General features: G+C 69.0%; 46 protein-coding genes and 11 pseudogenes. 40 read left to right on the top strand and 17 right to left on the bottom strand.

Translation table 11 applies throughout. The features are described from left to right. Window positions 1–70: 70 nt before the first annotated feature. From R2S09_RS40790 to R2S09_RS35245, 3 genes and pseudogenes are all read left to right on the top strand, one after another. A pseudogene (locus R2S09_RS40790) lies at window positions 71–169 on the top strand (universal stress protein); the annotation flags it as partial. A gap of 100 nt (window positions 170–269) precedes the next feature. Next, complete coding sequence (locus R2S09_RS35250; protein ID WP_316745373.1) at window positions 270–995, top strand: universal stress protein; 726 nt, start codon at window positions 270–272, stop codon at window positions 993–995. 4 nt (window positions 996–999) lie between these two features. After that, a pseudogene (locus R2S09_RS35245) lies at window positions 1,000–1,398 on the top strand (transposase); the annotation flags it as partial. A gap of 133 nt (window positions 1,399–1,531) precedes the next feature. Here R2S09_RS35245 and R2S09_RS35240 read toward each other — a convergent pair. Both R2S09_RS35240 and R2S09_RS35235 read right to left on the bottom strand, forming a co-directional pair. Next, window positions 1,532–1,756: a hypothetical protein gene (locus R2S09_RS35240; protein ID WP_306192631.1), complete on the bottom strand. Its 225-nt coding sequence runs from the start codon at window positions 1,754–1,756 to the stop codon at window positions 1,532–1,534. A 196-nt stretch (window positions 1,757–1,952) separates the two neighbouring features. Beyond that, window positions 1,953–2,414 (bottom strand): hypothetical protein, encoded by a 462-nt coding sequence (locus R2S09_RS35235; protein WP_306192623.1) that lies wholly within the window; start codon window positions 2,412–2,414, stop codon window positions 1,953–1,955. On the opposite strand from R2S09_RS35235, the gene R2S09_RS35230 reads away from it, so the two are divergent. The 4 genes and pseudogenes from R2S09_RS35230 to R2S09_RS40785 all read left to right on the top strand — a co-directional run bounded on the left by R2S09_RS35230 (window position 2,380) and on the right by R2S09_RS40785 (window position 4,946). Next, window positions 2,380–3,501 carry a PP2C family protein-serine/threonine phosphatase gene (locus tag R2S09_RS35230; protein WP_316745372.1) on the top strand — a complete coding sequence of 374 codons (1,122 nt, stop codon included), beginning with the start codon at window positions 2,380–2,382 and terminating at the stop codon, window positions 3,499–3,501. The two genes, R2S09_RS35235 and R2S09_RS35230, sit on opposite strands and share 35 nt — an antisense overlap. A gap of 116 nt (window positions 3,502–3,617) precedes the next feature. Further along, window positions 3,618–3,788, top strand: coding sequence for a hypothetical protein (locus R2S09_RS35225; protein WP_306192620.1), 171 nt, complete (start codon window positions 3,618–3,620; stop codon window positions 3,786–3,788). A 55-nt stretch (window positions 3,789–3,843) separates the two neighbouring features. Continuing rightward, window positions 3,844–4,191, top strand: a pseudogene (locus R2S09_RS35220) (Tn3 family transposase); the annotation flags it as partial. Window positions 4,192–4,327: 136 nt separating this feature from the next. Beyond that, a pseudogene (locus R2S09_RS40785) lies at window positions 4,328–4,946 on the top strand (Tn3 family transposase). Here R2S09_RS40785 and R2S09_RS35205 read toward each other — a convergent pair. Further along, a complete protein-coding gene (locus R2S09_RS35205; protein WP_316745371.1) occupies window positions 4,936–5,775 on the bottom strand; it encodes an alpha/beta hydrolase in 840 nt (279 codons plus the stop codon). The pseudogene R2S09_RS40785 and the gene R2S09_RS35205 sit on opposite strands and share 11 nt — an antisense overlap. A 301-nt stretch (window positions 5,776–6,076) precedes the next feature. Beyond that, window positions 6,077–6,223 (bottom strand): annotated as a pseudogene (locus tag R2S09_RS35195) (hypothetical protein); the annotation flags it as partial. A 103-nt stretch (window positions 6,224–6,326) separates the two neighbouring features. Here R2S09_RS35195 and R2S09_RS35190 point away from each other — a divergent pair. Next, on the top strand, window positions 6,327–6,452 hold the full coding sequence (locus R2S09_RS35190; RefSeq protein WP_316745380.1) for a hypothetical protein: 126 nt from the start codon (window positions 6,327–6,329) through the stop codon (window positions 6,450–6,452). Between the two features lie 230 nt (window positions 6,453–6,682). Here R2S09_RS35190 and R2S09_RS35185 read toward each other — a convergent pair whose 3' ends face one another. Beyond that, window positions 6,683–7,219, bottom strand: coding sequence for an amidohydrolase family protein (locus R2S09_RS35185; protein ID WP_316745370.1), 537 nt, complete (start codon window positions 7,217–7,219; stop codon window positions 6,683–6,685). A 120-nt stretch (window positions 7,220–7,339) separates the two neighbouring features. Continuing rightward, the gene (locus R2S09_RS35180) at window positions 7,340–8,029 is read right to left on the bottom strand and encodes an SDR family NAD(P)-dependent oxidoreductase (RefSeq protein WP_306192615.1); all 690 of its coding nucleotides are present in this window, start codon (window positions 8,027–8,029) and stop codon (window positions 7,340–7,342) included. A gap of 252 nt (window positions 8,030–8,281) precedes the next feature. Here R2S09_RS35180 and R2S09_RS35175 point away from each other — a divergent pair, with 252 nt between their 5' ends. Together R2S09_RS35175 and R2S09_RS35170 are read left to right on the top strand one after the other, a co-directional pair. Continuing rightward, a complete protein-coding gene (locus R2S09_RS35175; RefSeq protein ID WP_316745369.1) occupies window positions 8,282–9,277 on the top strand; it encodes an Lrp/AsnC family transcriptional regulator in 996 nt (331 codons plus the stop codon). 827 nt (window positions 9,278–10,104) lie between these two features. Beyond that, complete coding sequence (locus tag R2S09_RS35170) at window positions 10,105–10,272, top strand: hypothetical protein (RefSeq protein WP_306192613.1); 168 nt, start codon at window positions 10,105–10,107, stop codon at window positions 10,270–10,272. 282 nt (window positions 10,273–10,554) lie between these two features. On the opposite strand, the gene R2S09_RS35165 is transcribed toward R2S09_RS35170, so the two are convergent. From R2S09_RS35165 to R2S09_RS35155, 3 genes are all read right to left on the bottom strand, one after another. Further along, window positions 10,555–10,932 (bottom strand): toxin Doc, encoded by a 378-nt coding sequence (locus tag R2S09_RS35165; protein ID WP_306192611.1) that lies wholly within the window; start codon window positions 10,930–10,932, stop codon window positions 10,555–10,557. Then, the gene (locus tag R2S09_RS35160) at window positions 10,932–11,165 is read right to left on the bottom strand and encodes a hypothetical protein (RefSeq protein ID WP_306192610.1); all 234 of its coding nucleotides are present in this window, start codon (window positions 11,163–11,165) and stop codon (window positions 10,932–10,934) included. Before R2S09_RS35160 ends, R2S09_RS35165 begins: the two co-directional genes overlap by 1 nt. A 352-nt stretch (window positions 11,166–11,517) precedes the next feature. After that, window positions 11,518–12,348, bottom strand: a complete 831-nt coding sequence (locus R2S09_RS35155) for a helix-turn-helix transcriptional regulator (protein ID WP_316745368.1) — start codon at window positions 12,346–12,348, stop codon at window positions 11,518–11,520. A 102-nt stretch (window positions 12,349–12,450) separates the two neighbouring features. On the opposite strand from R2S09_RS35155, the gene R2S09_RS35150 reads away from it, so the two are divergent. Genes R2S09_RS35150 through R2S09_RS35130 form a run of 5 tightly spaced genes read left to right on the top strand, consistent with a single transcriptional unit; the run spans window position 12,451 to window position 15,146 of the window. After that, window positions 12,451–13,347 carry an NAD(P)-dependent oxidoreductase gene (locus R2S09_RS35150; protein WP_316745367.1) on the top strand — a complete coding sequence of 299 codons (897 nt, stop codon included), beginning with the start codon at window positions 12,451–12,453 and terminating at the stop codon, window positions 13,345–13,347. Beyond that, complete coding sequence (locus R2S09_RS35145) at window positions 13,334–13,888, top strand: nuclear transport factor 2 family protein (protein ID WP_316745366.1); 555 nt, start codon at window positions 13,334–13,336, stop codon at window positions 13,886–13,888. Before R2S09_RS35150 ends, R2S09_RS35145 begins: the two co-directional genes overlap by 14 nt. Further along, window positions 13,885–14,691, top strand: a complete 807-nt coding sequence (locus R2S09_RS35140) for an SDR family NAD(P)-dependent oxidoreductase (RefSeq protein WP_316745365.1) — start codon at window positions 13,885–13,887, stop codon at window positions 14,689–14,691. The genes R2S09_RS35145 and R2S09_RS35140 overlap by 4 nt, the downstream gene beginning before the upstream one ends. A gap of 21 nt (window positions 14,692–14,712) precedes the next feature. Further along, complete coding sequence (locus R2S09_RS35135) at window positions 14,713–14,895, top strand: hypothetical protein (RefSeq protein ID WP_306192603.1); 183 nt, start codon at window positions 14,713–14,715, stop codon at window positions 14,893–14,895. Window positions 14,896–14,906: 11 nt separating this feature from the next. Next, window positions 14,907–15,146 carry a hypothetical protein gene (locus tag R2S09_RS35130; protein ID WP_306192602.1) on the top strand — a complete coding sequence of 80 codons (240 nt, stop codon included), beginning with the start codon at window positions 14,907–14,909 and terminating at the stop codon, window positions 15,144–15,146. A gap of 108 nt (window positions 15,147–15,254) precedes the next feature. Here R2S09_RS35130 and R2S09_RS35125 read toward each other — a convergent pair whose 3' ends face one another. Then, window positions 15,255–16,211, bottom strand: a complete 957-nt coding sequence (locus tag R2S09_RS35125; protein ID WP_316745364.1) for an AraC family transcriptional regulator — start codon at window positions 16,209–16,211, stop codon at window positions 15,255–15,257. Between the two features lie 65 nt (window positions 16,212–16,276). Here R2S09_RS35125 and R2S09_RS35120 point away from each other — a divergent pair, with 65 nt between their 5' ends. The 4 genes and pseudogenes from R2S09_RS35120 to R2S09_RS40780 all read left to right on the top strand — a co-directional run bounded on the left by R2S09_RS35120 (window position 16,277) and on the right by R2S09_RS40780 (window position 18,681). Then, on the top strand, window positions 16,277–16,915 hold the full coding sequence (locus R2S09_RS35120; RefSeq protein WP_316745377.1) for a type 1 glutamine amidotransferase domain-containing protein: 639 nt from the start codon (window positions 16,277–16,279) through the stop codon (window positions 16,913–16,915). Then, on the top strand, window positions 16,908–17,873 hold the full coding sequence (locus R2S09_RS35115) for an SDR family NAD(P)-dependent oxidoreductase (RefSeq protein WP_306192600.1): 966 nt from the start codon (window positions 16,908–16,910) through the stop codon (window positions 17,871–17,873). The genes R2S09_RS35120 and R2S09_RS35115 overlap by 8 nt, the downstream gene beginning before the upstream one ends. Before the next feature lie 25 nt (window positions 17,874–17,898). After that, a pseudogene (locus R2S09_RS35110) lies at window positions 17,899–18,450 on the top strand (leucine zipper domain-containing protein); the annotation flags it as partial. After that, window positions 18,430–18,681, top strand: a complete 252-nt coding sequence (locus tag R2S09_RS40780) for a transposase (RefSeq protein WP_399145374.1) — start codon at window positions 18,430–18,432, stop codon at window positions 18,679–18,681. The pseudogene R2S09_RS35110 and the gene R2S09_RS40780, both read left to right, overlap by 21 nt. 250 nt (window positions 18,682–18,931) lie before the next feature. Here R2S09_RS40780 and R2S09_RS35105 read toward each other — a convergent pair whose 3' ends face one another. The 4 genes and pseudogenes from R2S09_RS35105 to R2S09_RS35090 form a co-directional block, all read right to left on the bottom strand. Next, window positions 18,932–20,314 carry an SMI1/KNR4 family protein gene (locus R2S09_RS35105; protein WP_316745363.1) on the bottom strand — a complete coding sequence of 461 codons (1,383 nt, stop codon included), beginning with the start codon at window positions 20,312–20,314 and terminating at the stop codon, window positions 18,932–18,934. Window positions 20,315–20,611: 297 nt separating this feature from the next. Continuing rightward, window positions 20,612–20,970, bottom strand: a pseudogene (locus R2S09_RS35100) (IS5/IS1182 family transposase); the annotation flags it as partial. Window positions 20,971–20,982: 12 nt separating this feature from the next. Beyond that, the gene (locus tag R2S09_RS35095; RefSeq protein ID WP_316745362.1) at window positions 20,983–21,228 is read right to left on the bottom strand and encodes a hypothetical protein; all 246 of its coding nucleotides are present in this window, start codon (window positions 21,226–21,228) and stop codon (window positions 20,983–20,985) included. Window positions 21,229–21,332: 104 nt separating this feature from the next. Continuing rightward, window positions 21,333–21,983, bottom strand: coding sequence for a helix-turn-helix transcriptional regulator (locus R2S09_RS35090; protein WP_316745361.1), 651 nt, complete (start codon window positions 21,981–21,983; stop codon window positions 21,333–21,335). 139 nt (window positions 21,984–22,122) lie between these two features. On the opposite strand from R2S09_RS35090, the gene R2S09_RS35085 reads away from it, so the two are divergent. The 5 genes from R2S09_RS35085 (at window position 22,123) to R2S09_RS35065 (ending at window position 25,424) form a co-directional block, all read left to right on the top strand. Further along, complete coding sequence (locus R2S09_RS35085) at window positions 22,123–23,106, top strand: alpha/beta fold hydrolase (RefSeq protein WP_306193172.1); 984 nt, start codon at window positions 22,123–22,125, stop codon at window positions 23,104–23,106. A 137-nt stretch (window positions 23,107–23,243) separates the two neighbouring features. Further along, window positions 23,244–23,954, top strand: a complete 711-nt coding sequence (locus tag R2S09_RS35080; protein WP_316745360.1) for a hypothetical protein — start codon at window positions 23,244–23,246, stop codon at window positions 23,952–23,954. 189 nt (window positions 23,955–24,143) lie between these two features. After that, entirely contained in the window at window positions 24,144–24,407 is a 264-nt protein-coding gene (locus R2S09_RS35075; RefSeq protein ID WP_316745359.1) for a DUF4259 domain-containing protein, read from the top strand. Next, window positions 24,359–24,631 carry a DUF4259 domain-containing protein gene (locus R2S09_RS35070; RefSeq protein WP_316745358.1) on the top strand — a complete coding sequence of 91 codons (273 nt, stop codon included), beginning with the start codon at window positions 24,359–24,361 and terminating at the stop codon, window positions 24,629–24,631. The genes R2S09_RS35075 and R2S09_RS35070 overlap by 49 nt, the downstream gene beginning before the upstream one ends. A 229-nt stretch (window positions 24,632–24,860) precedes the next feature. Continuing rightward, entirely contained in the window at window positions 24,861–25,424 is a 564-nt protein-coding gene (locus R2S09_RS35065; protein ID WP_316745357.1) for a cysteine hydrolase, read from the top strand. A gap of 71 nt (window positions 25,425–25,495) precedes the next feature. Here R2S09_RS35065 and R2S09_RS35060 read toward each other — a convergent pair. Next, window positions 25,496–25,640: pseudogene (locus R2S09_RS35060) on the bottom strand (ATP-binding protein); the annotation flags it as partial. Between the two features lie 162 nt (window positions 25,641–25,802). On the opposite strand from R2S09_RS35060, the pseudogene istB reads away from it, so the two are divergent. Then, window positions 25,803–26,833 (top strand): annotated as a pseudogene (gene istB / locus R2S09_RS40775) (IS21-like element helper ATPase IstB). 441 nt (window positions 26,834–27,274) lie between these two features. Then, on the top strand, window positions 27,275–28,993 hold the full coding sequence (locus R2S09_RS35045) for a hypothetical protein (RefSeq protein ID WP_316745356.1): 1,719 nt from the start codon (window positions 27,275–27,277) through the stop codon (window positions 28,991–28,993). A 61-nt stretch (window positions 28,994–29,054) separates the two neighbouring features. Here R2S09_RS35045 and R2S09_RS35040 read toward each other — a convergent pair whose 3' ends face one another. Together R2S09_RS35040 and R2S09_RS40770 are read right to left on the bottom strand one after the other, a co-directional pair. Then, entirely contained in the window at window positions 29,055–29,768 is a 714-nt protein-coding gene (locus R2S09_RS35040; RefSeq protein WP_399145362.1) for an FG-GAP repeat protein, read from the bottom strand. Between the two features lie 48 nt (window positions 29,769–29,816). Then, a pseudogene (locus R2S09_RS40770) lies at window positions 29,817–29,942 on the bottom strand (hypothetical protein); the annotation flags it as partial. Between R2S09_RS40770 and R2S09_RS35035 the strand changes: the two are divergent. The 14 genes and pseudogenes from R2S09_RS35035 (at window position 29,914) to R2S09_RS34970 (ending at window position 46,622) form a co-directional block, all read left to right on the top strand. Further along, window positions 29,914–30,057: a hypothetical protein gene (locus R2S09_RS35035; protein WP_316745355.1), complete on the top strand. Its 144-nt coding sequence runs from the start codon at window positions 29,914–29,916 to the stop codon at window positions 30,055–30,057. The pseudogene R2S09_RS40770 and the gene R2S09_RS35035 overlap by 29 nt on opposite strands. Window positions 30,058–30,130: 73 nt before the next feature. After that, the gene (locus R2S09_RS35030; RefSeq protein WP_316745354.1) at window positions 30,131–30,628 is read left to right on the top strand and encodes a hypothetical protein; all 498 of its coding nucleotides are present in this window, start codon (window positions 30,131–30,133) and stop codon (window positions 30,626–30,628) included. After that, window positions 30,625–31,188, top strand: a pseudogene (locus R2S09_RS35025) (IS630 family transposase). Before R2S09_RS35030 ends, R2S09_RS35025 begins: the two are co-directional and overlap by 4 nt. A 79-nt stretch (window positions 31,189–31,267) precedes the next feature. Further along, window positions 31,268–32,671 carry a hypothetical protein gene (locus R2S09_RS35020; RefSeq protein ID WP_316745353.1) on the top strand — a complete coding sequence of 468 codons (1,404 nt, stop codon included), beginning with the start codon at window positions 31,268–31,270 and terminating at the stop codon, window positions 32,669–32,671. A 727-nt stretch (window positions 32,672–33,398) separates the two neighbouring features. Beyond that, entirely contained in the window at window positions 33,399–33,695 is a 297-nt protein-coding gene (locus R2S09_RS35015; RefSeq protein WP_316745352.1) for a phosphoribosyltransferase, read from the top strand. 684 nt (window positions 33,696–34,379) lie between these two features. Beyond that, window positions 34,380–35,426 (top strand): LacI family DNA-binding transcriptional regulator, encoded by a 1,047-nt coding sequence (locus R2S09_RS35010; RefSeq protein ID WP_316745351.1) that lies wholly within the window; start codon window positions 34,380–34,382, stop codon window positions 35,424–35,426. A gap of 334 nt (window positions 35,427–35,760) precedes the next feature. Next, on the top strand, window positions 35,761–37,008 hold the full coding sequence (locus R2S09_RS35005) for a sugar ABC transporter substrate-binding protein (RefSeq protein ID WP_306192205.1): 1,248 nt from the start codon (window positions 35,761–35,763) through the stop codon (window positions 37,006–37,008). A 3-nt stretch (window positions 37,009–37,011) separates the two neighbouring features. After that, a complete protein-coding gene (locus R2S09_RS35000; protein ID WP_316745350.1) occupies window positions 37,012–38,067 on the top strand; it encodes a sugar ABC transporter permease in 1,056 nt (351 codons plus the stop codon). After that, complete coding sequence (locus R2S09_RS34995; protein WP_399145358.1) at window positions 38,064–38,954, top strand: carbohydrate ABC transporter permease; 891 nt, start codon at window positions 38,064–38,066, stop codon at window positions 38,952–38,954. The genes R2S09_RS35000 and R2S09_RS34995 overlap by 4 nt, the downstream gene beginning before the upstream one ends. Window positions 38,955–39,139: 185 nt before the next feature. Beyond that, complete coding sequence (locus R2S09_RS34990; protein ID WP_316745349.1) at window positions 39,140–40,150, top strand: hypothetical protein; 1,011 nt, start codon at window positions 39,140–39,142, stop codon at window positions 40,148–40,150. 119 nt (window positions 40,151–40,269) lie between these two features. Beyond that, window positions 40,270–42,414 carry a glycoside hydrolase family 3 N-terminal domain-containing protein gene (locus R2S09_RS34985; protein WP_316745348.1) on the top strand — a complete coding sequence of 715 codons (2,145 nt, stop codon included), beginning with the start codon at window positions 40,270–40,272 and terminating at the stop codon, window positions 42,412–42,414. A 138-nt stretch (window positions 42,415–42,552) separates the two neighbouring features. After that, the gene (locus tag R2S09_RS34980; protein WP_316745347.1) at window positions 42,553–43,989 is read left to right on the top strand and encodes a sulfatase; all 1,437 of its coding nucleotides are present in this window, start codon (window positions 42,553–42,555) and stop codon (window positions 43,987–43,989) included. A 12-nt stretch (window positions 43,990–44,001) separates the two neighbouring features. Further along, window positions 44,002–45,660 carry an alpha-amylase family glycosyl hydrolase gene (locus R2S09_RS34975; RefSeq protein ID WP_316745346.1) on the top strand — a complete coding sequence of 553 codons (1,659 nt, stop codon included), beginning with the start codon at window positions 44,002–44,004 and terminating at the stop codon, window positions 45,658–45,660. Then, window positions 45,657–46,622: a formylglycine-generating enzyme family protein gene (locus R2S09_RS34970; protein WP_399145354.1), complete on the top strand. Its 966-nt coding sequence runs from the start codon at window positions 45,657–45,659 to the stop codon at window positions 46,620–46,622. Before R2S09_RS34975 ends, R2S09_RS34970 begins: the two co-directional genes overlap by 4 nt. Window positions 46,623–47,315: the final 693 nt, after the last annotated feature.

Here is a 47,315-nt window from a genome sequence, read left to right as displayed (position 1 = left end):
GTTCCGGTCCGGCCGGGCTTGAAAACTCCACGGCGATGTATCTGGCCGCCCACGGCACTGCCCCCTGCTGGTGCCGCGCGGTCGCCAGGACCCAGCCGGCCCGCTGCTGCTGGCCGTGGACGGCTCCCCGGCCGGTGCAGCGGCAGTGCGGTTCGCCTTCGTCGAGGCCGCACTGCGCAGGGCGCTCCTGGTGGCACTGCACGTATGGAACGCCTGGAGCGAACGAGCCTACGAACGCCCCAGCGACCCGCTGACCGCAGTGGTGACCGATGTCGATCACATGCGCGAAGCGAGCCGGATTGCACCTTGTCCACAAGACGGTGGCCCCCTGGCAAGAAGCGTTCCCAGAGATCGCCGTGGAGCGGCACTTGATGCGCGCCCGGATCCGGCCCGCTTTGATCGACGCCAGTCACCACACGCAGTTGGTCGTGGCCCGCGCGAGCGGCCGCGGCGGTTTGACAGGCTCGCTGCTCGGCTCGGTCAGCCAAGCCCTGCTGCACCACGCCGACTGCCCTGTCGCCGTCGTGCGGCACGCAATGATCACGCCCCAGCGCCTCCCCCTGCCTCAAGCCGCGTCGGTTGCGTTGCCCTACTCTGGAGGCATGGCTGCGGGCAGCCGCTTCCACCTGGATCAGGAGGGCCACTCGATCACGGTCCAACTGACAGGTGTCTCCGGCTCGATCGAGGTGCTGGTGGACGGAAAAGTCGTCGCCCGGGGCAGCACCTCAGGTGCGGGCGAAACCGTCCTCTACGCCGAACTCCCAGGGGACCCGCCGCGCCCCGTGAGTATCACACTGGGAAACATGGGCGGTGGTGTCTCTCTGTGTGAGATGGACGTCGGCGGTACGCGTTACCTCATGCCGCGCGTACCGCTCTTCCCGGAGCGGCAGTTCCGGTGGTGGACAGCGCTGCGTCCCGTCCGGCGGATGCGCAGGTCGCTGTGGCGTGCGGTACGCCGTGCTACGGGCGGCGGCCAGATCCGCCCATCCCGCTGATCTTGTTATCGTCGACCGCCACGGAACCCCGCTCGCCGTCACGCTCACCCGCGGCAACCCGCACGATGGCACCCAGCTCCTGGCGCTGCTGGACGCGGCCCCACCGCTCCGGGCCTGCGGGGACGCCCCCCGCCGCAAGCCGCGGCGCATGTACCCCGACCGCGGCTACGACCTCGACAAGTACCGCCGCTGTGGAAGCGCGGCGTCGAAGCGATATCGCCCGACGCGGTGTCGCCCACGGCTCAGCTCTGGGCAAGGTGCGGTGGGTGGTCGAGCGCGCCTTCGCCTGGCTGCGCCAGTACAAACGGCTCCACATCCGCTATGGGCGACGCGCTGATCTCCACCAGAGCTTGCTCGAGCCGGCCTGCGGCCTCTTTGTCTTCGCTGTGTGCGAACCTCATTCGGAAGCCGTCAGCATGCCGTCCGTACTGATTCTGGCGGCGCCGGAACTCACGAATGTCGAGACCGGCATGCGTTCGCTGGTGCCCGAACGCAACGACGTCTCGGAGCCGGAACTCCGGAGAAGAGCAGGTCTTTCATGCACGGCGGGCGTTGAGGACGGTCAGCGCGGCTGCGGCACAGATGACCATGGTGGTGCCCATGGCCACTGCGGTGACCTGGCCGGCCAGGCTCATGGCGGAGGCGGCGAGGCCACCGACGAGGAATTGCAGTAACCCTTGCAGGGAGGAGGCGGCTCCAGCGGCGGAACCGTGGCCGCCCAGTGCCAGGGATGTGGCGTTGGCCAGCACGATGCCGAGCATGGACACCACCAGGGAAAAGGCAGGTCAGCAGCAGGGGCAGTGGGAGGCAGAGCGCGGCACAGGTCAGGACGCCGGAGGAGCCGAGTGATGTTGCGCTCGCGGGTGCTGCGTCAGCGACTCGGGCCGGCGTCTTCATCGTCATTGGACGAGTTCCACTGCCTCCCGCTGCACGGAGAGGAGTCGTCCCCGTGCTCTCTCAACAGTTCGAGGAGTGCGGCATCCGCCTTTTCTGATCTTCCTTCGTCAGCTCGACCGGTGCGTTGTTGTAGACGGTGTAGTGATTTGGATCGATGATGTTGGCGGCCCGCAAGGTGAACGTCAACAGGGGGCGCCACCCCTTGCGGTGGCCGACCCGCACTTGTATCTGGGCCTTGTAGTCACGGGCCTCCGGCACGAATCCGGAAAACGGTGCCTCGAACTCGATGAAGAGTTGTTGTGTCTCTCTACCGGGCACGACGAAGCCGGTCGGCAGCTTCGCAGCTCGAAGGAAGTGACGGGTACAGCGGTGATGCTCTCCGCACACCTCCCGAGCATGCGCGGCGCCAAAAAGGGCGTAAAAAGGGCGTATGGATGCGCGAAGGGTATCGGAAGACCGGCTCTTGGAGCAGCGCGCGGGGCGCGGGATGCTGGTGATCGCGCTCGCGCTGATCGTGGTCATCACTGTGACGGACATCGGCATAGGCACCAGTGTTCATCTGGGCCCGCTGCTCGTCATCGCACCGACCCTGACCGCCTCCTTCGCCGGTCCCCGGCTGACCGCTCTGGTCGGGGCTCTGGCGCAGACGGCCCTGCTGATCATCTCGGTCTTCCACGGCGGGCTGACCACGACGAACCATGTGGCGCAGCTCATCGCCCTGGCCGTGTTGTCGGCTCTGGTGGTCTTCATCACCTATGTGCGGGAGCGGCGTGCCCGGGAGCTGAGCCGGGTGCGGTCGGTGGCCGAGACGGCACAGCGGATTCTGCTGCGGCCTCCACCCCGCCGGATCGGACCCTTGCGGGTGGCCTGGCTGTATCTGGCCGCCGAGGACGAGGCTCAGATCGGGGGCGACCTGTTGGCGGTCGCCCGCGCCGATCACGCCTGCACCCGGGTGCTCATCGGCGACGTACGAGGCCATGGGCTGGCCTCCGTCGGCGAGGCATCGGTGGTGATGGGCGCGTTCCGTGAGGGCGCTCACCGGTACGCCTCCTTGCCCGAGCTCGTCACCACCGTCGAAGAGAGCGTCTGCCGGAACCTGGAGGAGGTCGCCGATACCGCGCACGACGCCGGCGAGCACTTCATCACCGCCATCATGCTCGACATCCACGATCAGGGCCCGCAGGCCGAGATGCTCAACTGCGGCCATCCGCCACCCCTGCTGATCCGTGGAGACCAGGTGACCGTCCTGAACTCCCGACGGCCCGCACCCCCGTTGGGCCTGTGCGCCCTCTGCACACGGAACGACCACACCGACCCGTTCACCCTGGAACCGGGCGACATGCTGCTGCTCTACACCGACGGCGTGATCGAAGCCCGTTCACCGACCGGAGCCTTCTACCCGCTCGCCGAACGCGTCGCCTCCTTCCCCGCCTCAAGCCCCGACGCCCTGCTGCACCACATTCACCGCGACCTGCTCGAACACACCGGCGAGCAGCTCACCGACGACGCCGCCTTCCTGATCATCGAACGCACCCCCTTGCGCCACCTGCACCGGCCGCACCTCATGTCCCAGGCCGGCAGCGGATCTCTCCCGTCCATGACCGGCTGACCGGTCACCACCGTCCCTGCCAGTTGGCGCACTGGTGCCCACCACGGGGCCCGCTCGCCGCCCAGGGACTGTAAATCGTTCGTTCGGTGTAACTCCCGATCATGGAAGATGCATCGGTGACCAGTGAGAACGTGGCCGAGCAGGAGGCTGTCGAGTCGGCAGCGGCTGTGTCGGCGAAGGCGGTGGACGACCAGCTGATCGGCCAGCTGGTGAGCCGAGCCGAGGCAGAAGGTCTGCAGCTGACCGGTGAGGGCGGGCTGCTCCAGCAGCTGACAGCGATGATGTAGCCCGCAGCACCGCTTGGAGGTCTGACCCGGTAGCTGACCGGCACTTGGGTTGTCCGTGCTTGGAATTGTCGATCACGCCACCTTCGCGGCCCGCGACACCGCGTGGTGGGGTCACGGCAACGCCTGCGCCTCGGACTCGAAGAAGTTCGGGTCCTGGTCCTCGAACTTCATGACCGAGTACCACGCCCGGTACGGCGGCAACGGCGTGGTGATTTACTGGCACGTCGAGCGGAAGAACGTCTGCATCTACTCCCAGCTCAAGAGCTGTTCGTCGTCAGAGGTAGGGGCGATGATCGAGGGCCTGTTGCGGCACTGCACGGACGCGGAGATCGAGTCCAGCTACGTGGACACCCAGGGCGCGAGCGTCGTCGGGTTCGCTTTCACCGAGTTGCTGAACTTCCGCCTGCTGCCGAGGCTGAAGAACATCGGCAGCATCCGTCTGTACCGCCCGGACGACAGCTCGCCCGGCTGGCCCGCGCTCGGCGCCTCGCTGACGCGAACCGATCCGCTGGGAGGTGATCGAGCAGCAGTACGACCAGATGGTCAAGTACGCCACCGCGCTCCGGCTCGGCACCGCCGAGGCGGAGCAGGTCCTGCGGCGCTTCACCCGCGGCGGCCCCAAGCACCCCCCTACCAGGCCCTCGAAGAGCTGGGGCGCGCGGTTCGTACAGTCTTCGCCTGCGACTACCTCGCCGGCCCCGGTCTGCGCCGCGAGATCCACGGCGGACTCCAGTCGTCGAGAACCGGAACAGCGCAAACACCGCGCTCCACTACGGCAAGGACGGCGCCCTGACCGGCCCGGACAAAGAACACGCCGAGACCTCCACGCTCGCCTCGCACCTCCTGCAGTCCAGCCTCGTACACGTCAACACGCTGCTGTTGCAGCAGGTCCCGTCCGGATCGACGTGGGCATCGCGGCTGGCGGAAGAGGACCGGCGTGGGCTGACCGCGCTGTTCCGGTCGAACGTGAATCCCTACGGCACCTTCCGTCTCGACATGGACGCCCGGCTCGACCTGGGTCAGGCCCTGGCCGTGCCCCGTCCGTGTATGCCGGATAGCCCTGGCGCCCACGACGCGGTAGGGGACCCCGGCATGCCCGCTGAGCGGATCGGCCGCTGGACCGCCGTGACAAAACCGACTTCGCGCTCTACGCCGTGAAGAAGTCAACGAGTGCATGTGCGATCGGGCCGGGCGCGTTCTCCGTGGGGATGTGGCCTGCGTCCGGGATGCGTACGAGGGTGGTGTGCGGGATCTCCGAGGCGAACCGCTCGGCGTATTCCACCTTCTGAAAGTCGTCGTCCTCGCCCCAGATCAGCAGTTTGGGTGTCGCGTTCTGTCGCAGGGCGGGGACGGCATCGCGGGTGTAGCGGTTGTCGGCTGCGCCCACCATGGCCATCCAGGAGCGGCGGACCCGCTCATCGGTCCACGGGTCCAGATACTCCGTGATCCTCTGCTCCGTTGCGGCACCGGCCAGCGCTTGTGTCACGGCTTGCCGGCGGGCGGCGAGAATCTCTTCGGCGGTGGTCGCGGCGACGACCTCAGGGGCTCGGAAGCGGGCCAAGCTGGGCACCGGCCAGGAGTCGTAGGTGACCGAGTTGACCAATGCCAACCGGGACACCTCCAGCCGATCGTGGACGAGGAGGTGCTGGGCGACGGCGCCGCCGATGTCATGGCCCGCTACGGCGATCGGCCCGGAGAGCTTCAGCGCGGACGCGAAGCGCGCCACCCATTCCGCGAGGGCGGGGACCGTGCCCGTCTCCAGGGTGAGTTCGCCTCCCGAGCGCCCGAGTCCGGGGAAGTCGACCGCGACGGGCCGTAGTCCCGCGGCGCCCAGCCGGCCCATCACCGGAAGCCAGACCCGGCTCCAGTACGTGCCGTGCAGCAGGAGCACGGCCGGGCCGTCCTGCTCCACGGTCAGATAGCTGGCCGGCACACCATCGACCTGGATCTCGGTCCGCAGCACTGTCGATTCGATGATCTCGTTCATGGGTCCACAGTGGCCGAGGCCGGTCTCCCGGCCAAGAGAGTCTGGGGCCGTGTCGCTTCATCGTGTGGTGGCCCTGCTCACCCCGCCGCAGTCGCCCTTCGACCTGGCCTGTGCCTCCGAGGTCTTCGGCATCGCCCCGCCGGACGCGCCGCCCCGCTACGACTTCCGGGTCTGCGTCGAGCGTCCCGGACTCCTGCCGACCGACGCCGGCTACGCGATGCTCGTCGAGGCGGGGCTGTCCGGGGGTGAACTCGTTGATGGTGCCCTCGACTCCGGAGCGGACCGCGTAGCGGGTCTTCCAGTCGGGGGTCTGCTGCTCGGCACGGACGCGGAATTGCAGGTCGCGGAGTTCTCGCGGGGGACAGCCCAGAGTCCGGGCGCTGTCGGTGGTGGTGCACCGGGTGTGGAGTGGGCAGGGGCGGCACAGGCTCTTGGTGAACCGGGCCACGATCAATGGGGCGGCGGTGGGCGAGGACGTCGGGTAGGGGCCGTGCCGGCCGGCGCTGACCTGGCTCCTGGGGACAGGTCACCTGGCGGCGGTCGAAGTCGATGTGGAAGTCGTCCCGGTCGAAGCCTTCGTTCTCGCGGTGCTGGCGGGTGGCGTCGCCCGGCAGTGGGCCACTGGCGGTGAGCCGGTGTTCGCGCTGGCCTCGTTCCAGGTGGACCAGGAGGTGTAGCCGCCGTCGACCAGGTGCTCGGCTGGCAGCAGCCCGCGACGCGCCAGCCGGGTGTGGACGCTGGGCAGGGCCTGGCCGTCGTCGGTGGCAGCCGACGTGGTGGCCACGTCCGTGATCACGTTCACGCTGCCGGAAGCCAGGCGGCGGCGTCATTTCGGCCACGGCGTCGGCTGCCGTGTCCAGGGGCGTGTCGGCTTCGGGCTGGGCCGCGAGCAGCTCGCCCAGGTGCGTCAAGACCTGGGCGTCCCGGTCGGCACGGAGGTCACACGGTTGCCGGACGGGGGATCTCTTCGCAAGAACGAGAAGTCGATACCGTACAAGGATGCCGCGTTGGCCGACGAGAACTGCTCGCGTTCTGCGTCCGTCGAGAAGTGGTTCAGGAAGGAATCGACTTCCTCTCTGGTCGGCCGTTGGAACGGGTAGTCGGTCGAGAAGATCAACCGGTCGACGGAGGTGACGGACAGGGCGTGCCGCAGGAGTGCCACGGACGCTGCAGCCATGTCGTTCGCGGCGCGGCTCAGAGCCAGTGCCTCCCCGGGCGGCAGCGGCTGGACTCCCGGCGGTGTCAGGGCGAGGACGGAGACGTCGATTCCCTGCGCGTCCATGGCCGCGATGCGGCCGGCCCCCAGGTCCTCCAGACGTTCCTGGTTGTCGCCCATCTCGTTGAAGGCAAGGCTTTCGTCGGGCTGCGGCACAGCCCGGAGGCGGGACGTAACGTCCGGCATGATCCAGTGTTCTTCGACAGCGATGAGGGGCACTGGCGTCATCTTCTGCGGTCTCCTGCTTGTCGGCCGCGTCGGGCGCGGGTGGTGGGGCGTTCCGGGTGAGGGGACCGCCTACGGCGCCTGCTGGTCCTCAGGACGGCCGCACGGGGTGTCCGGCGGGGCTCACCAGGGCACCGTCTGGCCCGCGCGGTCCAGATACGCCAGGCCAGGCATGCCCTGTCGGGAAAGGAGGACGTCCACCAGCAGCGGTACGCTCTCCTCGACGGTGAACGACGCGTCCGGCCCTCCCAGCGCGGTGCGGATCCAGCCCGGTGCCAAGAGGACGAAGCCCCGCTGTGTCCCGGCCTGCCGGACCGCGAAACTGCGCATGAACATGTTCAGGGCCGCTTTGCTTCCCCGGTAGACCTCACGGCCCGCGGTCGTGTTGTTCGTGATGCTGCCCTGTCCGGAGGACATCGCCGCGATGAGGCCGGTGGGGGACACCAGGTCTTCGAGTGCCTCGATGACGCGCATCGGGCTGAGCGCGTTGGTGGTCATCACCTCGATGAAATCCTCTGTCGTCACCTTGCCGATGGGTGTCTGCTCATTGTTCGTGGTGCCGGCGTTGACGAAGAGCAGATCGAGCCGGCGTTCCGCAAGACGCTCGTGCAGGGGCGCGAGGCGGTCGGGCTCGTTGATGTCGAGATGCTCGATGACGACGCGGCCCCCGGCCTGGTCGGCGAGATGGTGCAGGGGCGTTCGCGCGGAGGTGTCGCGGACCGTGCCGATGACGTTCCAGCCCCGGCCGAGGAATTCACCCGCCATCGCGTGGCCGAGGCCGCGCGAGGCCCCGACGATGAGGGCGGTCGGCATGGGCTGTCCTGTGGCAGTCGATGACATACAGCGTCATCTCCGTTCCTTGTTCGGGGCGAGCTCACTTGGTGCGTCCTTGGCCGGGACCGCCTCGGGGCGACACCGCAGTACAGCTGCTCCTGGCTCTTCATCGATACGGGACAAGCCTGCTTGCCGTGCTGCCGCAGACGCGATCCAGGCAGATCGATTTGTAGGATTCCCGCTATGGCAGGTGCGTCTGTGTCCGGATCCGTTGGGATACAACCCGACGATGTGCGAATCATTCGTGCACTGCAGGTCGCCCCGAGAGCCCCCTTCGCCTCGATAGCGGCCGCGCTCGGCCTCGCCGAAGCCACCGTCAACCGCCGATACCGGCGCCTGCGCGCCGACGGCGTCATCCGCGTCGCCGGCGTGGTCAACCCAGGGGCTTTGGGCCAAAGCAGATGGCTGGTACGACTACGCTGCCGGCCCGGAAGCGTCGCGGCGATCGCGGGCGCGCTCGCCAGGCGGGACGATGTCAACTGGGTGGCCCTGGGTGCAGCGGGCTCCGAGGTCACGTGCGCGACACAGTCGCGGGACCGAGCGCAGCGGGAAGAACTGCTCGGCCAGCGGCTTCCGCGCACCGCGGCGGTAGTCGACATCAATGCCTTCGCCATGCTCCGCCAGTTCATGGGAGGCCGTGGCCACTACTGGGCCGCACTCCACGGTGCGCTGTCCCCGGAGCAGGAAGCCATGCTCGGGAGCGACGGTCCCCCGTTCACGGAGTCTCCGGTCGTCGCCGACGCCCCCGTATGCCTCACCGCCGAGGACGAGAAGATTCTCGACGCGCTCGCCGCAGACGGTCGGGCCAGTCTCGTCGAGATCGCCGCGGCGGCGGACTCCACACCAGGCCGCGTAGCCCGCCGCCTCCGCGTCCTGCTGCAAGAACGCGTCGTCCACATCGACGTCGAGATCGCCCCAGCGGCCCTGGGCTATCACGCGCGGGCCAACCTGTGGCTGCGGGTGCATCCGTCGGAGGTGAAGAACGTCGGGCGCTCGCTGGCACGAGAACCCGAGATCGCTTTCGCGGCGGCCATCTCCGGCCCCTACAACGTCCATGCCGTCGCCCACTGCCGGGACCTCGACGAACTCTTCGAATTCTCGTCGGATCGCATCGGGGCCCTGCCTGGCCTGCAGAGCATGGAAGTCTCACCCGTCCTGCGGTATGTCAAGCAGGCAGGCACGCTGCTGTCCGGCGATCGCCTCGTCGGGCCCGCCGCTCAGGCGTGACGTGAGCAGGCTCGGGGCATCGCGGCGCGTGAGGACAGGCTCACCGCCCCGCCGGCGGGGTCCGGCGGGGGCGGGGGCGGTCACCCGCCCCGTCCTGGCGGGGTGTCCGGGCCTGAGGGATGATCGCGCCAAAGCCGTCCCCGCCGGGTGGTCGGTGTCCGCAGGGTCGGCAGGGCCCGTTCGATCGCGGGTGATCAGGGACAGGCCCGGGCGGGACGGCGCGGCGTGCGCGGGCGGGAGCGAGGCCCGCACCGTCGCCGAACCCGTCAGCATCTGGTCCCTGCCCTAAGAACTCCTGACAGAATGAGGCTAGTTGCCTTGGAATGCTGGCGCCTGATGACGCGTTAGCCCGCGCATGAAGGGGTGAGCAGGGTCATGTTCCCTGTGATGGTGTAGCGGGATCGATCTGATCTTTGTCCTGGGGGTGGATCGTGTCCATGCTTCCCTCGGGGAGGTAGCGGCGGGGAAAGGCGATCCACTCGTCGTGCTCTACGTTCTTTCACGGGTCGACCCCAGCCATTCGTAAGGTTGCGGCATCCAGGGGATCAGGGTGTGGCTGTCGTCGTGCCGCCGGTCGTGGCTGGAGATGCTTGGCCGCCCGGATCCCCACGACGACTCGGCCGCCGATCGGGAAGTGCGAGAAGGCCGCTGCGTAGAGCAATGCCGGCGAGGCCATCCGTGGTACGAGACTCCTTCTCAGGGCGGTCGGCGGCCAGCAGGGCCGGGAGTACGCCGAGGAGCCGGGGGATGACAATCGTTGAGACGATCAGCGACCCCTACGGCCAGCCCGACCCGCTGGACCGCGAGGGCTGGCAGCGTGGCGCAGCATGGCCGAGGCCGCTCAGATCGGCACAGTCATCGTCCGGTGGCCTGCGGCCATCGCACCGGACATCTCCAGCGACCTGCGGCACCGGGAGATCAGCCACCTCGAAGGCCTCGGCGTGCAGGTCAGCTGCTCCTGGGTCCCGCTCGCGCACAGCGGTGAGTCACGGTGAGCGGCCTCGGGCTTATGCACCAGAGCCATCCACTCATCGGCCACCGGGTCATCGACACTGCGAACGGCCGCACGGGCATCCTGCAGGCCATAGCCCCGACGCCACCACAGTGCCCGTCGCATGGCTGCGTCCAGAGAACGGCGGCATCGAGTGGACCACCTCCTCCAAGACGATCGAGCCCGCCGGGAGCCCGTCGGCCGCTGTTCCCGACGACCGCTGACCGGCCTGCGGGCACAGTGCGCTGCACAACTGGGCAGCGAGGCCGGCATCCGGCGGGCCGGCTCAGACTCTCCAGGAGCGCAGCGCTTCGGCGACGGCGTACACACTCAACCGCGTGTCTCGAACCTTTCGAACAAGATCGGACAGTGCGCCGTAAGGCGGGTCGATGCCCTCGCCGGACTGGTCCATGTACTGGGTGGCGACAAAGGCGGCAAAAAGGCTGTTGCGATGTGGCAGCGGCTCTAGGCGCACAAGCGTGTGCAGAAGAGCGGCTGCACGCCAGGCCGGATCCGGGTCGGAGGCCTCAAGTGTCGGCATCCGGGTCTTGTGCCGGGCGACGGCCGCCACCAACGCGGAGTAGTCAGTCACCGAGACGTCCTCGTGCCCAAGGGCCGCCTCCTGGACGTCGAGCAGCCAAGAGACGTCGATATGCAGAACCATCAGGCGGCCGCAGTCCCACGCTCGGAGGGCGGGATCTCCTCGGGGAACGCCTCGTCGAACTCACCCCGCAGCCGGTCAGCCCAGACAGCGGCGCCGGCGACGAACCGCTTGCGGTGCATCTCGCGCACGCCCAGATCGTGAAGGTACGCCTTCAGGCTCTTGCCCTCTGCAGCGGCGGCCGCCCGGACGCCTTCCATTTCCTCGTCGGAGAAGGACACGTTCAGTGATGGCATGGAGCCCATGGTACCTACTTGGTGCCAAGTCCGACAGACCGCATTTCCGAGCGGTCCCGCAACCCGAGGCTCCCCTCGGCCACGAGCTTCTCCCCGAAGAGGCCGGCCACTCCTGCCATGCCGATCGACACAGTGGAGCGACGCTCTGGATGTCGAGCGGAGCGACGCTCCGCTTCTGGTCGGCCGATGCCGGTCGCTCCTCCACACGCGGCTGCACCCCTCGCCGTCCCGCTGTGTCGCGGGCACCCCGAGTTCGGCGATCAGTGTCGGCCGCGTATGGCACTCGGGATGGATCGGGATACGACCCTGGCAAGGGGACCGGGGTGGCAACCGACCGATGTGACTCCGGGGCCTACCCGACGAGGGACTGCGTCCCGATGACGTTCAGGAGCGCCAGCCGGTCGGCGTCCTCGGTGCCGGGCTGGGCGGAGTAGACCATGATGCGCAGGTCGCTGCCGGCGACGTTGAGGATGTCGCAGTCCAGGGTCAGCGCGCCGACGGAGGGGTGGTCGACAGTCTTGCGGGCGGCCTGGTGCTCACCGACGGCGCCCGACTCCCACAGGGTCTCGAAGTCGGCGCTGTGGCGGCGCAGTTCCGCGATGAGGGTCTTGAGGCTCGGGTCGTCGGGGTATCGGGCGGCGGTGCGGCGCAGGTCGGCCACGAGGGAGGCCTGCAGCGCGCCCCTGGATTCGGGGGTCTGGCGCACGCGATGGTCAGGGGTGAGGAAGTTGCGCCAGACGCCGTTGCGGTCGTCGCCGTGCCATTCGCCCATGAGGGCGGTGTAGAGGGGGTTGGCGAGCAGTTGGTTCCAGGCGGCGTCGAAGACGGCGACGGGGGTGCCGGCCAGGCGGTCCAGCATGCGGTGGACGCCGGGGGTGATGTGCCGCGGGACCATGCCGGGTCCGGGTAGGGCGAGGCCGGCCAGGCGGAACAGGTGGGCACGTTCGTTCTGGGTGAGCCGCAGGGCGCGGGCCAGGGCTTCGACGATCTGGGGGGAGGGGCTGGTGGCGCGTCCCTGTTCCAGCCGGATGATGTAGTCGGCGGATATGCCGGCCAGCTGGGACAGTTCCTCGCGGCGCAGTCCGGCGGCACGCCGGCGACCTCCGCCGGGCAGGCCGACGGCCTGGGGCGGGACGTGGTCGCGCCAGTGGCGCAGGGCCGCGCCGAGTTCTGTGGTCGCCATACCGTCGATTGTGGCAAATGAGTGGGTAGCCAGCCTGGTACTGCGATTCCCAGGAAAACGGGGCTACTGGCTGGTCGCACGGGCCACGGCGACCGTGGAGGCATGACACAAGCACGATTCCCTGAACGACCCGTCGTGGGGTTCATCGGGCTGGGTGACCAGGGCCTGCCCATGGCCACCGCGATCGCCGAAGCCGGCTTCCCCCTGCACGCCTGGGCCCGGCGCCCCACCTCCCTGGACGGCCTTGCCGAGGTCCCCCACCAGCGACACGACACGCGCGGTGAGCTGGCCGCAGCCTGCGACATCGTCTGCCTGTGCGTCGGCACCGACGACGAGGTCCTGCAACTCGCCGACCAGCTGCTCGACGGACTGCGCCCCGGCGCCGTCCTCGTCAACCACGGCACCGGCCTGCCCGGCAACGCGGTCCGCCTGACCGAGCTGTGCGCGAAGGCCAGCGTCGAGGTGCTGGACGCGCCGGTCAGCGGCGGCCGCCCGGCCGCGCAGGAGCGCCGGCTGACCGCGATGGTCGGCGGCCCGCAAGCGGCGGCCGAGCGCTGCACGCCGGTGTTCCGCTCCTTCTCCCGACACGTGGTGCACCTCGGCGACGCCGGAGCGGGGCAGACGGCGAAGCTGTTCAACAATGCGTTGCTGATGATGAACCAGGCCGCGATCGCGGAGATCGTCGACCTGGCCAGCCAGCTGAGGCTGGACCCCGCCCGGCTGGTGGAGGTCCTGAAGCTGGGAAGCGCCGCCAGCGCGGCGCTGTCCCTGCTGAACACCATGGTGCGGCCCGACAACGTCGACCACCTGGCCGGCGTCGAAGCCCTCGACATGGACCTGTTCGACCAGGCCATGCGCCAGGCCGGAATCGACCCCACCCAGACCACCGCCCGCGGCCTGGCCGGCGCCCACGGACTCACGCAGCTCGTGCACCGCCTGAGCGCCTGCACCACAACCGCCTTCACTTCGCACAAGGAGGCTTCCTATGTCGGCCGATGACGTGACGCAGCTGGTGCTGCGCGAACGCCAGGGCCGGGACCGCGGCTGGTACCACAAGATGGCCGCCTGCTTCGCCGACGACTCGATCGTCCGGATGAGCTGGTTCACCGGCAGCGGCGCCGACTTCGTACGCCAGACCCGTGCCATGGCCGGCCGCGGCGACCACGCGGTGCACCGGCTCAGCTCGCCTGCCGTCCGTATCCACGGTGACCGGGCCCTGGTCGAGCTGCCGCGGATCATCGAGTGGCGTATCGACATCGACGGGGTGGAGGCGGACCTGGCCTCCGCCTGCGCACCCGTCCCGGTTCTGCCGGGCACCCACCTCGCCGTCGATGCGGCCGAGCTGGCCGGCTACCGGCCGTCCTACCGGTTCCTGGCCCGGTACCTGAACCGCAAGGGCTACACCGTCGGCGATCACCACCTCGGTGACGACCAGCCCGAGGCCGTAGCCGAGCAGTACCACGCCGAACACACCTGGCTCCACCAGAGCCCCACCACCCCGGCCTCTTCGGCCGACCCCCGAAAGGAACAGCACTCATGAGCCAGCTCGCCCTCGTCACCGGCGCCACCTCCGGCATCGGCGAGGCCTTCGCCGAACGCCTCGCCGACGACGGCTACGACCTGATCATCGTCGGCCGCAACAAGGACCGCCTGGAGGCGTTCGCCGCCACCCACCCCAGCGTCTCGGTCCGCACCGTCGCCGCCGACCTGTCCACCGACATCGGCGTCGACACCGTCGCCGAGATCTGCGCCGCCGAGCCGCTGACCCTGCTCGTCAACAACGCCGGCGTCGCCCACTATATGCCGCTGGCCGAACTGTCCGCCGACAAGGCCCGCGAGCTCGTCCACGTCAAGGTGGTCGCCCCCACCATGCTCTCCCGCGCCGCGGTCGCCGGCATGCAGGAGCGCGGCGGGGGACAGATCATCAACGTGGCCGGGATGATCGCTTTCAGCGGTCCGGCCGACAAGTCCGTCATGCCCCGACGCGCCGTTTACGCCGGCGCCCTGGCCCACCTCGTGACCATGTCCCAGACCCTCAGCGCCGAGCTGGAGGACACCGGCGTCCAGGTCCAGGTGCTGTGCCCGGGCGTCGTCGCCACCGAGTTCCACACGCGCCAGGGCCTCGACATGAGCGTCGTGCCGCGCATGAGCGCCGAGGACGTCGTCACCGCCGGCCTGCGCGGCCTCGAACTCGGCGAGGTCGTCTGCGCCCCCGGCGTCGAGGACGCCGGCCTGCTCGACGCCGTCTTCCACGCCGACCTCGCCGCCTTCGCCGGCCAGAGCCCCGCCCTCGCCACCCGCTACCGCACCAAGTCAACTACTCGGTCCTTCAGGGCCGAGTAATTGACGATGAGGCTTCGGCTCATGGCCGCTTGCGGCCTGCTCAATGAAGCAATCGAGCAGGCGCGGGCGCGTTCCGAGGGCGACACCTGGTACGCGGCCTGGAGCGTTTCCGACCTGCTGGCAGAGGCCGGCCGCACGGAGGAATCCGTCGCCGTCCTCGAACAGCACCTGCCCTCCAACAGTTCCCTCCTCGCCCGGCGCTGATCGACCCGGCCGTGTCGTACCCGTGGCCAGAGGTTGACCTGGCCCACCTGTGGACGACGGCGCCGCCGCCGGAGGTGCACGTGTTCTTCGAGTTGTACGCCGAGCTGACCGGGCTCGACCGCGACTGGCGCGAACGCATGCCGATTCTCCAACTACACCAGCACCTGGCCGCGATTGCCCAGTTCGACCCCGACTGGCGTGCCGCCGACCTCGTCCGCGCCACGCTCGCCCCGTTCCGGCGGCGGCCCTGAGCTCAGCTGGGGCGAAGCTCGTTCCTTACCGGTCCGCGATGTCCTAGATGTATTGACCACGAGCGTTGTTGGCACGCCGTGTGTTTTTTGCTCGACGTCCTCTTCGCTTTAGGAGGTCGGGAAGTTACCGTGCATGTCGGTGAGTTCGGGAGCCGGAGCGCCCGAGCGTGCCTGTCGGCGGTATACGCCTGGTGCCTGGCCTGTCGCCCGTTTGAAAGCAAGGCTGAATGCGGCCTCTGACCCGTAGCCCACGGCCCGGGCGATGGTCGCGATGCTCTGCTCGGTATGGGCCAGCCGGTCGGCGCCGAGCTCGACGCGCCACTGCGTGAGGTACTCCAGTGGTCCTTGTCCGACGGCTTTCTTGAACCGGGCGGCGAGCGTGGAGCGGGACACATGGGCGCTGTCCGCGAGCTGCTGCACGGTCCAGGGGTGGGCCGGATCCGCGTGCATGGCCTGCAGCGCCGCCGCGGTGACCGGTTCGGTCAGGCCGTGGAGCCAGCTCCTGCCTTTCACTCCGCTTGCTACCAGATGGCGCAGTAGGTCGACCAGCATGATCATGGCGAGGTGCTGGGCGATGAGTCGCCCGCCGAAACCGTTGTCGCTCACTTCACGGTCGACGCGGTCGAGTATCCGCTGCACGGCTGCGGCGCCGGCCGCGTTGCGCGGCAGGTGGATGAGCGGGGGCAGCCAGTCCAGCAGAAGCTGACGGGCCCGTCCGTCGAAGACGAAACTGCCGCCGATCAGGCGGGCGGACACGGGCTCCGTCCGGGGGCCGACGACCGCCGACCGCCGGTTGCCGCCGCGGAAGTACGGATGGGCCGGCTGCGGCAGGACCTTGGCCGAGGTGGACAGGACGAACTCGACCGGGCGCGTCAGCAGGAAGACGTCTCCGGCACGCAGCACGAGCGGTTCTTCGCCGACGACGCTGAGGACGCAGTTCCCCTCGGTCACGGCGTTGAACTTGGCGCCGGCCGGTGCCGGGAAGACCAGCGACCAGTCGCCGTGTCCGACCAGCGTGGAGACCAGCTGGGCCCGTACGCCTGTCAGCGCGAGGATTTCCTCCACGGGATCCAGAAAACTTGGACGATCTATGAACTCTCCTGGACTGCTGACCATATTGCGTCTCCCTTCTGCGACCTAGGTTAGACCGTGAAAGAAGCCATCCCGAAGATCCGGAGCCTGGTCGTGTCCGACACTCTGCCTGCCATGGACAACCGCGTCGCCATCGCGACCGAGGAGCCCAGCAAGGGCCGGATCGAGTCCTGGCCGCCGACAAGGTCGAGGAAGTCGAGTTCTTCTACCCGTACTACCGGTTCGTCGAGGCCGGCCACCGGGCCGATGTGATCACTCCCTCGGGCGGGTCGCTCACCGGCCTCCGAGGCTTCGGCATCCAGCACACCCAGCCCCTGGCCGACGCCGACGCGGCCGACTACCTCCTGCTCTACGTGCCCGGCGGCCTCGCCCCGACGCAGTTGAGGACCGACCCGGCCGCGCTCGACTTCATCCGCGCCTTCGCCACCGCCCACAAGCCGATCGGTCTGGTCTGCCATGGCCCGCAGGTCCTGGTCTCGGCCGGCCTGGTCGACGGACTGCGCCTCACGTCATGGCCCGAGGTCGGCCCCGAGATCGAGGCGGCAGGCGGCACCTGGATCGACGAGCCGATCGTCCAGGACCGCAACATCTTCACCGCCCGCAAGCCTGGCGACCTGCCCGCTGAACTGCACCGCATCATGACCTTTCTCGACCACCAGGAGGACCACGATGCCTGAGCGCATCACCACCCCCTTCAACGCCCGCACAACCGCCGACGAAGTGATCGAAGGAGTCGATCTGCGCGGCAAGCGGGCCCTCGTCACCGGCGGAGCCTCCGGCATCGGCACCGAAACCGTACGAGCCCTGGCACGAGCCGGCGCGGACGTCACCGTCGCAGTGCGCCGCCCGGACAGCGTCCAGGAACTCGCCACCGCCGCGGACAAGGAAGGATGGCGCGGCACGATCCGCGCCGCCCGACTCGACCTGAGCGACCTGCAGTCGGTGTGCTCGCTCACCGCCGCCTGGCACGGACCGCTGCACATCCTCGTCGCTAATGCCGGAATCATGGCCGTCCCCCAGCTCGAGCGGACCCGTGAAGGATGGGAACTGCAGCTGGCCACCAACTACCTGGGCCACTTCGCCCTCGCCGCCGGGCTCCACCCCGCCCTCCGTGCGGCACGAGCTGCCCGTGTCGTGGTGGTCAGCTCCGGGGCACACCGAAACCACCCGGTCGACCTTGATGACCCGCAGTTCGAGCACACCCCCTACGACCCCTGGGCCGCCTACGGCCGCTCCAAGAGCGCCGACGTACTCCTCGCCGTCGGGATCGCCCACCGCTGGGCCGACGACGACATCACGGCCAACGCCCTCATGCCCGGCTGGATCACGACCAACCTCTCACGCCACATCGACCTCGCCACTCTGCAGGCGATGGGGGCCGCCGACCGGGACGGCAACCGCATCGAGCAGCCCTACTACAAGACGCCCGCCCAAGGCGCCGCCACCAGCGTGCTCCTCGCCGCATCCCCACTGCTCCAGGGCATCACCGGCCGCTACTTCGAGGACAACCAGGAAGCACCCGTCACCACAGACCCGACCAGCCCCGGAGTCGCCGCACACGCTCTACACCCGGAGACCGCCGAACAGTTGTGGAGCTACGCCGCCAGCGCCCTGCCACCCCTTGACCGCGCCTGATGGCCCGTTGCACGGCGGAGACTCCTTGACACACCGCAACGCCCGACTCACCATTCACGGCCGACGGCTCCTGGTCGAACGGGTCCTAGCCGGAAGGCCGGTCGCTCACGTCGCCCACGAAATGGGCATCTCCCGCACCACCGCACACAAGTGGGACCGACGCTGGCGCGCCGAAGGTGACGCGGGGCTGTACGAACGCTCCAGCCGGCCCCTGACGACACCGCACCGCACGCCCGCCGATGTGGAGGAGCGCATCTGCGAGCTGCGGCGCGAGCGCAAGCTCGGCCCGGCTCGCATCGGGCCGATCTTGTCCATGCCGGCTTCGACGGTCCATCGCGTCCTGACCCGCCACCAGCTGAACCGGTTGCGCTGGATGGACCGCCCCACCGGCCAGGTCATTCGCCGCTACGAGCGCGAGCGACCCGGCGAACTGGTCCACGTCGACATCAAGAAGCTCGGCAACATCCCTGACGGCGGCGGACACCGGATCATGCCCCGCCAGCAGGCGGCCGGCAATCGGCAGGTCACGACCAACGCACGCAAGAGCGGCAGTCCCGTGATCGGCTACAGCTTCGTCCCTGCGCGACCTGGGCCGGGAGCTGCTCGCGGGGCTGCGGGAGTTGCTCACCCGGCTGCGCGACGCCGAGGGCGTCGGCGCAGGTGGGTCATTGAACGCACCATGTCCTGGCTGACCGGCTACCGCCGTCTCAACCACCGTTACGAGCGGGAACCAGGCAACTACCTGGCCTTTCTCGGGCTGGCATCCGCCCTGTGCTGCTACAAGCGGTTCCTCAAACGGACCATGTAGGACACGGCCTTGGAGGTTGCGCAGACAGGCGTCCGTCAAAAGGTGTGCCATGAGTGTTCGACGGAAGTGTTACCCGTCGTAGAAGCAGCGAGCGGGTGATCGCCGCGCACGGCGGGATCTTGAAGATCTGCCAGTGCTGTGCCCGGCTGGTGTGCAGGAAGTGAAAGAACGGGGAGTTGCGGCGCAGGAACGGCTGGCCCGTGTGGCCCGCGTGTGGCTGGCCGTTGATGCTCCTGCCCCGGCCGGAGGACTACGGCACGGGGCCGAGGCTGCCCTTCAGGGTGGTGCGGGTGATCAAGGGGCGGTCCCAGCGGGCGAGGATCTCGTTGGCGAGGTTCACGACCGGCAGGGGGTCGACGTCGTTGCGCACCTCGATGCCGGCGGCCAGCAGGCTGCGCGGGACCATGTCGGTGTCCAGGAGCATTCGCCAGTCCTCCGGGCAGAGCGCCAGGAACTCCAGGGCGGTGAGCCGGGAGATCTCCAACGGGTCGGCGAGCGTGCCCGGGTGGGCGCTGAGGGTTCGCAGGCGCGGCAAGTCCATGACGGGCTCCAGGCTGAGCGGTTCGCCCTTCCACACGCCGATGCTCAGGACTTCCAGTGCAGGGTGCGCGGCGGCTTCGACGCTCTTCAGGCTGCGGATGTTGACCCGGGCCGCGGCAGGCGGTTGCTCCGTCCGCGGGGCGCCGCGGCGCTGTGTGGGCAGGCGGAGGATCAGTTCGGTGAGGGAGCCGGCGACCAGGCCGGCGCCGACGCTCTCCTCGTGGCTGAGCACGATGATCTGCCCCGTGTGCCCGGCTGACCCCGGCGTCAGGTCGACCGCGAGCCGGTCGCCGTCCCTGTCGGCGAAGACGATCCAGCCCGGTGACCCGACCAGCCCCTGCACCGCGGCGCCGGGCGGCGTGCCGGCCGTCTCCATCGCCGCGAACCGCCATGGGGAGTGCCGGGAGGGCGCGTCGGCGACGTACAGCTCCTCCAGGGGAAAGAGTTCGCAGGTCACCGTCTCCATGAGGTGCCACATCGCCTCGTCGTCGGCCAGGTCGTCCCTCCGGGCCCGCGTCACCCGGTAGAGCGCCTTGAGCTCGTCGGGCATCGGTATCCCGAGGCGCGCCTCCGCCGTGGCGATCTCCTCCTCGGTCGCACCGATGGCGTCGGGGAGGCGTGCGCGCAGGAAGCTCTCCAGTGCTGCCGGATCCGCCGCCGGCGAGGGCTTCGCGTCGGGCACCGGATCGGGCAGTCGGCGCCAGGGTTCGGGTAGAGCGCCTTCGACCAGTACGAGCGTACCCGGGAGCGGACCGCTGGCCTCGGGCTCCACGGCGGGCCCGAAGTCGAGCAAGTGCAGCACAGCGGGGCCGTCCGGGGACATCCGGGCCACGAAGGAGACGCCGTCGGCGTCCGTCTCCGCCAGCGCGCCCCGCACCCGCCGCACGGCGTCGGACTCGGGTCGTCTGTCCGCCGCGCCAGACGCCTGCCCGTGCATGGTGAACATCGCCCCCCATGGCGTGGGCACGCTGTACGCGTGGGTGCCGATCCGTCCGGCGACGTGACCGCCCAGAGCGCCCGGCGTCGCGATGTGAGTAGATCGCAGGACGTGCAGCAAAGGCACCCAGGTCGTGAACTCATGGAGTGTGGACAACAGGTGCCTCCGATCGGCGCGGTCAACGTGGCGAGGTGATTATCACGTGAGGCAGTGACAGCCTCCTTCTCCAGCGGCACTCGGCCTCGCCGACCATTTGGCCTTGAACGGCGAGGAACCTGCGGAAGCCGCCGACCACGGCCCGCTGGACCCACACCGGTTGCCCCGCGTTCTGCCGCCGCACCACTGCCCGAGTCGTCTGGGGCAACGGTCGAAGTGCTGGCGGTGCGCGAGGTTTGGCGGTGCGCGGCGGTCATGGCCGGCGGTTCGGGCGTTTGTCCCAGCGGTGAGTCATCCATGTCTGCTGTGGCCGTGGAGGCCGCGTTCATTGAGCAGCGCGCGGGTCTTGTCCGAGTCGTAGCCAGCGTCCAGGTGCACGGTGACGTCGTCGGGCAACGGGCTCAGGTTGTCGGGCCGCCCAGGTCCGGGGCGAGGGCGGGGAGTCGTGACGGTCTGCTCCGGCCAGGACACGACCCAGTGGACTGCCGTAACGGTCCGTCATGCCCCAGGACTCCAGGCCCTGTTTGCCGCGGTCGACCGGGGGAACGCCCGGTGACCTCGCCGCCTCCGGGAGCCTTGGTGATGGAGCCGTCCACGGTGATCTGGTCGAGGACGAGGCCGACGATCCGGTCGTAGGAGCTGAGCGCGATCTGCTTGCCGGCGGGGCGCTACACGATCTCCAGCGGCTCTGTGCAACCCCCTTTGGCGTTGTCGACCAAGCGGCAACACGTGGGAACCGTTCGCACAAGCGGCGGTTTGCCCCCATGGGATACGACCCGTGCGCCGACCGTGTGCAGGGCCTCCTCCAGCCAGGCCCGGCCGGGCTCGCCCTCATGGCGGGGGCGGGCGCCGAGGGCGACCAGGCGCCGCTCGACTCCGCGGCGGCCGCGTTCGCCGTTGCGGACCTTGGACATCGCACGGACGGTAGCGCGCGGGTTCCGGGCATCTGGGCGACCTTTGGCCGCGAGCGTATGCGCGGGTCGTGATGTCGCTGTCGTGTCGGGACGGGTTTCGGAGCCTACGGCTGTTCTTCTCGGCCGGCCTGGGCGCGGTTCGGCCGGCGGCTCCCGCGGCCAACGGCTGGAGGGGTGCGCGGTCGTAGGCGCTCGCCCTGCGGCCCGAACATGATCAGGTACTCGACCGGACCGCCGGGGCTGGTGTTCGCCACCCCGTGCGGGGTGCGGGTGTCGAACTCGGCGACGTCCCCGGGGGTCAGGATGAGGTCTTGGTCGCCGAGTGCGAGCCATAGCCGCCCGTACAGGACGCACAGCCACTCGTGGCCGTCGTGGGAGGCCTGACGGGGGCGCGCGGGCGGGTTCTCGAGGGCGGGCAGGACGTGCTTGTGGGCGTGCAGGCCGCCGACGTACCGGGTCAACGGCAGCACCGCCTTGTCGTCGCCGAAGCTCAGCGGCGCCGTGGCGCGCGGCTCGGCCGCGGGGGCGGGTGCCGTGCCGGCCAGCTCGTCCAGGGAGACGCCGTACTCCTTCGACAGTTGCAGCAGCACCTCCAGGGTGGGCTTGCGCCGGCCGGTCTCGATCCTGGACAGCGTGCTGGGTGAGATGCCGGTCGCGCGGCTGACACCGGCGAGCGTCGCGCCGCGGTGCTCACGCGCGGCCCGCAATCGGGGCCCCATCGTGGCCAGTGTGTCGTCCACGTCGTTGACTGCCACCTTCCCGCTCCTTCCTGGCGTGCCGCTTCACCGCTCTGTCCTGCGAGTTTGCCAGAATGGCACGGCTGTTCGCGTCGGGTGGGCGCCGCGCCGCATGATCGATGGGTAGCCGCGTCCGCCGCGAACCGAGGAGAGGCCCATGCAGCCCGAGCCGACCGCCGAGCTCCGCCACCGCATCGTCGAGGCCCCGGCCGGGCGTCTGCACCTGGTCGAGCAGGGCACCGGCCCGCTGGTCCTGCTCGTGCACGGCTTCCCCGAGTCCTGGTACTCCTGGCGCCGCCAGCTCCCGGCTCTCGCCGCGGCCGGCCACCGGGCGGTGGCGATCGACGTGCGTGGTTACGGCCGCTCGTCCAAACCGGGGGCGATCGAGGCCTACCGGATGCTCGACCTGGTGGAGGACAACGTCGCCGTGGTGCGCGCCCTCGGTGAGGAGAGCGCGGTGGTCGTCGGCCATGACTGGGGCTCCAACATCGCCGCCGTCTCCGCCCTGCTCCACCCCGAGGTCTTCCGTGCCGTGGGCCTGCTGAGCGTCCCCTATGCGCCGCCCGGCGGCCCCCGCCCCACCGGCATCTTCGGCCGGATCGGCGGCCCCGAGCAGGAGTTCTACGTCTCCTACTTCCAGGAGCCCGGGCGCGCGGAGGCGGAGATCGAGCCCGACGTGCGGGGCTGGCTCGCGGGCTTCTACGCGGCCCTGTCCGCCGACACCATGCCTGCCCGGGGCGAGCCCGACCCGCACTTCGTCGCCCGCGGCGGCGGCCGGCTGCGCGATCGCTTCCCCACGGGGGTCCTCCCGGCCTGGCTGAGCGAGGACGACCTCGACGTCTACGCCGGGGAGTTCGAGCGCACAGGGATCACCGGCGCACTCAACCGCTACCGCAACATGGACCGAGACTGGGAAGACCTCGCCCCGCACCGCGGAGCCCCGATCAAGCAGCCGTCCCTGTTCATCGGCGGCGCCCTGGATGCCTCCACCACCTGGATGTCCGACGCCATCGACGCCTACCCCACCACCCTCCCCGGCCTGTCGGCCTCCCACCTCTTGGACGGCTGCGGCCACTGGATCCAGCAGGAGCGCCCCGACGAGGTCAACCGCCTGCTGACCGACTGGCTCGCCACCCTTTAGGGCTGAACCAGGCGGGCTGCCCGGGCAGCTTGGCGGTGCGCTCGGGATGGGCGGCGGTGATGCAGCGCATGGCGGTCTGCTCGCAATGCCGGATACTCGTTCGGTCGCCTGTCACTGAGGGCGTGCACAATGCATGCATGAGTCACGACTACCGGCCCGGTGACGTGCTGTTGCTGGAGTGCCTGTTCACTGAGACCGCCGTCACCGGGGTCACCCGTTACCACGTGTCTGTGCGGTGGCCGTGGCTGGAGGTGGACCCGCAGGCCGAAAACATCAGGTGGAACGGTCAAAGGGCGCTTCCAACGCCCGCGGCCCGTGAGTGGGAGATCTTCCTGACGCAACCGGCGGAGACCGCACTGAAGCCGGGCGATACCTGCCTGGTGGGAATCCCCGCGACCGTGGTGCACGTCCAGGCGGTCCATCGCTTCGACCCGCCCCTGGTCACCGGCATGCTGCCGCGGCCCGCGTCCTACGTCGAAGTCCTGCGGCAGGGTGAGAGTCATGACCCTGACCTTGAGGACCAGGGCTACACAATCGATCCGGCCGGCGGTGAACCCATACGCATCGAGCTGCTCTTCCGTCCGTATGCCTTCCTCGAACCGGGTGATGAGGTCGCCGACCTGAACGGGCGCGCTTGGCGGTTCGATGCTGCCTGGGACTGGCACCCCTTCGACGGTGAGCAGTCGGGCACTCCGGCCTGGCCGCTGGCGCTGCTCTCCCGTCGGGGTGGGTCGACACCGAAGGAAGCCGCAGCGGTCGCCCACGCGACGGCAGTCGGCAGCCACGCGGATGAAGTGGAGCGGTGGAGCAAACTCACTCTCGTGCGACCAGCCGCCCATCAGCAGTAGCCTCGAGGGACCGAGCAAGACCAGGTGACAGGTGCGGCCGGCAGTCGAGATCACCTTCTGCTTCCGGGTCGCGCTCGCGAAGGTGCCGCCAGGAGACATGTAGCTGTGTGTGACGGTTGTCGCGCACGGTGATTCTCGGAGATGGACAGGTGTGAGATTTCCGGGAGGGTCCCGGGGCCGATCGCGTTCATGTTCTCGGCTGCTTTTCCGGGGGAGTTGTGGCGTGATGGTAGAGACACCGCCACCTGGGACATCGGCCCCTTCGATAACGACACCGCCGCCGACTTCGGAGGTGACCTGGACGAGGCAGCCCTGGAAGAACGCGAAGCCCTGATCCGCAGCGCGCTCAAACGCGCCGCTGACCCTGCGGACTTCTTGGATACCTCGGAGACGGCGAGCGAGCAGTGGCCGCGGCCGCAGTGGTCGCTGCTCAGTGCCCTGATGGCGAACTGACATGTTGGAACTACGGTCCGTCAGAGCCGCTGCCAGAGTTGCCCGCAGACCTTCGTACGCTCGCTGTCGACGCTCTGGACCAAGTGGCTTCCGAGCGGTCCGAACTCGCCGAACTTTGGGACGAGGCTGCGAACGGCTCGAAGTGGCGCCACGACATCACCCGCCTTCGCGACGTCCTTGACCCACCCGTCCCTCCACAAGAGGAAGCCCTCTTCGACATCTGAGCGATCCCCCACAGTCACGGGTCACAGAAGTTGGACCAGAGCCTGACGTGCGACACCCGTTTGTCACCGAGTTCGGGCAGCACTCGGTGATCGCAGGGCAAGAAAATATCGATGAGAACTGACACCGGTCGTTGGGGCACTGAGGCGCGATGCTGCGAAGATCTCCGAAGCCTCCACCGCAGTTCGGTTGATCCACCAGACTTGTCCCAACGGAGAAGGGACGGCAAGCATGGCAAACAGCGCACTTCTGGTGATGGACGTCCAACGGGACGTCGTGGCCATCGCCGATGACGGTTCCGGATATCTGCCGTGCCTGCGAAGGGCGATCGACGGTGCCCGGGCTGCAGGCATCACCGTGATCTACGTGGTGCTCGGGTTACGGCCGGGCGATCCAGAAGTCAGCCCCCGCAACAAGGTGATGACCAACGCCGTGCGGGCCGGCCTGTTCACAGAGGGAGCCCCTGGCACCGAGATCCATGACGACGTCGCGCCCCAGCAGGGCGACGTCGTGGTCACCAAGAGGCGGGGGAGCGCGTTCTCGGGCAGCGACCTCGACTTGGTGCTCAGGGCTCGCGATATCGACAGCCTTGTTCTCACCGGCATTGCCACCAGCGCTGTGGTGCTGTCCACCCTGTGGCACGCCATCGACCTGGACTTCGGCCTCACCGTCCTGGCGGATGCCTGCCTCGACACCGACCCCGAGGTGCACCGGATGCTGACCGAAAAGCTGTTCCCCCAGTGGGCAGATGTCCTCGCGGTCGAGGACTGGCTCAAAGCCATCGCACCGCAATAGCGGAAGGCCGTCCGGACCCTCGCGAGTGGGGCAAGCCGGCATCGCTCCGATAGGCCGGGGGGAGGCCAGCCGGCGGCGTTCTGCGCTGCTGCCCGGGCCTGGGTGAGGGCCAGGCGGTAGGATTCGGTGCCTGTCTGGATGAGGTTGCCGCCGAAGGTGAGCCGGTCGACGATGGCCGCGCAGAGCCGGGGGGTCGGTGAAGGTCTTGGTCCAGCCATCTGGGGCAGGCACTTGTTCGCTCACGAGAGTTGCTGCTGCCACCTGCCCGTATCCCTTCCTGCGGTCCTCGTTGGTTCTCGCGGCAGTGTCACGGTTTTCCAGGTGCTGCCTTGACCGATCGGGTTCCTGCAGGCCCGCAAGGCGGCCGAGATCGAGGCCGTGTTCGGCATCCGCCTGGTCTGCCCGGTCGACGAGTTCAACGCCTCCCGGCATGTCGGCGACGACTCCCTCACCGACCCTCCCACGCGGCCGCCGCGAAAGCCAGCCGCGAACAGGCTCGCATGCGGCTGGTCCTTGCCGACCAGCTCGACGTCGGACAGCGGCCGCTCGTCACTACGACCGGGTCTTCGGCGTCATCGACGGCGGCCTGAGCACAGGCGAGGCAGTCGTCTGACGACCAGCACCAAGCAGACCTCGAAGGCCCGCGACGTCTTCTCCGAACTGGCCTGTCTCGTCGAGGCGTTGAAGGCCCCAGCATTGCGGGAGCAGCCGTGGCGGCTGGCCGAGCGGGCCCGGGGTGAAGGTTTGGAGCCGCGTGGAATATCTGGCGGCGTGCCTGCAGCGGGAGGTCGCCGCCCGCGACTCCCACGGCGCCGAAGGCCGCATCCGCGCAGCCGTTTCCCCTCCCGCAAGTCGCTGGAGGACTTCGACTTCGACCACCAGCGGTTCGTGAAACGCGAGGTCATCGCCGACCTCGGGACGCTGGGCTTCGTCGTCGGCAAGGGAAACGTCATCTTCCTGGGGCCGCCGGCACCGGTAAGCCCCACCTCGCCACCGGCCAGGGCATCCGGGCCTGCCAGGCAGGCCACCGGGTTGCGTTCGCGACAGCCGCTCAGTGGGTCGCCCGCCTCGCCGACGCCTACCAGGTCGGCCGTCTGGGCGACGAACTTACACGGCTCGGACGGATCCCGCTGATCATCGTGGACGAGGTCGGCTGCATCCCCTTCGAACCCGAGGTCGCGAAGCTGTTCGTCCAGTTCATCTCGGGCCGCTACGAACGCGCCTCCGTGATCGTGACCAGCAATAAACCCTTCGGACGCTGGAGCGAGGTCTTCGGCGACGACACGGTCGCCGCCGTGATGATCGACCGCTACGTCCACCACGCCGAAGTGGTCTCCCGCAAGGACGACAGCTACCGCATGCGCGGCCACGACCTCGGACGGGTTCCCGCCGCCGACACCGGGGAATAATCAACATCAACCAACGTAGTGCGGGGCCAACTTGGGAGTCGAGCACCGGGTCAGCTTTCGAAGACCGCTGACACGCTGCGTCCCGAAGCAACTTGAGCGGGCTTGCTGCCAGTGGACGGTGCCGCTCTCACCTGCGCTGACGGTCGCAAGCGTTTGCGTTCGAAAATAAACACGGCATCAAGTCGCATACGCCTTCTCAGACGTCTAAATGATGCGTGGTCAGGCCTTGCTGGCAAGGTGATCGGATACGCAACAGGTGGACAGCAACAACCGGAGCTATCGGTTCCCCGGCTCTCTGGGTAACGAACTTGTCCGAGAAGTTCCTTAATCGCCCAGTGAGGCCGATGTAGCGTGCCGTGCACATCTGCAGCACCGGGAGGACTGAAGTTGAGATTCCACTGGAGGCGACTTACGGTCGCCGCCGCCGTTATGGTCGCCGTCTTGGCGACGCTGACCTGCCCAGCGTCAGCAGAAGGCAGCCATGACCTGGTGGGGTATGTCGGAAGCTTAAGAGGCTCAGGGCCCTTGTCCGTAGGAAAACCTGTATCCGCAGTCACGCGACAGGTCGACGAAGGGGCGACACCACGCGCGGCGGCCGCCGACAGGTACGAGACGATCGAAGAGTGCCAAAGAGATGCCGTACCGGATAAAAAGGACGGGACAACGACGGCGCAGGAGATCCTCAATCGCTTCACGCTCTGTCGCGTTGTACGCACTCAGTACTGGTACGTTGACGCGCGTTCACCCCAACTGCCCTTGGCGTACGCCAACTTCCGCTTCACGACCGTCATGAACTCTTACCATGATGGTCGCAGGGCGGACAAGATTAGTCGGTTGGACGATTTCGACTACCATCTTACGCCGGCGGGATCGCTCGAACCCGACGCACTGAGGCAACTCGCTAAGGCGCCCCTGACCCTGAGGGTGTGGTGCAACGGTCTGCAAGGCGCCACTTGCGACGGCACGGCCGACCACTTGGACGCCTCAGTGAAGCGATCGCTGGCCGCATGGGCCATCGCTGGGACCGCCGGCGCCGATGTGCGGACCACCTCAGATCTGAGTAACTCCAAGCCAACCGATCCCACGAAGGACAAGCGGGCTGCTCCTTTCTATGCCCGCGACAAGGCTAGCTGGCACGGAATGAAGGACGAGCTGATCGGGGGCTATCGGGAACCGGGTACTGAGCCGGCCTCCATCTCGACGCCGCTGCGTTGTGACAGCGCCTCGTACCTGGGACGGCCCGGTTGCATCTGGGACGACGCACCCCTGGTCATGCAGGTCATCGCCAGCAAATACCCCGCTTACGCGGACCATGTGAAGACGGCTCAGGAGAAGCCGACCGCAACAGAGCCTTACGGTAAATTCATGCCCTCTCTCCTCATACCCGGGTCGAACAACCCAAATCTCCCCAGCTACAAAAAGCCGCTGACGCGCCTGTACGTGCCCACAACGCGCAATCCCTTCGATCCGACTTATGACAGCGCCGCCGAGTACTACGACAACAACACGTCGACGAAGGACTACCACTGTCGCACCATCCCCCGGCGCGGAAGCGATCAGTGCGATGAGTACCCCATGGCCAAGACCTGGGAAGGCGCCTACTACTCCATCCCCCATTCACTTGAACCCTGGCGGTTCTCGCTGCGTTACATCCCGCGCAAACAGAACGGAAACGCGGGCACGGACTTCCAGCAATGGATGAAACAGCAACGGGTGCTCGCGGCTAAAGACGAGGTGAACGGAGGAGACGAATACCGTGTCCAGGTCGTCACGTCGCCTACTTCCAGCCAGGCGGCGGCGGCAGCCGCCGAGGCGCGAACCGAGGCCACAGCTACAGTGCCGATTCCTGCCGACGACATCTGCACGGATGATATCGGCGGACGCTTCTCCTGCTCCTATGGCGAGGAGTGGAACATCTACAGCGACGGTTCACGAGAGAAGTGGGTGATCGGTCCCGACCGTCAGGTTTGGCACACTACAGCCCAGCTCGGCGGCACCTGGTCGGCATGGACATCTCTAGGCGGTCAGGCTACTTCAGGCGTTACACTCGTTGAAGAAAAGGGCATGTCCGCCAAGATCATGGTCCGTGGCACCGACGGCGAGTACTACTTCAGCAAACGTGACAAGAAGACCGGCACCTGGTCGGGCTGGTCCCGCTGAACCGCACTACGGTCAGTGCTGAAGAGCCGAGGTCGGGCCACCAGCGGTACGGCGCCGCTTCCTACTCGGGGGCGGCGCTGCGGTGCTGTGCGGGGCCAGCGACGTTGCAGTCGTGTGCCGAGCGCGGCCATGAAGGCTCCGTTTTGATCGCGCCCGCGCACCAGGTACCGACCACGGTCCGCCAACCACCCGCCATGCAAGGCGGGATCTCATCCACCTCAGCCTCGCCGAAATACGACGGCGGATCACCCGCCTCACCGACCGCCGACCCACCCCCGCAGAACACATCCTGCACTGGTCCACCTGGCGCCGACGACGACAACACCAAGCCCGCACCAGCCACTACAAACGACGCGGACACAGCCCCTGACCTGGCCATCAGTCGCGACAAGCACCGTTGCAGTACTAAGAAGTTTCGGGTTTCTCGACACGACCAGGGAAGATTCGCTGTCCTGGAGAAGATCGCCAGAGTTCTGCCGCCGCGGACGTCGAGCTCGAAACCGTTGAAGTCGGCGACGGCAACCGCCGAGCCGAGCCTTGCCCCAGCGCTGGCGGCGGAGGTGGTGTAGGTCAAGCCGGAGTTCAGGCGGGGCCCGTGCAGCACGGTCACCGAGCCGCGGTCGGTGTGGCCGTCGGCGTCGTCCTGACCGGGTGCACCGAGCGCGAGGTCGGCGTAGCCGTCACTGTTGACATCGCCCCATGCGGTGGCGGCGCCGAAGTGGTTCCCGGGCGCGGAGGAGCCCGGGACACCGGGGCTGTCCTGGGTCAGCGTCACGTGCTCAGCGGCCGCAGGTCCCTGGGGACTGCCCAGGATGACCGTCACGCTACCGGCACCGCCTGATGCCTTCGGTGCGCCCGCGGCCAGGTCGCTGATGCCGTCCCCGTTGTAGTCCGCGGTGGCCGACGTGTGCGAGGTACCCGTGAGCTCGTCGTCGACGTCGCCGACCAGGGGTGGACGCTCCTTCTACGTCTGCGGCTCGCCGGCCATGGTCTCCACGACAGTGCGCGATCTGGCGCAGGCAGGCATCCCGCACGACGTGCTGCACTTCGAAGACGTTCAGTGATCGGAGATTCGTGAACGAGACAGGAGCACACCATCCGGCAGCGAACCGCGTGACGCCCGAGGCACTGCGGTCGATGACCTTTCCCCGTGCCCCGCTGACACGTCGCGGCTACAGCGAGGAGGCGGTGCACGACACACTGCGCCGCTGCGCGGCGACTGTGACCGCGCTGATGGAGGAGAACGACCGGCTGCGGACGGACATGCAGCGCCAACGGGACTGGGTCCGGGCGAACAACATCGGCGACGGCAGCGGCCCTACTGGGGTGCCGCCCGTGGATGCGGTACTGCAGCAGGCCCGCGCCCAGCAGTCGGCGGAGCAGACCGTGACAGCGGCCCGGGAACAGGCCCGCAACATGGTGCGGGCCGCCAGGGCACAGGCCGAGGCGATCCTGCAGCAGAGATGGGAACAGGCCTCCCAGGCAGCTGACGGCGACCAGGAAGAGACCGAACGACTCGTTTCCTACCTGCGCCAGGTCGCGCAGTCCCTGACCGTCACCGCGGACCAGTACGCCACCAAACGCACCCAAATACTCTCCCCGCCGGCCAGTACCACCACTTCGCACGGCGCCTGACCTGCGGACCAGACCGGCACACCCGAACCCGGTCCGCCGTCCGGTCCAGGCGTGCGGCCAGGCACAGCGCCATGCGCGGTCTGCTGGCAGGCGTCCGCAACGGCCTGACCACCCTGTTCGCCGCGTTCGATGTTGCCACCGGCGAAGTCATCACCGCACTGCACCGTCGGCACCGGGCCGTGGAGTTCAAGAAGTTCCTTATCCGGATCGACAAGGAGGTGCCCGCGCACCTGCAGGTCCACCTGATCGTCGACAACTACGGCGCCCACAAGACACCCGCGATCAAGGCATGGCTGGCCACACACCCCAGGTTCGAACTCCACTTCACCCCGACCGGCAGCTCATGGATCAACCAGGTCTAGCGGTGGTTCGGCTACCTCGCCCACCAGATGATCCGCCGCGGCGCACACAAGAACATCCAGGCCCTGGAAGCCGACATCCGGGCATGGGTCAAAGACTGGAACGAAGACCCCAAGCCGTTCATCTGGACCAGGACCGCCGAGGAGATCCTCGACTCCCTCGCCCGCCTCTGCCGACGGATCTCTGGCGCAAGACACTAGGGTGCCCCGCATGCTTCGACGGTCCGGGACCATCACACGCGTAACTGCCTCGGCGGCAAGTCTGGGCGCCGTACTTGCCATGGCTTCCGGGCCGCCCGCGGCGGCCGACGGCTCGGGCCAGGTCGCGTTGCGGCTCGAAGCCCCGGCGGATTTCCACATGTACAGCGCCGATGAGGGCGCCTCGGCTTCCAACAGTGGCTTCGTCGTGCCCGTCAGCGTCGTGCCCAGCGACGGCGGCCAGGCCCGCAACGTCAAGGTGGTGGTCGACGCGTCGGGACTGAAGGGTGTCGCCCAGGCGGGGAAGGGCGGCTACGGGAACTGCACCGGCGAGGGCCCCGTGTTCACGTGCGTGTACGGAGACCTCGAGAACGGTGGCGACGGGGAAGCCAACGCACCCTTCACCCTCCGCGGTGTGGACGGCGTCGAGCCGGGCGACAGCGGGACGGTGACCTACACCGCCACAGCCGACAACGCGGCCCCGGTCACCGGCACCACCCGTATGATCGTGGACGGTCCCACGCTGGGTTCACCCGAGGCGGAGAAGACGGTGACGGGCGTGGCACCGGGCAAGTCCCGCCCGCTGACCCCCAAGTTCGCCAATCGCAGCCGGTTCACCACGGAGCGAGGCGTCGCCCTCCAACTCGGCATAGAGGGCGGGCTGCTGATGGGGCCGCGCCCCAGCAACTGCTACTTCGATCCGAAGTTCACCTCGGCGTGGTGCAGTTTTTCCACGAAGGCCGCGCCGGGCACTGCCTACCGCACCAGCGCCCCGATCCGCTACACGGCCGCTCCCGGGAAGGTGAAGGGCACACTGAGCTACACGTGGTCGTCCGAGCCCGACAAGCCCGAGGGTTTCACCGTGCGCGGCGAGGGGCCCCCTATATCGCTGACCAGGACGGACCGCGGTCTGACGGGCGCCGTCGGCCGCGTCTGGTTCGAGACCACCGTGCAGGCCGACTACGAGCCGGTGACGGCGACCGTCCGGGGCCGCGTCGGCGACACCGTGCGGGTGCGTCTCGGGGTGCGCAATCACGGGCCGGGCCGGCTGACCGGTTCGGAGACACTGGGCGGCTTCGAGGTGATCCCGCCGGAGGGAACCACCGTGACCTCCATTCCGTTCACCATCGAGGAGGACGGCGGCACATGGGCGTGCGAACGGCCGGAGAAGCCCGGCGGAGCGTTCGTCTGCGACATCGGTTCGGGACGCTTCATCGATGTGCTGGACCAAGGGGGGACGACCGCCATCGACTTCCACATCCGGATCGACCGGCAGGTGCCGGGTGCGAAAGGCACCATCCGTACGCACAACCCCTATGACCGCACGCCCGGAAACGACCTTGCCTACATCCCGCTCGACGCGTCGCCAGCGCCACCCCACCGGCGTGCCGGCCCGTGGGCCGTGGGGATCGCGGCGCTCCTGGTCCTGGCGGCCCTGTACGGGCATCGGCGGCGCCTGCTGCCGCAGTTCAGCAGGAGGCGCTGACTGCGCGGACCGCCGGGGCGGAAGGAGGCCGCCGAGGCCGGCACGCCGGCCGGCCAGCCGCTGCCAGGCCGCGCCGAACGTGTCCTTCAGCTGACCGCGCTCGCCGTCCCGGGCGAGGGGGCGCGGGAGCCGGCTGGGCGGGCCCGCGCGCCACCCCGTTCTTCTTCACCTCGCGGCCGGCGCCGGCCTGGCTGGACGTCCTTCAGGAGCACGCGCCGCATCTGCTGTTGACCGACGAGACGGCCGGCGTGTGGTCGGCCGCCCCGTTCCTCGAGTACCTCGTCGGCGTCGCCACGGACACCGCCCGGTCCAGTATGCGGACGCCCCACTTGGCCGATTGCCACTCCTTTGACGAGCATGGCTCTTGGCTCCGGGAGTACGGCCAGGCGGAGTCGGATGGCCTGGCGCGGCCAACGGGAGACTGCCCCACACACTGTGTGGAGTGTCGGGCCCGGGGCCCCAACGCTGCACGAGCGTGAGCTCCGCAGCCCACGCAGTGCACCGGCTGCCGCCTGGGGCAGCCCCTCGTCGAACCTGTCCATCAATCCCTTCCCGTCCTTGGTGAGCGCCTCCCCACGCGCGCGATCATCCTCTCGCGGCACAGATTCATCGGACAACCAAGGTGCAATCGTTGCGGATACCTACCTGAGGCCCATGTCAGGCCGCGTGAGGCGTGGAGTCGCGGGCTCGTGAATTCCGGGTTGGGGCAGTCTTGCGAGTCCGGCGCATGCCCCGCAGCGCCTGGTCGCCGTCGCCGAGGTCGTTCACCGTCTGGCAAAAGGGAGCGAAACGCCCCGATCCGCAAGCCGGAGCCTGGACGGCAAACGGGGCGGCCGCGGCCGTACACGCTGCTGCCCTGACGTGGACCGGCGAGACGGGCGACATCAAGGGAGCCACAATCCTGCTCGTCGACGACGTCTTGACCAGCGGGTCGCAGCTCCAGCGGGTCGCACTCCGGCTCCGGGCATCCGGCGCCGCCGACGTCCGCGGACTCGTCCTTGCGCGCGTCCCCTGGAGCGGATGACCCGGCGCCTCTGCATCACCCGCCGGCAGGGAGAAGGGGGATCACTTCCATTTTGCGGGGCCGGGCCCTGCACGATCCGGCTGGGGGAGCGTGGGGGAGTCCGCCCATGCGGCCGCGGTCTCGTCAACGGGGGTTCGGGAAAGCCGGCAAGGCCCAGCGGCACGGGGGACGGGTAGGTGCTAGGCGCGGAGGACTGCAGCAGCAGTCGGAAGTGTTCGCCGTCGGCGGGCCGCAGGGCCAGTTGCATGCCGGCGGCCTGGCCGGCGTCGAGCGCGGCCGTCAGCCGTCCGCGGTCCTCGGCGAGGGCGCGGGAGTGGCATCGGCCTGCTGGCCTGTTTCGTGGCGGCCGAGCGGATCCGGGCCCCGGCACCCCGGCCAGGATGCCGACGGACATCAGCCGCGTACGTGGCAGGCCGCGTGGAACGAGTCCGCCGGATCCAGGGCCCACGAGCGCGGCCTCACCCCGTCCGATGGCGGCTTACTTCCGTGGTCGCCCCGGTGGGCGACCACCAGGTTGCCCGGCGTTGAGGACGTCGACCGCCCGGACGTGGCGCCGGACCGGCCGCGCCCCGCCGTGGCCCGGTTGTCACCGTGGTGCGGGCAAACTAGACTGAATGCGCTTCCATAGTCAGACGGGGCAGGTCTCCGAAAATCTCAGCGGGTATCGAGGGCGGCGGCTTCATCATGGGTGATCCCACCGTTTACGACGTCGCCGAGCGTGCCGGTGTGTCCATCGCGACGGTCTCGCGCGTCTACCGCAGCCCCGACTCGGTGCGGGCCGCGACACGCGAGAAGGTGCTTGCCGCCGCGCACGATCTGGGCTATGTGCCCAGTGCGAGCGCACGGGGGCTGGCCAGCCGGGCCACCGGAGTGCTCGGGCTGTGCTTCCCTGACTTCGCCGATCCGGAGGCCGAGGGGACGGCGCCGGACGTCGACGAGGCCGAGCCGAGTTTCTACGGCGACGAGGTCATCCGGGGGATGGAGCGCGCCGCGAGGCGGCGCGGTTATGCGCTGCTCATCTCTGCCGCCCATGCCGACCGGGCGGGCGAGGCGCTGTCGGACGTGGCCGGCCGGGTCGACGGCCTGGCGATCCTGGCTCAGGACGTCCCGTCGGCGGTGCTCGACGTCGTTGCGCGGCGGCTGCCGGTGGTCGTGCTTGCGGGGCGGGCGTTGCCCGGTCTCGACCGCATCGAGGTCGCCAACTTCGACGGCCAGTTGGAGCTCACCCGGCACCTGATCGACGGCCACGGGCTGACCGACCTGGCGTTTATCGGAGGAGCCGAGAACTCGCCGGACGCGGAGGCCCGTTTCCGCGGCTTCCAGGCGGCCCATCTCGCGGCGGGGCTGCCGCTGCCCGAGCGCCCCGCCGCGCGGGGCGACCTGACCTTGGCCTCCGGGCGCAAGGCCGCGCTGGAGCTGCTGGACCAGGGGGGGCCGCGCCCGCAGGGCCTGATGTTCGCGAACGACCAGATGGCCGTGGGGGCGCTTCAGGCGCTCACCGAGCGGGGGATCAGCGTGCCTGCAGAACTCGTCATCACCGGGTTCGACGGTATCCCGCTGAGCCGTCAGGTCAGCCCGGCGCTCACCACTGTCCGTCAGCCCATGGGCCGGCTCGGCGAGGAGGCGGTGGAGTTGCTCGTCGCGCGGCTCGCCGACCGTGGCCGCCCGGCGCTCCTGCGCACGCTGCCGACCGCTCCGGCCCTGCGCGCCAGTTGCGGGTGCGGGGTCTAGGACACACCCCGCAGCCGACCGGTCCACGGCGCCTGGCGCGCGCTGCGCGCTCCGGGTGAGGCCAGTTATGCGCAGGCAGCGAGCCATGCCGGTGGTACGCCGCACTCGCGGTCATCGTCCAGCCGTCCATCGCCGCGGTGGCGCAGGCCGTGCGTCCTGTGAACCCCCTCCGGTGTACGGCAGCCTGCGCCGCCCGTCATGACGGCCCGCTGCCAGCAAGATTTCGCCGGGTTTACGAAAGCGTTACCCAGACGCCTCTTGTGTCGTCGGAGTGCCTCCTGGAGGGTGATGTATGCGCTTACAGCACGACGCGCGTACTCGAGGAGGAGCCCGCATGTCCCGCAATGCCTTGTCAGGTACCACCCTCGCGGCAACCGCCGTGGTCTTGTCGCTCGGGCTGACGGCCTGCAGTAGCGGAGGCGGCGGCCAGGTGGGCGTGGACGCCAAGCAGACCCTCACCGTGTGGGCCATGGGTGAGGAGGGCAAACGGGTCGCGGACATCGCCAAGAAGTTCAACGAGAAGTACCCGGACATCACCGTCAAGGTGACCCCGATCGGCTGGGACGTCGCGCACCAGAAGCTCGTCTCCGCGGCGGCCGCCGACCAGCTGCCCGACATGGCGCAGCTCGGCTCGACCTGGATGGGTGAGTTCATCGACCTGGGTGTGCTGGAGCCGGTGGACACGAAGGCGTTCAAGGCGGACGACTTCTTCCCGGCCGCCTGGAAGGGCAGCGAGAAGGACGGCGAGGTCTACGGCGTGCCGTGGTACGTCGACACCCGCGTCCTCTACTACCGCACCGACCTGGCCAAGCAGGCCGGAGTGACCAAGGCGCCGAAGACCTGGGCCGACCAGCTCGCCCTCGCCGAGGCGTTCAAGAAGCTCGGCACCACGAAGTGGGCCTTCTCCCAGCCCGCGGGCGGCCAGGGCTCCTGGCAGAACTGGGCGCCGTACCTGTTCTCGGCGGGCGGCACGGTCCTGGACAAGGACGGCAAGCCTGCACTGGACTCGCCCGAGGCGGTCACGGCGTTCACCGAGTACGCCAAGTACTTCGACAAGGGCCTGTCGAAGAACACCCCCGCCGCTCCCGGGTATGACGTGATCAAGGACTTCGGTGCGGGCAGCGTGCCGATGTTCGCCTCCGGCCCCTGGATGGTGCAGAACATCGCGGACCAGGCCCCGCAGATTGCGGGCAAGTGGGCGACGGTCCCGCTCCCGGCCGGTAAGCAGCCCGCCTCCATCATCGGTGGCGCCGACCTCGTCACCTTCGCGAGCAGTGAGCACAAGGCCGCGGCCCAGGAGTTCACCAAGTTCCTCACGAGCCCGACAACGCAGGCGGACTGGTACAAGATGGCCAAGTCGCTGCCCGCCAACAAGAAGGCCTGGGACGAGCCGACGCTCAAGAGCGCCGATGTGGACGTTTTCAAGACGGCACTGAACAGCGCCGGAGAGATCCCGCCGCTGGCGCAGTGGGAGCAGGTCGCCCAGGAGATCGACATCACCCTGGAGAAGCTCGCCAAGGGCGGCGACCCGGCTGCGCTCGCCAAGGAGCTGCAGAAGAAGACCGAGGGCCTGGTGTCCTGAGCCATGAGCGGCACGACCTCCGCCGAACGGCCCGCCTCAGGCGGGCGGGCCGTCGCCGACGCCACCGACGCTCCCGCCGAGCCGGACCTCACCGGCAAGTCCGCCGCCCCTTCGATACGCAAGAAGGCCGGACTCGGCGCCCGAACGACGTCGGGCGGCACACGGCTGCGGCCTGACCGGCTCTCCCGGCACAACCTCGCCGGCTGGCTGTACTCGACACCGTTCCTGGTGTTCTTCGGCACCTTCATGGCGTTCCCGATCGTGGCGACGCTGGTGATGAGCTTCACCGACTTCCGCCTGCGCAACGTCACCAAACCGTTCGACGCGAACTTCGTCGGCCTGGAGAACTACTCCAAGCTGTTCGGGGACGAGCAGTTCCTGCGGGCGCTGTTGAACACCGGATACTTCGTGGTGCTCGGCGTACCGCTCACCGTCGGCAGCGGCCTGCTCGCGGCGGTGCTGCTGAACTCCGGCATCGAGCGGTTCCGGACCTTCTTCCGGGTCGGCTTCTACGCCCCGGTGGTCACGGCCATCGTCGCTGTCGCCGTGGTGTGGCGCTTCGTCCTCGACCCCAGTGAGGGCCTGATCGCCGGGCTGGCTCGCGAGGTGGGGCTCACCGCACCCGACTTCCTGAGCTCCGAGGTCCTCGCCATGCCGTCGCTGATCGCGATGGCGGTGTGGCGCAACATGGGCACGTCGATGGTGCTGTTCCTCGCCGGACTGCAGGCGATCCCCACCGAGGTGCGGGAAGCGGCGAAGATCGACGGTGCCGGCGTTTTCCAGGAGTTTCGCAGGGTCACCGTCCCGCTGCTGCGGCCCACCATGCTCTACGTCACGGTGATGACGACGATCGGCTTCCTCAACGTCTTCGAGGAGCCGTTCGTGATGACCAATGGCGGTCCCTCGGACAGCACGCTCACGGTCTCCCTCCTCATGTACCGCGAGGGCTTCAACTTCTTCCACATGGGCTACGCCAGCTCGATGGCCTACACCCTGTTTGTGATCATCCTGGCCGTCACACTGCTCCAACTGCGGCTGCTGAAGGACAAGACCAAATGAGCGCCACTACCGAAACGAGCGCCAGCACCGCTGCCCGCAACGGGTACGCGGTGCGGGACCGCCGTACCCGCATGACAAGGGGCATCACTTACGCACTGCTCAGCCTTGGCCTGCTGATCACGGCCGCGCCGTTCCTCTGGATGGGCCTGGCCGCGTTCAAGACGCCCCGGGACCTCTCGGCGAGCCCGCCGGTGTGGATCCCCACCGACTGGACGCTGGCCAATTTCAGCAAGCTGTTCGACCTCCTGGACGTGCCCCTCTACTTCTTCAACTCGGTGCTCGTCGCGTTCTTCGTCACCCTGTGCAACCTCCTCTTCTGCTCCATGCTCGGCTACGCGCTGGCCAAGCTGCACTTCGCGGGCAAGAAGGTGATATTCGGCGTCGTCATGGCGGCCCTGATGGTGCCCGGCAATCTGATGCTGATGCCGAAGTTCGTGATGATGAGCAAGATGAACCTCATCGACACCTACGCGGCGCTCATCCTGCCGTTCGCCGCCGGTGCCTTCGGGGTCTTCCTGATGCGGCAGTTCATGTCGACTGTCCCCGACGAGCTGCTGGAGGCGGCCCGGGTGGACGGGGCCCGCGAGTGGTACATCTTCTGGCGGATCGTGATTCCCCAGGTCAAGCCCGCTCTGGCGACCCTGTCGATCTTTGTCTTCCTCGGCTCGTGGAACAACTTCCTGTGGCCGCTGGTCGCCACCAACGACCCCGGCAAGTACACGCTCCCGGTGGCCCTGGCCACCTTCGCCACCGACCCGACCAAGGCCAACGGCTCCAACGGGGTGCTGATGGCCGGCGCGTTCCTCGTCGTCCTGCCGGTGCTCGCCGTCTTCGTCGTGCTGCAGCGTTACTTCACGCAGAGCATCGCCACGGCGGGCCTCAAGTAGCCGACACGCCTCCCGATCCGTACGGGGCCGGCGGCAACCTGACGGCTGCCGGCCCCGTACCGCCCACGGCCGCGCGAATGAGCCCTCTCGCCCACCACTGCCCTGCCGGGCACCGCCCTGCCCTGTCCGGCATGCACCACCCCTCGCACACACATCGTCTGCTGCAAAGGGAGCTGGATCGCTCCATGCACCGCCCTGCCTTCCTCGCCGCGACGGCCGGCGCCACCGGTGCCCTCGCGCTCGGCGCCGCCCCCGCGTACGCCCACCGGCGCCCCTCGCAGGACCCCGAGGCCCTGCTCACCCACTGGTTCGCGGACACCTACCGCTCGCTCGAGGCGATGGTCCCCGACAGCGGCCTGCCCGCCGACAACATCAAGCTCGGCGGCGCGCGGCCCGTGCTCACCGAGAACACCTCCAGCACCAACATCGGCTGCTGGCTGTGGTCCACCGTCGCCGCCTGCGGGCTCGGGCTGATCAGCGGGCTCGAGATGCACCGCCGCCTCGCCCGCACCGTGACCACCGTCGAGAAGATGGAGCGGCTGCACGGCTTCTGGTTCAACTGGTACAACACCTTCACCGGCGAGGTCCTCGACGCCTGGCCCGGAAGCGGGGCGCCCGTCAGCCATCTGCCGGCGAGCCGCGGGGACGTGGTGCTGCGCGAGGTGTCCACGGAGGAGGGCTGCGGCTTCGACATCCGCGTGGGCAAGGGCCGGGCGGTGGTCATCACCAACAACCACCGTGCCGACCTCGACTTCTGGACCGCGGCCCTGCGCGAGCTGGGCGCGGCGCCGGGGATCACCCACGACGGGCGGCTGCCCGGGGTGTTCTTCCTCACCACGACGGACCCGGACGGCGGGCGGCTGCTGCACGTCTTCAACATCGCCTCCGGTTACGCCCAGGACGTCACCGTCGCGGCGCGCGGCAAGCCGCTGTTCGGCGGCGAACGGCTGCATCTGCCGGGGCGCGGCGCGGCGATGCTGCCGCTGGGCCTGACAGCGGGCGGGACGCGCATCGCGTATGCCACGGCGGAGATCAGCGCCGTGGAGGAGGGGCGCGTGACGTTCCGTTCGCTGGGGGAGGAGGCCGTCGTGGCCGTCGACGGCCGGGCCCGCTGCAGTGGGGCCAAGGTCTCCTTCGAGGGCGGGCGCACACTGCCGCGGGTGCGGCGGGCGGAGTTCACCATCCACCGGAGCTGAGCAGTCGGGGCGCACCAGGGCTGACCCCCCCTTTGTGCGTCCCGACGCACGGACAGAATATTGTATGCGCTTACATCATGGCAGTGCCAGGCGTGACACGCGGGACAAGAGGACAGGACATGCACCGACCATACGAACACAAGGTCAAGGCCCTGCTCGGCCGGATGACGGTCGAGGAGAAGCTGGGCCAGCTCCAGCAGTTGACCTGGACCGGCGACACCGGTCCCGGCGGCGGCCAGACGGAGGAGGTCGAGCGCGCGGCCCGTGCCGGCCTGCTCGGCTCGGTGCTGAACCTGTACGGCGCGGCCCACACCAACATCCTGCAGCGCATGGCGGTCGAGGAGTCCCGGCTGGGCATTCCGCTGCTCTTCGGCTTCGACGTGATCCACGGCTTCTGGACCACCTTCCCGATCCCGCTCGCCCAGGCGTCCAGCTTCGACCCGGCGGTGGTCGCGCGCGACGCCGAGGTCTCGGCGAAGGAGTCCAGGTCCAACGGCGTGCGCTGGACGTTCTCGCCGATGATGGACGTCAGCCACGAGCCCCGCTGGGGCCGCATCGCGGAGAGCTGCGGCGAGGACCCGTACCTCAACGCCGTCCTCGCCGCGGCCAAGGTCCGCGGCTACCAGGGCGACGACCTCACCGCCGAGGACAACGTCGCCGCCTGCGCGAAGCACTTCGTCGCCTACGGCGGCGCCGAGGGCGGGCGGGACTACAACACGGTCGACGTCTCCGAGCAGCGGCTGCGCAACCTGTACCTGCCGCCGTTCCGGGCGGCCGTCGACGCCGGGGTGGCCACCGTCATGGCGGCGTTCAACACCGTCAGCGGCGTCCCGGCGCACGGCAACCCGCACACGATGACCGGCATCCTCAAAGGCGAGTGGGGCTTCGACGGGGTGATCGTCAGCGACTACACGGGCGTCGAGGAACTCATCGCCCACGGCTACGCCGAGGACGGCGCCGACGCGGCACGGCTGGCCCTGGCGGCCGGCCTCGACATGGAGATGGTCAGCACGAATGTCGCCGACCACGGCCGGCAGCTGCTCGCCGACGGGAAAGTCACCGAGGACCGGCTCGACGACGCGGTCGCCCGCATCCTGCGCCTGAAATTCGCGCTCGGCCTCTTCGACAACCCGTACACCGACGAGTCCGCGGTCATAGACGCGCCGACACCGCAGGCGCGGGCGGCGGCGCGGCAGGCCGCCGCCCGCTCCATGGTCCTCATGAAGAACGACAGCGGTGTGCTGCCGCTCGACGCCGGCAGCGGGTCCATCACGGTGGTCGGCCCGTTCGCCGACCACACGGATCTGCACGGCGCTTGGGCCGGCCCCGGCTGCCGCCGGTTCCCGTCGGTCAGCGTCCTCGACGCGGTACGCGCCGCCGCACCCGGTGCGACGATCACACACGCCGGGGCCGACGTGGCCCAGGCCGTCGCCGCCGCCGAGTCCGCCGACGTCACGGTCGTCGTGATCGGCGAGGAGCCCGAGCTCAGCGGCGAGGCCGCGGTGCGCAGCGACATCTCGCTGCCCGACGGGCAGGAGGAGCTCATCGCCGCCGTCGCCGCCACCGGCAAGCCGTTCGCGGTCGTACTGCTCAACGGCCGGCCGCTGACGATCGGCAACTGGGTGGACAGTGTCCCGGCGCTGCTCGAGGCGTGGCACCCGGGCATCGAGGCCGGAAACGCCATCGCCGACGTGCTCTTCGGCTCCGTCAACCCCGGCGGCAGGCTGCCGGTCACCTTCCCGCGGGCGATCGGCCAGATCCCCCTCTACTACAACCGGGAGAACACCGGACGCCCGTACGACCCGGCGCACGACGACGAGAAGTACGTCTCCAAGTACCTGGACCTCGCCGACGGACCGCAGTTCGTCTTCGGGCACGGCCTGAGCTACACCACGTTCGCCACCGGCGAGCCGCAGCTCGACCGGCAGTCGGTCACCGTCGACGAGCTCCAGCGCGGCGCGTGTGTCGAGGTCCGCGTGAGCGTGACGAACACCGGCGAGCGCACCGGCGACGAGGTCGTCCAGCTCTACGTCCACGATCCGGTGGCGAGCATCGCCCAGCCGGTGCGCCGGCTGCGCGGATTCCACCGCATCACGCTCGAGCCGGGACAGACCACGCAGGTGTGCTTCACGCTCGGCGCCGAGGACCTCGGCTTCTGGACGAACGACCAGGCCGGTCACTTCACCGTCGAGCCGGGCCGGATCGACCTGTACGCCGGTACGAGTTCCCTGGCCGACGCCCGCTGCACCCTGACGGTCGCCTGAACCACAGGGTCCGGGCACGCCCGCCGTTCGAAACGGCGGGCGTGCCCGTGCCCGTGGCCCTTCGCCGCGGCAGGGCGCCACACACATCTCCTATCGGAAAGCACGTTCCCACCCCCCAACCACCGGAGTCCACCGACCATGGCCATCTCCCAGCGCCCGAACATCATCCTTTTCATGACCGACGACCACGCCCCCGCGGCCATCGGCGCCTACGGCAGCTTGATCAACAAGTCCCCGGCGGTCGACCGCCTCGCCGCCGAGGGCACGGTCTTCGAGAACACCTTCTGCACCAACGCGATCTGCTCACCTGCCCGCGCCACCCTGCTGACCGGCACCTACAGCCATGTCAACGGCATGACCTCGCTGGAAGGCCCGAACCACCGGTTCGACGCGAGCCAGCCGTCGTTCCCGAAGATGCTGCAGGAGGCGGGCTACCAGACCGCGATCGTCGGCAAGTGGCACCTCGGCCACGGCGAAGGCCACGACCCCGAGGGCTTCGACTACTGGGAGATCCTGCCGGAGCACGGCGTCTACCACGACCCCGACTTCGTCACCGCCGGCGGCAGGAAGAAGTACCAGGGCTACGTCACCGACATCATCACCGACCTCGCGCTGAACTGGCTCGACAAGCGCGACCCCGACAAGCCCTTCTGCCTGCTGATCCAGCACAAGGCGCCGCACCGCCCGTTCGAGCCCGCCGAACGCCACCGGCACCTGTACGAGCACGAGGACATCCCCGCCCCGCCCACCCTCCACGACGACCTCGACGGCCGCGCTCCGGCCGCGCACGAGGCGAAGATGAGCATGGAGGACCTCACCGACGAGGACCTCAAGGGCGTACCGGTGCCGCCCGGACTGTCGCCGCGCGAGGAGCGCGAGTGGCGCTACCAGCACTACATCAAGGACTACCTCCGGGTGATCGCCGCCCTCGACGAGAACGTCGGCCGCGTGCTGCACTACCTCGACGTCACCGGTCTCGACACCTCGACCGCCGTCACATACACCTCGGACCACGGCTTCTTCCTCGGCGAGCACGGCTGGTTCGACAAGCGGTTCATGTACGAGGAGGGCATGCGCATCCCGCTGGTGCTCCGCTGGCCCGGCGTCGCCGAGGCCGGCTCACGCCACGAGGAGCTGGTGGCGAACATCGACTACGCGCCTACCCTGCTGGACATGGCGGGCCTGGCGCCTCATCCCCGTATGCAGGGCCGATCGCTCGTACCCCTCGTGAAAGGGGAGGACCAGAAGGAGTGGCGGGACGCCGTCTACTACCGCTACTACATGCACCTGGACGTCTGCCACAACGTCCAGGCCTGCTACGGCATCCGCACCCGGACCCACAAGCTCATCCACTACCCCGGCCACGGCTCGGGCGCAGACGGAGCCAAGGATGCGCCGCGCACGCCCGCCTGGGAGCTGTTCGACCTGACCCGAGACCCCCACGAGCTGCACAACCGCTACGACGACCCGCAGTACGCGGACGTGGTCAAGGATCTCACGGCCCAACTCGATGAAATCCAACACCACTTCGGTGACACACCAAAGGGCGTGCTGCCCGCGCCGACCGCCTCCTGAAGGGACGGCACCATGACGACAACCGACTCCGGCCGCGACACCCGCCCCGCCACCGAGTGGCTGGCCGACGCCGTTCTCTATCAGATCTATCCGCAGAGCTTCGCCGACGGGGACGGCGACGGCATCGGCGACTTCGCAGGCATCGAGCAGCGGCTCGACCATCTCGCCTGGCTCGGCGTGAACACCGTCTGGCTCAACCCGTGCTTCGCCTCGCCGTTCCGGGACGCCGGTTACGACGTGTCCGACTACCTCACCGTCGCCCCCCGCTACGGCACCAACGACAGCCTGGCCCGGCTGGTCGAAAACGCCCGGCGCCACGGCATACGCGTTCTGCTCGACCTGGTGGCGGGCCATACCTCCGACCAGCACCAGTGGTTCACACAGTCCGCCGACGACCCCTCCGATCACCGCTACATCTGGGCGGAGGGAGACACCCACCCGGGCGACGGCTTCCAGCCCTCGCCCGGCACCCGGCGCGGCTGGTACAAGCCGAACTTCTTCCCCAGCCAGCCCGCCCTCAACTTCGGCTACGCGCGCATGCACCCGGACGAGCCCTGGCGGCAGCCCGTTGACGCCGACGGACCGCGAGCCAACCGCCAGGCCCTGCGCGACATCATGGAGCACTGGCTCGACCTGGGCCTCGCCGGATTCCGCGTCGACATGGCCGCCTCGCTCGTCAAGGACGACCCCGGCCACGCCGAGTCGGCCCGCCTCTGGCGCGACATGCGTGACTGGATGGACAAGAAGCATCCGCAGGCCGCTCTCCTCTCCGAGTGGGGCGACCCGGCCGTCTCCGTACCAGCAGGCTTCCACGCCGACTTCTTCCTGCAGTTCGGCGCCGCCGACGACGGCCTCAAGCTGCGCTCTCTGTGGAACAACAACGCCGGCACCGTCAGCGAGGACTGGGCCCCGCTGGAGCCCTACTTCGGCGCCGACGGCACCGGGTCCCTGGGGACCTTTCTCGACGGCTGGCGGACCGCCACCACCGCGATCTGCGACGCGGGTGGCGGTGGCTTCGTCGCCCTGCCCACCGCCAACCACGACTTCTCCCGCCTCGCCTGCGGCCCGCGCACCGCGAAGCAACTCCCCGCCGCCTTCGCCTTCCAGCTCACCTGGCCGACCCTCCCGGCCGTGTACTACGGCGACGAGATCGGCATGCGCTACATCGCCGGCCGGCCGGAGCACGAGGGCAGCGTCCTCGGCCCCCGCTACAACCGGGCCGGCTCACGCACCCCGATGCAGTGGGATTCCACCGCGAACGCCGGCTTCTCCACCGCCCCCGCCGAACGCCTCTACCTCCCCCTCGACCCGGACCCCGCCCGCCCCACGGTCGCCGCCCAGCGCGAGGACCCCGGCTCCCTCCTCAACCTGGTGCGCCGCCTGATCGCCCTGCGCACGTCGACGCCGGAGCTGGGCAGCAGAGCCGGGGTGCAGGTGCTGCACGCCGGGTACCCCTTCGTGTACGTGCGTGGCGGGCGGTACCTGATCGTTGTCAATCCCCGCCGTGAGCGGGCGGAGTTCACGCTGCCCGAGGGCATCACCAGTGGCCTCGCCGGGGTCGATGCCGTCGAGGCCGCGGGAGTCGAGGTGAACGACGGCCTGGTGGGCGCCGCGGGCTTCGCCTACGGTGTCTTCGATCTCGGCCGCGCCGGCGTCAGGGCGGCACGATGAGCAACGACTCGGGCCGGCCGGCCTGCTGTGCCCCCCGGCGGCCGTCACAGACACCCGCGGCAGCAGTCACCGTGACCCGCGACGAGCACGCGGCCGCTGCCCACCCGCACGGCGGCTGGCGGGAGCTGCCCGGCGGCCCCTTCCTCATGGGCAGCGACGACTCCCCGTACGCGGCGGACGGCGAGGGTCCGGTCCGCGAGGTGACGGTCGATGCCTTCACCATCAGCGCGACGGCCGTCACCAACACGGAGTTCGCCGCGTTCGCCGACGCCACCGGCTACCGGACGGACGCCGAACGCTTCGGCTGGTCCTTCGTCTTCGGCGGTTTCCTCCCCGATGACTTCCCGCCCACCCGGGCAGCGGCCGCCACCCCCTGGTGGCGGCAGGTCCACGGCGCCGACTGGCGCCACCCGGAGGGCCCCGCGTCCGTCCTCGACGGCCGCGAGGACCACCCGGTGGTGCACGTTTCGTACGACGACGCCCTCGCCTACTGCCGCTGGTCCGGCACGCGCCTGCCGGCCGAGGCCGAGTGGGAGTACGCGGCACGCGGCGGCCTGGAGGGCGAACCGTATCCCTGGGGTGACGAACGCGACCCGGGGGGCGAGTACCGCATGAACATCTTCCGCGGCACGTTCCCGGGGCGTAACACCGCCGCCGACGGCTACCGTGCCACCTGCCCGGTGGACGCCTTCCCGCCGAACGGCTATGGCCTTTTCAACATGACGGGAAACGTCTGGGAATGGTGCGCCGACTGGTTCGCCCCGGGCGCCCGCGTCCTCAAGGGCGGCTCGCACATGTGCCACGAGTCGTACTGCCTCCGCTACCGCACGTCGGCCCGCATGGGGAACACCCCGGACAGCTCCAGCGGGAACACAGGGTTCAGGGTGGTGCGGGGACCGGAGAGACGTGTGGACTGTAAGGGCGCCCGTAAGACGGACGTTGCCTTTCAGGTGTCTCGTTGAAGACTTCGGCGGTAGGCGCATAGGCCAAGTGCTGCTGCAATCGGGATTACGCGACAACTCCTACCTGGCGGGCTTCGTCGACCCTGGGCGGGGTGGAAGCCTGCACAGCCTGCGCCGGGAGCGTGGTCCCCAGGCCGACGGCGCCTCCCTCTGCGCGCAGCCGGCTGCACCAGACCCGCTTGCGCAGCCACCTGCGCAAGCGGATGCCGCGTTTCCCACGCTCACGCAACGGTGTTGGCGCTCTTTGAAAGCGGCTCTGACCGCAGTTCCGTGAATCCCGAGGTCAGCAGCAGGAACGCGGGATCGTTTCGGCAACGTACTTCCTGCCATGGTGAGCAAGACGCTTGAGGATGTGCTATTTCCCGGGATCGATGCGCCTGGCCCCAAAAGCCGACACAGCGGACCCACCCTCTACCAGATCCTCGACATCCTCCAGGACCTGCTGAACTGCTGGACCGGCATCTGCACCACCTGCCACCAACCCCTGCCCCGCAGGACCACACCAAGATCAAGACAGACCTAATCCAGGGTGTAAGCGGCTCGGACCGGCGCCCGCAAGGCCCGGCGAACGGCTTACGACGGACAGCGGTACGCCTTGGCCCTCTCCGGTCCTTGAGACCCGCTTTGAGACTGGCGCCGCTGTCCACCCTGGTGGGTTCCGTGCGGTGACGTGGGTGTCGGGCAACGCCTGAG

Source organism: Streptomyces sp. MK7 (genome assembly GCF_032658145.1).
Classification (GTDB): domain Bacteria; phylum Actinomycetota; class Actinomycetes; order Streptomycetales; family Streptomycetaceae; genus Streptomyces; species Streptomyces spiralis.
Note: the sequence above shows the minus strand (reverse complement) of the source record. Positions and strands in the feature narration are given on the sequence as shown.

Bases quoted from the DNA above. Each gene is read 5' to 3' on its own strand.
- R2S09_RS35250 (WP_316745373.1), top strand. From the start codon at position 270: ATGTCGATCACATGCGCGAAGCGAGCCGGATTGCACCTTGTCCACAAG.
- R2S09_RS35240 (WP_306192631.1), bottom strand. From the start codon at position 1,756: ATGCTCGGCATCGTGCTGGCCAACGCCACATCCCTGGCACTGGGCGGC.
- R2S09_RS35230 (WP_316745372.1), top strand. From the start codon at position 2,380: ATGCTGGTGATCGCGCTCGCGCTGATCGTGGTCATCACTGTGACGGAC.
- R2S09_RS35235 (WP_306192623.1), bottom strand. From the start codon at position 2,414: ATGACCACGATCAGCGCGAGCGCGATCACCAGCATCCCGCGCCCCGCG.
- R2S09_RS35205 (WP_316745371.1), bottom strand. From the start codon at position 5,775: ATGAACGAGATCATCGAATCGACAGTGCTGCGGACCGAGATCCAGGTC.
- R2S09_RS35185 (WP_316745370.1), bottom strand. From the start codon at position 7,219: ATGACGCCAGTGCCCCTCATCGCTGTCGAAGAACACTGGATCATGCCG.
- R2S09_RS35180 (WP_306192615.1), bottom strand. From the start codon at position 8,029: ATGCCGACCGCCCTCATCGTCGGGGCCTCGCGCGGCCTCGGCCACGCG.
- R2S09_RS35170 (WP_306192613.1), top strand. From the start codon at position 10,105: ATGGCCGAGGCCGCTCAGATCGGCACAGTCATCGTCCGGTGGCCTGCG.
- R2S09_RS35165 (WP_306192611.1), bottom strand. From the start codon at position 10,932: ATGGTTCTGCATATCGACGTCTCTTGGCTGCTCGACGTCCAGGAGGCG.
- R2S09_RS35160 (WP_306192610.1), bottom strand. From the start codon at position 11,165: ATGCCATCACTGAACGTGTCCTTCTCCGACGAGGAAATGGAAGGCGTC.
- R2S09_RS35155 (WP_316745368.1), bottom strand. From the start codon at position 12,348: ATGGCGACCACAGAACTCGGCGCGGCCCTGCGCCACTGGCGCGACCAC.
- R2S09_RS35150 (WP_316745367.1), top strand. From the start codon at position 12,451: ATGACACAAGCACGATTCCCTGAACGACCCGTCGTGGGGTTCATCGGG.
- R2S09_RS35145 (WP_316745366.1), top strand. From the start codon at position 13,334: ATGTCGGCCGATGACGTGACGCAGCTGGTGCTGCGCGAACGCCAGGGC.
- R2S09_RS35140 (WP_316745365.1), top strand. From the start codon at position 13,885: ATGAGCCAGCTCGCCCTCGTCACCGGCGCCACCTCCGGCATCGGCGAG.
- R2S09_RS35135 (WP_306192603.1), top strand. From the start codon at position 14,713: ATGGCCGCTTGCGGCCTGCTCAATGAAGCAATCGAGCAGGCGCGGGCG.
- R2S09_RS35115 (WP_306192600.1), top strand. From the start codon at position 16,908: ATGCCTGAGCGCATCACCACCCCCTTCAACGCCCGCACAACCGCCGAC.
- R2S09_RS35095 (WP_316745362.1), bottom strand. From the start codon at position 21,228: ATGTCCAAGGTCCGCAACGGCGAACGCGGCCGCCGCGGAGTCGAGCGG.
- R2S09_RS35085 (WP_306193172.1), top strand. From the start codon at position 22,123: ATGCAGCCCGAGCCGACCGCCGAGCTCCGCCACCGCATCGTCGAGGCC.
- R2S09_RS35080 (WP_316745360.1), top strand. From the start codon at position 23,244: ATGAGTCACGACTACCGGCCCGGTGACGTGCTGTTGCTGGAGTGCCTG.
- R2S09_RS35075 (WP_316745359.1), top strand. From the start codon at position 24,144: ATGTTCTCGGCTGCTTTTCCGGGGGAGTTGTGGCGTGATGGTAGAGAC.
- R2S09_RS35065 (WP_316745357.1), top strand. From the start codon at position 24,861: ATGGCAAACAGCGCACTTCTGGTGATGGACGTCCAACGGGACGTCGTG.
- R2S09_RS35030 (WP_316745354.1), top strand. From the start codon at position 30,131: ATGACCTTTCCCCGTGCCCCGCTGACACGTCGCGGCTACAGCGAGGAG.
- R2S09_RS35020 (WP_316745353.1), top strand. From the start codon at position 31,268: ATGGCTTCCGGGCCGCCCGCGGCGGCCGACGGCTCGGGCCAGGTCGCG.
- R2S09_RS35015 (WP_316745352.1), top strand. From the start codon at position 33,399: ATGCCCCGCAGCGCCTGGTCGCCGTCGCCGAGGTCGTTCACCGTCTGG.
- R2S09_RS35010 (WP_316745351.1), top strand. From the start codon at position 34,380: ATGGGTGATCCCACCGTTTACGACGTCGCCGAGCGTGCCGGTGTGTCC.
- R2S09_RS35005 (WP_306192205.1), top strand. From the start codon at position 35,761: ATGTCCCGCAATGCCTTGTCAGGTACCACCCTCGCGGCAACCGCCGTG.
- R2S09_RS35000 (WP_316745350.1), top strand. From the start codon at position 37,012: ATGAGCGGCACGACCTCCGCCGAACGGCCCGCCTCAGGCGGGCGGGCC.
- R2S09_RS34995 (WP_399145358.1), top strand. From the start codon at position 38,064: ATGAGCGCCACTACCGAAACGAGCGCCAGCACCGCTGCCCGCAACGGG.
- R2S09_RS34990 (WP_316745349.1), top strand. From the start codon at position 39,140: ATGCACCGCCCTGCCTTCCTCGCCGCGACGGCCGGCGCCACCGGTGCC.
- R2S09_RS34985 (WP_316745348.1), top strand. From the start codon at position 40,270: ATGCACCGACCATACGAACACAAGGTCAAGGCCCTGCTCGGCCGGATG.
- R2S09_RS34980 (WP_316745347.1), top strand. From the start codon at position 42,553: ATGGCCATCTCCCAGCGCCCGAACATCATCCTTTTCATGACCGACGAC.
- R2S09_RS34975 (WP_316745346.1), top strand. From the start codon at position 44,002: ATGACGACAACCGACTCCGGCCGCGACACCCGCCCCGCCACCGAGTGG.
- R2S09_RS34970 (WP_399145354.1), top strand. From the start codon at position 45,657: ATGAGCAACGACTCGGGCCGGCCGGCCTGCTGTGCCCCCCGGCGGCCG.